Source organism: Dyella sp. AtDHG13 (genome assembly GCF_003201105.1).
In the GTDB taxonomy this organism is placed as follows: domain Bacteria; phylum Pseudomonadota; class Gammaproteobacteria; order Xanthomonadales; family Rhodanobacteraceae; genus Dyella; species Dyella jiangningensis_B.
Genome location: NZ_QICJ01000002.1, coordinates 57,672 through 115,342, shown reverse-complemented (window position 1 = coordinate 115,342; position 57,671 = coordinate 57,672). Strand labels below are relative to the sequence as shown.

The window sequence follows — 57,671 nt, the reverse complement described above, 5'->3', positions numbered from 1 at the left end:
GGATCGGTGGTGTTGAATCCGTTGATGTAGTACGCGTTCTCGCTGGCCGCCGAACCGCCAAAGCTCACCAGCGGCTGGCCGGTGGGGCCGGTGTAGCCGCCGCTGTTGCCGGCGACGCCGGGCGCGAGCAGGGCGATGGCTTCGGCCGAACGGCCCAGCGGCAGGCGGGCGAGTTCGTCGGCGGTGATCACGGTGCGCGAGTCCACCGTGGTGACGTCGATCGGCGGCGTCGCGTTGGCCGACACGCTCACCGCGCCCAGGGTGGTCGCGGCCGCGGTGTCGAACGACACCTCGGTGCCGGAGCCCACGCGCAGGGAAATGTCGTTGCGCGTGTCGACCGCGTTGCCCTCGTGCAGCAGCGTCACCGTGTACGTGCCCAGCGGAAGTTCGCTCGCGCTGTAGCGGCCGTGGCTGTCGACCGCCACGGTGCGCGCGATGCCGGTGCTGCTCTTGATCTGTACGGTCTCGCCGCGGCCTGCCGGCACCTGGCCGAAGATGCTGCCGGTGGTGGACTGGGCGAAGACGGGCGCGGCGCCCAGCGCCAGCAGGGTGGTCAGTGCGGCCGCCAATGGACGCGGCGAAACGAAGTGCTTGTTCAAAGTCGGTTCTCGAAGTTTCGGGAAGCGGGTGCCGTCGCCGAGCGCATCCATGCGCAATGCGATAGCCACAGGCTTTCGCAACCCCAGGCTTCCGCATGGGCGACGGCGTTCGGAGAGTGGCCCCTTGGCCGGGACGGGGAATCCCGGTGCCTCGATGCCACGACGCGGTGTTGCGCCGGTGGCGATGGGTGAGGCTATGAAAGCCTGACTTTGGAACGATTGAAAGACTTAGGCAGATGAGGGTTTCTCATGTCGAGAGAACCCAGGGTTATAAGCCGCGCCACGCCTGGTCTGCGGGCCGTTTTGCGCGCAAAAAAAAGCCCGGCCCCGCGAGCCGTGAGGGGAGCGGCTGCGCGGGACCGGGCGGTGCAACGAGGTGGTCAGGCGGCGACGCTTTCCTTCTCGGTCTGCTCCACCGGCAGGCGGATCAGGTAGTCGAAGGCGCTCAGCGAGGCCTTGGCGCCTTCGCCCATCGCGATGACGATCTGCTTGTATGGCGCGGTGGTGACGTCGCCGGCCGCAAACACGCCCGGCACCGACGTCTCGCCACGCGCGTCCACTTCGATCTCGTGGCGCGGCGACAGCTTGATCGTGCCCTTCAGCCAGTCGGTGTTGGGCAGCAGGCCGATCTGCACGAACACGCCTTCCAGCGCCACGTGGTGATTCTGTCCGCTGGTGCGGTCGGTGTAGTTGAGGCCCGTCACCTTCTGGCCATCGCCGACGACCTCGGTGGTCTGCGCGCTGACGATGACGCCCACGTTCGGCAGGCTGCGCAGCTTGCGCTGCAGGACCTCGTCCGCACGCAGCTTGCCGTCGAACTCCAGCAGGGTCACGTGGCCCACGATGCCGGCCAGATCGATGGCCGCCTCCACGCCGGAGTTGCCGCCGCCGATCACCGCCACGCGCTTGCCCTTGAACAGCGGGCCGTCGCAGTGCGGGCAGTAGGTCACGCCCTTGTTGCGGTACTCCTGCTCGCCCGGCACGTTCATGTTGCGCCAGCGCGCGCCGGTGGAAAGGATCACCGTCCTGGACTTCAGCACGGCGCCGTTGGCGAGGCGCACTTCATGCAGGCCGCCTTCAGTGGTGGCGGGAATCAGCTGCTCGGCGCGCTGCAGGTTCATCACGTCCACGTCGTATTCGTGCACGTGCTGTTCCAGCGAGGCCGCGAGCTTCGGGCCTTCGGTGTAGGGCACGGAGATGAAGTTCTCGATGGCCATGGTGTCCAGCACCTGGCCGCCGAAACGCTCCGCCGCCACGCCGGTGCGGATGCCCTTGCGCGCGGCGTAGATCGCCGCTGCCGCACCGGCCGGGCCGCCGCCCACCACCAGCACGTCGAACGGCGCCTTGGCGCTCAGCCGCTCGGCGGCGCGCGCATGGGCGTTGGTGTCCAGGCGCGCGGCGATCTGCTCGATCTCCATGCGGCCGGTGTCGAAGAACTCGCCGTTGAGGAACACGGTGGGCACGGCCATCACCTGGCGCTCGTTCACCTCGTCCTGGAACAGCGCGCCGTCGATGGCGACGTGCGAGATGTTCGGGTTGAGCACGCTCATCAGGTTCAGCGCCTGCACGGTGTCCGGGCAGCTGTGGCAGGACAGCGACATGAACGTCTCGAAGCGGTATTCGCCGTCGAGGTTGCGCACCTGCTCGATCACGTCCTGCGTGGCCTTGGACGGATGCCCGCCCACCTGCAGCAGGGCCAGCACCAGCGAGGTGAACTCGTGGCCCATCGGGATGCCGGCGAAGCTCACGCCGACATCGGTGCCGACGCGATTGATGGCGAACGACGGCTTGCGCGCCGCCGTGCCGTCCAGGCGCAGCGAAATCTTGTCCGACAGCGGGGCGATGTCTTCCAGCAGGGCCTTGAGCTCCTGCGACTTCTCGCTGCCGTCGAGGGAGGCCAGAAGCTCGATCGGGTGTACGACCTTCTCGAGGTAGGCCTGCAGTTGGGACTTCAGATCGGCATCCAGCATGGGTGACTCCGTCGTTTATTCGGGGTGAGCGTGGCCATCGCCCTGGCCGTGGCCGGGCGTGGTGCGCGCCTTGATGTTCGGAAGAAGGACCCGGCAGGACGCCGGGTCCGGTGCGGCCCGATGCAGCGGGCCGCAAGACAGTGCTACGGGGTAGAACTTAGATCTTGCCGACAAGGCTGAGCGACGGCTTCAGGGTCTTGTCGCCTTCCTGCCACTTGGCCGGGCACACTTCGCCCGGGTGGGAAGCGACGTACTGGGCGGCCTTGACCTTGCGCAGCAGCTCGGCAGCCGAGCGGCCGATGCCGTTGTCGTGGATTTCGCACAGCTTGATCTGGCCTTCCGGATTGATCAGGAAGGTGCCGCGCAGCGCCAGGCCTTCTTCTTCGATCATCACGTCGAAGTTGCGGGTGATGGTGCCGGTCGGATCGCCGATCAGGGTGTACTTGACCTTCTTGATCGCGTCGGAGGTGTCGTGCCATGCCTTGTGGGCGAAGTGCGTGTCGGTCGACACGCCGTAGATTTCGACGCCCAGCTTCTGGAACTGCTCGTAATGGTCGGCAAGGTCTTCCAGCTCGGTCGGGCACACGAAGGTGAAGTCAGCGGGGTAGAACACCACCACGGACCACTTGCCCTTCAGCGAGGCATCGGTCACTTCGATGAACTGGCCATCCTTGAAAGCATTGGCCTTGAACGGTTTGATTTCGGTATTGATCAACGACATCGTTGTTTTTCCGTTGGTTGTGGTTGGTGGAAGCCTAAGAATACGGGCTTGGCGGCCATAGGTCTAATTGATTGTCGGGATGATGATCATAGATGGTGGCTATGACTCGCCATCCCTCGCCCCAAGGGTGCCCGTCATCTTTCTACATGGTGGCTGGGTCGCGCTGGTCCAACCCGCTGAGGCGATTCGACCAGCCATTACGTTGGAGCGCCAGGGACACTGGCACGCATGTGACTGCTCGTGCGTTGCACTTGTGCGACAGCCACGCAAGAGATGCGGCGAGTAGCAGGCGCCATGTGAGCGATGCGTGACGATTTGCGCATGCGTGCAAGCACATTGCGCGGAATGCGCCCTCGACGAAAGAGATCACGACGCAGGATTGACTTCCACCGGTCCGTACTTGTACCTAGAGAACTACGGTCAAGCCATGCGACGCCAGCCGACCTGTGACGCGCGCCGAATGGTCTGGTTGCTTGCAAGCATCTCTTCACTTGGCGACGGTGGTTGTGATGGTGGCATTGGCGACGGAGTACGTGATCGACGTTCATCACTGGAACGACAGCCTTTTCAGCTTCCGGACCACGCGTGATCCGGGCTTCCGGTTCGATAGCGGCCACTTCGTGATGCTCGGCCTGGAAGTGGAGGGCAAGCCGCTGCTGCGCGCGTATTCCATCGCCAGCGCCAACTACGAGGAACACCTGGAATTCGTCAGCATCAAGGTGCCGGACGGGCCGCTCACCTCGCGATTGCAGCACCTCAAGCCGGGCGACCCGATCATCGTCAGCCGCAAGCCCACCGGCACGCTGGTGCTCAACGACCTCAAGCCCGGCAAGCATCTGTACCTGCTCGGCACGGGAACGGGCCTGGCGCCGTTCCTGAGCATCGTGCGCGATCCGGAAACGTACGAGCGCTTCGACAAGGTGGTGCTGGCGCATGGCGTGCGCCGCGTCAGCGACCTGGTGTTCGCGGAGTACCTGGAGCGTGAACTGCCGAGCCATTCGTACCTTGGCGAACTGGTGCGCGAGAAGCTGGTCTATTACCCCAGCGTCACGCGCGAACCCTTTCACCATCGCGGTCGCCTCACGGATGCGATCGTCGACGGACGCATGAGCGATGCCGCCGGCCTGCCGCCGCTCAATCCGGTCACGGACCGGGTGATGCTGTGCGGCAGCCAGGCCATGCTGGACGACACCAGCGCCTTGCTGGACGGCCGCGGCTTCAAGGTGTCGCCGCGCACGCGCGAGCCGGGCGATTACGTGATCGAGCGTGCCTTCGTCGAAAGGTGAATGCAGGCGAGCAGGATGCAGTATGGCGGTGCGATGTCGTTGTCGGCCTCGCGCCGTAGTGGTGTTCAAGCGGTGTTGTTGCCCGGTGGTGGCAGGCACGATGGCTTGGCCGAAAACGTGAAGAGACTCCTAGCCCCAAGGAGAGTCCGTCGTGTACGAACTGCTACGAACCGTCGATACACCGGCGCAATTGCGCCAGCTGGACATGCCGGCGCTGCACCAGCTGGCCGGCGAGCTGCGTGCCTTCATCCTGGAAAGCGTTTCGCGCACCGGCGGGCATCTCTCCTCCAACCTCGGCAGCGTCGAGCTGACGATTGCGCTGCACTACATGTTCGATACTCCGGGCGACCGGTTGGTGTGGGACGTCGGCCATCAGTCGTATCCGCACAAGATCCTCACTGGTCGCCGCGAGGCGATGGCCGGCATCCGCCAGCTCGATGGCATTTCCGGCTTTCCCCGGCGCAGCGAGTCGGAGTACGACACCTTCGGCACGGCGCATTCCAGCACCTCCATTTCCGCCGCGCTGGGCATGGCGCAGGCCGCGCGCATCCTGGGCGACACGCGCCACAGCATCGCGGTGATCGGCGACGGCGCGCTCAGCGCGGGCATGGCCTTCGAGGCGATGAACAATGCCGGCGTGGCGGAAGACTTGCCCTTGCTGGTGGTGCTCAACGACAACGACATGTCCATCTCGCCGCCGGTGGGCGCCTTGCGCTACTGCTTCGGCCGGCTGATCTCCGGCCGTTTCTACCAGCACGCGCGCCAGGGCGTGCATTACGCGCTGCGCCCGATCCCGCCGATCAGCCATCTGGCTTCGCGGCTGGAGTCGCAGATGAAGGGCATGGTGGTGCCGTCGCCGCTGTTCGAGGAATTCGGCTTCAACTACACCGGCCCCATCGACGGGCACGACCTGGACGTTTTGATTCCGGCCCTGCAGAACATCAAGGGCCTGCGCGGGCCGCAGTTCCTGCACGTGATCACGCAGAAGGGACACGGCTACAAGCTGGCCGAGGCCGACCCGATCCAGTACCACGGACCGGGCAAGTTCGATCCCACGATCGGCCTGGTCTCGTCCGCCAAGGCGGCGCGCAAGAGCTACACGCAGGTGTTCTCCGAATGGCTGTGCGACGAGGCGGCGCAGGATCCGCGCATCGTCGGCATCACGCCCGCCATGCGCGAGGGCTCGGGGCTGGTGGAATTCGAGAAGCGCTTCCCGGATCGCTATTTCGACGTCGCCATCGCCGAGCAGCACGCGGTGACGTTCGCGGCGGGCCTGGCGACGGAAGGCTTGCGCCCGGTGGTGGCGATCTATTCCACCTTCCTGCAGCGCGGCTACGACCAGCTCATCCATGACGTGGCGCTGCAGAACCTGCCGGTGGCCTTCGCTATCGACCGCGCCGGCATCGTCGGCGCCGATGGCGCGACGCACATGGGCGCGTTCGACCTGGCCTATCTGCGCTGCATTCCGAACATGGTGGTGATGGCCGCCTCGGACGAGAACGAGTGCCGCCAGATGCTGCATACGGCGGTGAATCACGATGGTCCTTGCGCGGTGCGTTACCCGCGCGGCAGCGGACCGGGCGTGCCCACGGAAGCGGCGATGAGCGTGCTGCCCATCGGCAAGGGCGAGTTGCGGCGGCATGGCGGCCAGCCGCCGGGGCAGCGCGTGGCCATTCTCGCGTTCGGCTCGATGGTGGCGCCCAGCCTGACCGCCGCCGAGACGCTGGACGCCACCGTCGCCAACATGCGTTTCGTGAAGCCGCTGGACGAGGCGCTGGTGAAGCAGCTGGCGCAGACGCATGACGTGCTGGTCACGGTGGAGGAGGGCTGCCTGCAGGGCGGCGCCGGATCGGCCTGCCTCGAATGCCTGTCCAACGCCGGCATCGCGGTGCCGGTGCTTCGCCTGGGCCTGCCGGACGAATTCGTGGAGCACGGCGATCCGGCGATCCTGCTCAATCACTATGGCCTGGATGCCGACGGCATCCGCGCGTCCATCCAGCGCTTCACCGACAAGGCGCTGGCCGCCAAACCCAGTTGCGCCGTGGCGCGCGAGGCCCGCTCTCCATGAAGGTGATACTTGCCCAGCCGCGTGGGTTCTGTGCCGGCGTGGTCCGCGCCATCGAAATCGTGGAGCGCGCGCTGCAGCGTTTCGGCGCACCGGTTTACGTGCATCACGAGATCGTGCACAACCGGCACGTGGTCGACGACCTGCGTTCCAAGGGCGCGATCTTCGTCGACGATCTGAACGAAGTGCCCGAAGGCGCGCACGCCATTTTCAGCGCGCATGGCGTGGGCCGCTCCGTCGAGACATTGGCCGAGCGTCGCGGTCTTCAAGTGCTGGATGCGACGTGTCCGCTGGTATCCAAGGTGCATCACCAGGGCCAGCGCTATGCGCAGGAAGGACGCACGGTGGTGCTGATCGGCCATGCCGGCCACCCTGAAGTCGTCGGCACGCTGGACCAGATTCCCGGGCCGGTGGTGCTGGTGCAGGACGTGGCGGAAGCCGAGGCGCTCGACTTTCCCGCGGATGCGCCGCTCGCCTATGTCTCGCAGACCACGCTGAGTGTCGACGACACGCGGCGCATCATCGACGTAATGCGCCGACGCTTCGCCAATCTTTCCGGGCCCAGCGTGGGCGACATCTGCTACGCCACGCAGAACCGCCAGAGCGCCGTGCGCGAACTGGCGGGGCAGGTGGACGTGATGCTGGTGGTCGGTTCGCCGAACAGCTCCAATTCGCGCCGGTTGCAGGAGATCGCCGAAGAGCTTGGCGTTCCCAGCTATCTGCTGGCCGATGGCGGCGAGCTGAGGCCGGAATGGGTAGTCGATGCGCGCACCGTGGGCCTGACGGCGGGGGCGTCGGCGCCGGAGGCCTCGGTCGACGATGTGTTGCGCGCCTTGCGGCTGCTGGCTCCGGTGGAGCTGGTCACCATGGAAGGACGCCGCGAGCGCGCGGTGTTTCCTCTCCCCGTGGTGTTGGAGGCCGTGTCATGAACGTGCAGCGCCTGAGCATTCTTGGCTCCACCGGTTCCATTGGCACCAGCACGCTGGATGTGGTGGCGCGTCATCCGGATCGCTTTCGCGTGTTCGCGTTGACGGCGCATCGCCAGATCGACCGCCTGTTCGACCAGTGCCGTGCGTTCCTGCCTGAAGTGGCGGTGGTGGGCGATGCGGAAGGCGCGGCGGAACTGGAACAGAAGCTGCGCGCGGCCCGGCTGCCTACCGAGGTGGCATACGGGCCGCAGGCGCTGAGCGCGGTGGCGAGTGCGGCGGGTTGCGATACCGTGGTGGCCGCCATCGTCGGGGCGGCGGGCCTGGCCTCGTCGCTGGCGGCGGCGCGCGCGGGCAAGAAGATCCTGCTCGCCAACAAGGAGGCGCTGGTCATGTCCGGCGCGCTGTTCATGCGCACGGTGGCCGAGCACGGTGCCACCCTGTTGCCGCTGGACAGCGAGCACAACGCCATCTTCCAGTGCCTTGGCACGGGGTCGTGTTCGGGTGCGGGCGTGGAGCGCCTGATCCTCACCGCTTCGGGCGGCCCGTTCCTGCATCGCGAGCTGGACACGCTCGACGAGGTGACGCCCGACCAGGCCTGCAAGCATCCGAACTGGGTGATGGGGCGCAAGATTTCCGTCGACTCCGCCACCATGATGAACAAGGGGCTTGAGGTGATCGAAGCCCGATGGCTGTTCGACATGCCGCCCGAACGCATCGAAGTGCTGATCCATCCGCAGAGCGTGATCCACTCGATGGTGGCCTACGCCGATCAGTCGGTGTTGGCGCAGCTGGGCAATCCCGACATGCGCACGCCGATCGCGCACGCCATGGCGCATCCCGAGCGTGTGGATTCGGGCGTGACGCCGCTGGACCTCACCCGCATGTCCAACCTGAGTTTCCATGCGCCGGACTTGGCCAGGTTCCCATGCCTGCGTCTGGGCCTGCGCGTACTGCGCGACGGCTGCAGTGCCAGCGTGACCTTGAATGCGGCCAACGAGATCGCAGTCGATGCCTTCCTGCGCGAGCAGATCCGCTTCACCGATATCGCGCGGGTGGTGGAGCGCGCGCTGGACCAGCTGCCGGCGCTGCCCGCTTCCGCGACACTGGACGATATCCTTGGCGCCGACGAAAGGGCGCGCGCGACGGCTCGCCAGTCCATTGCCCAGCTACCGGCGCTGCATGCGGCAGCCATACATTGATGTGATGCGGAGACCCGTTCGTGAGTGAAGCGATTCAACTGTGGCCCGCGTCGTCCGGCGCGCCGGCATACGCCGAGGCTATGGAAACCTGGATGCCACGGATCCTGCAGCGCACCGAGCGTGCGCTGGAGCACTACCTGCCGTCGGTCGACACGGTGCCGGCGACGCTGCACGACGGCATGCGCTACGCCACGCTGGGCGGCGGCAAGCGCCTGCGCGCCTTGCTGTGTCATGCCGCGGGCGAACTGGTGGACGCCGATCCGGTGATCCTCGATGGCGCCGCCAGCGCGATCGAAATGATCCATGCCTACTCCCTGGTGCATGACGACCTTCCCCCCATGGACAACGATCTGCTCCGGCGCGGGCAGCCGACGGTGCACGTGCGTTACGGCGAGGCGATGGCGATCCTGGTGGGCGATGGACTGCAGGCGCAGGCGTTTGCCGTGATCGGCGATCTGCCGGCGAGCGCCGGCCAGCGCGTCGCCTTGCTGAAGGAACTGGCCTCGGCCAGCAGTTCGCAAGGCATGGTGGGCGGCCAGGCGATCGACCTGGAAAGCGTGGGCCATGTGCTGGCGCGCGATGAGCTCGAGCAGATGCATCGCCTGAAGACCGGCGCCTTGCTGCGCGCGGCGGTATTCATGGGCGCGCATTGCGGTGCGGAAACCATGTCGCCGGAACTGCATGCCGCGCTCGACGGCTATCAGCGCGCCGTGGGGCTGGCCTTCCAGGTGGTGGACGACATCCTGGATGTCACTACCGATGCCGCCACCCTGGGCAAGACGCCAGGCAAGGATGCGCAGGACAACAAGCCGACCTATGTGTCCCTGCTTGGCCTCGACGCGTCGCGCGAACTGGCCGAGGAACTGGGCGAACGGGCGCGCCTTGCGTTGGCGCCGCTGGGCGAGCGGGCCGCGCATCTGCACGGCCTTGCCGACATGGTGGTGCACCGCATCCGCTGAGCGGGCATCACGCCTCGCGATACCACAGCAGGATCACGCCGATCAACATGAAGCACGCCGGCCACACATAGCCGGCGATGCGGCCGCCGCGTCCGGGCAGCCGCAATTCCAGCCATCGCGCCCAACCCGCGGCCACGCCGGCCAGTGCCAGCGGCGTGTGGGTCAGCTCGATCAGCATCTGGTCCTTCACGTTGGAAATCTGATGGCTGTGCGTGAGCAGCATGGCGCCACCCACGGCGACCAGCAGCGGAAACACCAGCGCCGCGCGCTCGCTCTTCAGGCGCCCCGTGCGCACCGACCATTCGAATGCGCCGAACAGGATGATCAACGCCACGAAGAACCGGTGCTGCGCCACTTCCACGTCGCGCCACGCGATCCACCATCCTTCCTGGCCCAGGGGCCAGACCTCCGGATCGGAACGGACCAGCAGAAAGCCCGCCATCAGCAGGAACAACAGTGGCCAATGCCGCGCCCAACGCATGCCCGCGCGGTTCAACAGCGCAAGGAAGCCGATCAGCAGGACGAAGATGCCCGCCCAATGGTGGTTGTACTCGGACCAGGCGATGTCTTCCGCGTTGCGCGGCGGCAGGATGCCGGAGCCCGGAATGGTCGCCGACTGCGCCACCTGATGCTCGCGCGCGGCATCCTGGTCCAGCTGCGTCTGCAACTGCGAAATGGCCAGCGTGTCGTGGTCGGGCGAACTCAGGCGCGGCCATGCGGGCGCATTGCGCACGGCGATTTCATGCAGCGTCACGCGGTCGGTGGTCAGGTCCACCGCAGGCGGCACCGAGGTCAGCGACGCCGCGGCGAAGAAGATGGTGAAGCCGATGCCGATCTCCACCTCGGCAAACCGGCGCATGCGCGTCACCGACGCATCGCGCCCCTTGCGTAGCCGTTCGGTGACGAGGAAGTTGCCCAGCCCCAGGCCCAGCAAGCCGATGAACATGGCCACCTTGGCGCCGACCATGACGCCGTAGGCCGTGCCATAGAAACCCTGCGCATCACCCACGTAGAAGATCCACATGGTGATGCCGGACACCAGGATGCAGGCCACGCCGATGATCGACATGCGGGAGAAGCGCGAACCGACCAGCCTCAGGCTGTCGGCATCCTGCAGGTGGCGCAGCACGAGCACGAAGCAGGGGATGGCGCCAATCCAGATCGCGGCACCGAACTGGTGCAGGCCTTCGACCAGCATCAGCACGGTGTTGTCGTCCAGTCGCGCATACGCGTGCGTGGTGGCGGTGGCGGCAGCGAGTTCGGCCAGCCCCACCAGCAACAGGAGCACTCGTGGCAACGGCCGCGCCATGGTGCGCTGGCCGAGGCTCAGGGCAATGACCAAGGCACATGCGATCTTCACGCTGCCCGCCACGGCGAAGGACGCTTGCATCACGTTACCGAACGGCAGGTCGACGGTCGACATCAGCACCGACACCTGCAGCGCCGTCGTCGCCAGTTCGGCCAACAGCAGCCCCCAGGCGCTCCAGCGCGTCAGGCGCACGACGCGCCGCTCCAGCTCGTCGCCCTGCGTCAGCCGCGAGGACAGCGGATGCAGCAGGAACACCAGGAAAAGCAGGCCGCCCAGCGTCATGGATTGGGCGACGATCACCAGGCCATGCAGGATGACGCTCAGGTAACCAAAGATATCGACGAGCAGTGCCACGGAACCCCCGTTGGTCAGCGGTGGCGGTCGGTTGCGGGGAAAGCGTGCGATGCGCTCAGGGCGCGGTCGTCACGGTGAAAGGCAGGTCGCCGCGCGTGATGTGGCCGTCCAGCGCCAGCGCCTGCCAGCGGATGACGTAGCTGCCGGGCTTCAGGTCGGCCGAGCTGTCCAGTTCGTTGGGCTTCTTCGCATCGGCGGTGATGGCGAGCGGCGTTTCGCTCTTGTCGGAGGCGATAAGCAGCAGGCGCGAGCGCGCCTGGTCGATCTTGCTGTTGTACTTCAGCACGAGCGCGACGTGGCCCGCGGGCACGCTGCCATTGGCCTTGGGCGTGCTGTCGGTGAGGATGGCGTGCGCACTGGCGTCGAGGCTGGCGAGCAGGGCGAGGGCGGCGAACGCGGCGCGGCGATGAAGTGGCATGCGATGACTCCGGGGCGATGGGGATCAGGCGTGGCTGATGGGTTGCTTGCACCGCCCGATCGAATAAAGCATCGCGGGCAGGAAAGCGAAGGTGGACAGAAGCACGGCCACCAGGCTGAGCAGCAGCACGCTGCCCATGCTGGCCGTGCCCGGATGGCGGGCGATGGCCAGGCTGCCGAAGGCCGTACCCGTGGTGAGCGCGGAGAACAGGATCGCGCGCGCCGTCGGCGAGCCAAGGAACAGCTGCATGCCGTGGCGCCAGTTCATCACGAAGTACACGTTGAACGACACGCCCACGCCCAGCAGCAACGGCAGCGCGATGATGTTGGCGAAGTTGATGGCGATGCCGAACAGGCGCGCCAGCAGCGCGGTGAGCAGGGCGGACATCAGCAGCGTGGCCAGCACCAGGCCGGCATCGCGCGCGCGGCGCAGCACCAGGATCAGCACGATGGCGATGGCCGCGGTGGCATAGATCGCCGCCTCGCGGAAGGCGATGAGGATGGTGTCGGCCGCCTTGATGGTGTCGACGGCGGAACCGGCCGCATCCGGCGCCATCTTCTGCACCGCCCCTACGAAGTCGCGCAGGCCGGCGGTGCTCTGCGCCTTGGTCGTGGGCGTCACCTGGATGCGGACGCGTCCATCGGGCGCGAACCAGTCGCGCCGCAGGTCGTCGGGCAGGTTCTGCATGGTGATGGGCGTGGCGGACAGCGAATCGGCGAGCTGGTTAAGCGTGTAGGGCAGGAACTTCGTCAGCGCGTCATTGGCCGTGGCCACCTGCGCGTCGGTGCCGTGCGACAGCGCGGCCAGCGCCTTGCCGATGCGGCGCAGCGGGGATTGCGCCGGCAGCTTGTCGGCCACGCTGGCGATGCCTTCGCTGGTGTCCCTGGCGGCGCTGCGTATGTCATCCGCGGTGGGCGCGGCGACTTTCTCGCCGGGGTTCAGCACGGCATACATCAGGTCGGACGCCTGCTGCAGCTGCTCAAGCTTGTCGTCCTGCCCGGCGGGCACGAAGTCCACGCCCGACACCACCTGCGCCACTTCCGGCAATTTGCCCAGCTTCTCGCTCATCACCTTGGCGGCGGGCAGGTCCTTCGCCAGCAGGTCCATGGTGAAGGGATTGGTATTCGGGTCGTCCATCAGCGAGGTGAGGGTGCGCATCGCCTCGCTGTCCGCGCGCTTGGTGTGCAGCGGGTTGGCATCGAAGGGAATGGTCGCCGCGCACCAGATGCCCGCGATGCCGAGCACGCCGAAGGCGACCAGCACCGCCTTGCGGTGGCGGTTCAACCAGCCGTCGGCCTTGGCGCCGCCGGGCAGCGCCACCTCGGCGTGCGGCGACCCCTTGGAAAGCAGGCGCAGCAGCGCGGGCAGTACCGTCAGCGTGCAGATGAGCGCCAGCAGCATGCCGACGCCGGCGATGATGCCGAGCTCGGCGACGCCGGTGAAATCGGTCGGCGCGAAGGCGAGAAAGCCGCAGGCCGTAGCCAGCGCGGCAAGGCCGACCTGGCTGACCACGCGATGGGCGGTTTCGTGCAGCGAATCGTCGAAGGTGCGGTCGCTGTACTGGCGCGCGTGCAGCCGCACGCCGAACTGGATCCCGAAATCCACCGCCAGGCCCACGAACAGCACGGCGAATGCCACGGACACCAGGTTCAGGCGGCCCACCGCGAGCGCGGCGAAACCCAGGGTGTAGATCAGGCCCACCACCAGGGTGATGATCACCGGCACGATCAGCCGCCACGTGCCCAGCGCCAACACCAGCCAGAACACCAGCAGCAGGCTGCTGCCGATGGCGATGGGGCCCGCGCGATCCGTCAGCGAAGCGAATTCCTCGTCCGCCAGCGGCACCGAGCCGGTGTAGTTCACGCGCACGCGGCCCGACTTCACCTCCGGCAGCTCGTTGGCCAGCCGCAGCATGGCCTGCGTGGCGGCTTGCCCGGGTTCCAGCGCCGTGTGATCGAGCACCGGATGGATCAGGATGAATTCCTGCCCGCCATTGCTGTTGACCAGGTCGGGCGTGAGCAGCGCCTGCCACGACAGCGGCGCGTTCTTGCCGGCAACGGCGTCCTCCATGGTGTGCGCGACATTGCCCAGCGCCGCGTCGTAGGAGGACAGGTCGTTCGCCATGCCGCGCCGCACGCCTTCCACCATCAGGTCGATGCCGTTGAACAGGCCGCGCGCGGACGGATCCTTGGCCAGCGGACCGAGCAGGGGTTGCGCCTGCAGCATGCTGTCGAGCGTGCTTTCCAGTTCATCCTGCGGCAGCAGCAACAAGCCTTCGCGATTGAAGAACGGGCTGATGCCGGGCGTGGACGACGAACGGAAGTGTTCCTTGTCGGCCGCCAGTTTCGCGTTGAGCGCCTGCGCCGCGATGCGTGCTTCCTCCGCCGTGGGCGCGCGCACCACGGCGGTCAGGGTGTCGCTGAACTGCGGGAACTGCCGCGCGAAGGCGAGGCTCTGCTGCCGCCACGGCAGCTTGTCGGAGAACAGGTGATCGGAGTCGGTATCGATGCTCAGGTGCTTCGATGCACCCCACAGGCTCAGCACGACGAACACAGCGGCGATCAGGAGCACCGCATAGTGGTGGCGGCCACTGCGATCGACCGCCGATACCAGGCCTTTGTGAATCGCTTTGAACACGCCGTCAGGTCTCCGGGTTTCGATGCCGCGGGCCGTGCGTCGAGGCCGGGCCTGACATCGGGATCAAGGGTCAGATTAGCAGGGCTGCTTAGCCTCGCGGCCCAGGCCGCAGCCCGCCGCCTGCACCGCCAGGTGCAGGGCGCGCGTGGCCTTACCCATGCGCGCGGCCAGCGGCGGCAAGGCTGTCAGCAAGCGCGGATGGCGCAACAGCGTGCCGAGCATGGACAGCGCGCGCGGGCGTCCCCAGGCGTCGATGCCGTCCTGCAGTTCGGCGGGCACGTTGTCTTCGCGCTCGTCCACGATGGCGCGCAGCACGAGGAAGGGCAGCCGGTGTTCGCCGGCCACCATGGCGATGGCCGCGCTTTCCATGTCCACGGCCAGCGACTGATGGCGCTCGCGCATGCGGCCTTTCTCCTCCACCGAATGCAGCGGCGCGGGCAGGCTGAGCAGGCTGCCTTGCTCCACCAGCGGAAGGCCGGCGGCTTTCAGGCGGCGGATGAGCGATGCGCGCCACAGCGGGTCGGGCTGGTAGTCGCGGCTGCGCTCGTCGAGCACGCAGGAGGGACAGAACAGCGTGCCGCTGCGCAAGCCGGGCGCCAGGCCGCCGGCCACGCCAAAGGAGACCAGGGCATCCGCGCCCGCGGCGATCAGGGCGAGCGCGCCCTCGCGCGCCGCCTGCTGCCCCATGCCGGCGAGGACAACGGATTCGCCCGCACCGATCGCCGCCGCTGTGCGCACCCGCAGCGACCGGCGCGTCAGCACGCGCGCTTCCGCGGCCAGCGCCGTCACGATGCCCACCGTGCCGGGCATCACGGCGTCGGCTGCGAGCGCGCAAGCAGCTGGCGATAGCGAGTGAGTGCCCATAGCGGGAAATAAGCCGTGTAGCCGTGGTATTTCAGGAAGAACACGCGGGGGAATCCCGGTGCGTTGAAACTCGGGTGATACCAGAGATCCGCCTCCGGCTCGCCCTGTGCCTGCTGATGGTCGAGCAGCCAGTGGATGCCGCGTCGCGTCGCTTCCGCCGCCTGCTCGCCGGCGGCGAGCAGGCCGAGTACGGCCCATGCTGTACTGTGGGCCGTGCTTATGCCGGCGTTCGTGCCGCGCAACGCGGCATCGAAGTAGCTGTCGTTGGTTTCGCCCCAGCCGCCGTCGGCGTGCTGCCTGGCGATGAGCCAGTCCACCGATTTGCGGATCCAGGGCTGCCGCATGTCCTGGCCAACCAGTGCGAGACCGGCCAGCACGGACCACGTGCCGTAGATGTAGTTGGTGCCCCAGCGCCCCCAGTACGAACCGTCCGGCTGCTGCGCGTCGCGCAGATAGTCGATGCAGCGTGCGATGGCGCTTTGGTCCTGCGGGCGGCCGAGCACACCCAGAAACGCCAGCACGCGTCCGGATACGTCTTCCGTGGGCGGATCGAGCATGGCGCCATGGTCGGCGAAGGGAATTTCGTTGATGTGGTAGTGCGTGTTGTTGCGGTCGAACGCGGCGAAACCGCCATTGTCCGACTGCATGCCGACCAGCCAGTCCGCGGCGCGTTCGATGCGCTCGCGATACATGCCGTCGCGCGGCGTGCCGCGCACGGCCACGTGCAGCAGGCCGGCGACGACGGCGGTGTCGTCCAGATCCGGGTAATACGCATTGGCGTACTGGAACGCCCAGCCGCCCGGTGCAAGATCGGGCGCCTGCACGGCCCAGTCGCCCTTGAGTTCCAGCTCCTGCAATGGCGCGAGCCATTCCATGGCGCGCGTGACGGCATCCTGCGTGGCATCGTCGGGCGATGCGCGCAGCAGGGCCATTGCCGCCCAGCCGGTGTCCCACACGGGCGACACGCAGGGCTGGCAGAACGCCGTGCCATCGTCGCGATGCACGATCAGCTTCTGCAGCGACTTCAGGCAGGTGGTGCGCGCGGGATGATCCTTGGCGTAGCCGAGCAGGTCCATCGCCTCCAGGGCATTCACCATGGGCGGGAAGATCGCACCAAGCCCGTCTTCGCCATTCAGTCGCGGCAGGAACCATGCTTCCGCGCGCTTGATGGCCTTGCGGCGCAGCGAAGCGGGAATCAGCGGATCGCAGGCGCGCCCGATCTTGTCCAGCACCAGGAACAAGCGGCTGACGAAGGTGGTGGTGGCGAAGTAGTGGCGCTCCTGCTCCGGCGGCGTCACGAACAGTTCGGGGATGCCGACGTTGCGCGGATTCTTCGCCTTCGCCTTCATCGAGCACAGGATGAACAGCGGCACCATCGTGCTGCGCGCCCAGTACGACACCTTGTCGAGATGAAACGGCGCCCAGCGCGGGAACAGCATGATCTCCACCGGCACGTACGGCGCGGCGCGCCAGGGCACCTGGCCGAACATGGCGAGCAGGATGCGCGTGAAGACGTTGCTTCTGGCGGCACCGCCCGCGGCGAGGATGGCTTCGCGCGCGCGCCGCATGTGCGGTGCATCCGGCGAGTCGCCGGCGGCCTTCAGCGCGTAATACGACTTGACCGTGCACGACACGTCGAGCGCACCGTCGTGGTACAGCGGCCAGCCGCCGTGGGTGTCGAGCCGTTGCTTGAGGCGGATGTAGCGTGCCAGCTTTTCCTGCAGCACGTCGTCGATCTCGTCGAGGAAGTGCATCATCAGGATGTATTCGGACGAGATGGTACAGTCGGTTTCGAACTCGAAGCACCAGTGTCCGTTGGCGTGCTGCCGGGCCATCAGCGCGCGGCGGGCGCGGTCGATGGCCTGGTCGATGCGGTCGTTTTCGGGCTGCGGCTGACGCGAGTGGGCTGGGGCAGGCGGGGCGACAGTGGCAGGCGTATCCGTCATAGCGATCGTGCGTTCTTGAAGTCCGATGCGCGCCGCCACGGCCAGGCCACGTTGCGCGCTTGCGGAACGTCCCACTCCGGGCCCAGCGGCGTGAGCGGCAGCTTGCGCGCCGCGGCGCCGAACAGGAAACGGACGGCCGGGTCGTATTTGTCGGTGAGGCGCGTCAGGCCAATGGTCTGGGCCACGGCGGCGCGCGATACCTTGACCTGCGTGCCGGAGGAGAAATCCAGGCGATCCTGCAGATTGCGCAGCGTCAGCACGGCCAGGCCGATGCTCCACAGGCAGAAGCGGCGGAAGCCGGCATGGCGTGCCGGCACGAGCAAGGTGTATTCCACCGCGCGGCACAGATGCGAGTGCGCCACGCCGATCAGCTCGATCATGGCGTCGGCATAGTGCGCATCCTGCTGGCCGGCGGTGAGGTCGCGCAGTTCCACGCCGTAACGCGCGAAGACGTCGTGCGGCAGCCAGCACACGCCGTGACTGCGATCCTCCCACTGGTCCTTGAGGATGTTGGTCATCTGCAGGCCCTGGCCGAAGGAGATGGCCAGGCGCATCAGCGTGCGCGTCTGCGGCACCAGCTCGGGCTCGAAGTCGATGAGCAGCTTGGTGAGCATTTCGCCCACCACGCCGGCGACGTGGTAGCAGTAGCGATCCATGTCGCGCAGCGTCTCCAGCCCCTGCAGGCCGACGACGCGCTGGAAATCGTGCATGCCCTGCGACATCACGCGCAGGCATTCCACGATGGCTTCGTGCTGGGTGGGGTTGAACGTATCCGTCACTTCCAGCACCAGCGGAAGGCGGAACATCAGGTCGCGTTCGCTTTCGGACGTGGCGCTGGACAGGCGTGGCGCAATGTCGGCGGCGAACTCGCGTGCGTCGATGTGTCCGGTGACGGCATCGACGAAGGCGCTTTCGTAGCGTCCTTTTTCTTCCGGGGTGAAGGCGGGTTCGTCTTCGATGGTGTCGGCGATGCGACACAGCAGATACGCATTGGCGACAACGTCGCGCAGTGCCGGCGGCAGCTGCGGAATCGTCAGCGCAAACGTTCGTGACACCTTGGGAAGTATGGCTTCCTGGTAAGCGCTGGCGTTGCTCGGGGCAACCTCGGCGGCTTGTTTCGCGTCGAACATTGGCATGCCTGGGCCTTCTTAGTATTCACATACAGAGAAACCAGCAACGTCGGCATGGTAGCACCCTGTCCGTGTGAGACGCAGCCATATGACCAGAGCAAATGTCGTCGGTTCGTCTAGATGTTCATTTGCGCTGAAAGGCTGCGGAAAGCAGCAGGCCAGACGAGTGGCACTGGTGCGCGTCGCCACGAAACGGCTACGGTCGCGAATGCGGTGCCACCGCGTGCGTCGTTCGTACATAATGAACCGCAACTCCTCCCCGAGTTCAGGGAAAGCAGACGTATGTGTCCAGAGCGGGTGCTGGCGATGGTCGGGCGCATCTCGGAATCGAGCCTGTGAGGTCGCTGGTGACCGGCGCCACCGGGTTCGTCGGCTCCGCCGTGGTGCGGAGGCTGCTGCGCGAGGATCACCACGTGCGCGTCCTGGCGCGGCCCGGCTCCGACCGGCGCAACCTGCAGGGACTCGATGTGGAGGTGGTGGAAGCCGATCTTGCCGATGCCTCGTCGCTGGCAGGCATCTGCGACGGCTGCGATGCCCTGTTCCATGTGGCGGCGGATTACCGCCTGTGGGCGCCACGGCCGCAGGAGTTGTATCAGACCAATGTCGAGGGTACGCGCGCGCTGCTGGACGTGGCGCGGCGTGCCGGCGTGCCGCGCGTGGTCTACACCAGCAGCGTGGCGACGCTGGGCATTCCCAGGGACGGCACGCCCGGCGACGAGGCGACGCCCGTGTCGCTGGCCGACATGGTGGGCCACTACAAGCGCTCCAAGTTCCTGGCGGAACAGCTGGTGAGCGAGTACGCCGCGCAGGGTTTGCCGGTGGTGATCGTCAACCCATCGACGCCGATCGGCCCGCGCGACATCAAGCCCACGCCCACCGGACGCATCGTGCGCGATGCCATGACGGGACGCATGCCCGCCTATGTCGATACCGGGCTCAACGTGGTGCACGTGGACGACGTGGCCGATGGGCATTGGCTGGCCTTCCGCCACGGCGTGGCGGGCGAACGCTACGTGCTTGGCGGCAGCAACATCAGCCTGCGCGACCTGCTGTTCGAGATCGCGGACATCGTCGGCCGCCCGCCGCCGCGCTGGCGCCTGCCGCATGGCGCGGTGATGCCGGTGGCCTATGCGGCGGAGGCGTGGTCAAGGCTGACCGGCAAGCCGCCGATCGCCACCGTGGAAGAAGTGCGCATGTCGCGCAAGCGCATGTTCTTCACCAGCGCCAAGGCGGAGCGCGAGCTGGGCTACGCCGCCGGGCCGGTGCGACTGGCGCTGGAGGACGCAGTGGCGTGGTTCAGTCTGCATCGCTGACAACCGTCACGGTTCAACGCATGAACCGCCGCGCCAGCCGCGCCATGCGCGGCACGAAGGTCGGGCGCAGCAGGCGTTCGTCGTAGCCGCCCATGCGCAAGCTGTCCTGCGCCAGGCACAGGTCGATCAATTCGCCGATCTTCAGGTCCAGGCCGATCTGTTCGTGGCCGGTGATGGTGAAATTCGCGTCCTGCATTTCGCCGTTGTCATCCAGGCCCTTGGCGATGCCGATGCGTTCCCAGATCAGGAACAGCCACACGCGCAGCACCTTGAACTCGAAGGCCGGGCGCCGCCACCACGGCAACTGCTTGCGATGCCATGCCACCCAGTTGGCGAAGAACAGGATGTGGCGCGCCTCTTCCTGCATCACCGGCTCGAAGGTTTCCACCAGTTCGGCGGGAAAGTAGCCGGTGCGCTTGGCCGACTCGAACAGGCCGAAGGCGAAGAAGCTGTCGATGCATTCGCTGTAGCCGGTGACCAGCCAGCCCCATTCGGGGTCCTTCGGCACTTCGTACTCGGGCTCCGGCGCCAGTGCGATGCCGTAGGCCGCGACCATCTTGCTGAGCACCACCTTGTGGCGCGCTTCCTCGTCGCCATCCATGGTGAGGGCTTCGTGCAGCAGCGGATCGCCCACGGTGTTGGTGTAGGTGGCCACGCGCAGCTTGGCCTTGCCTTCGGTCTGCACGGCGATGTCCCAGATCGGCAGCGAGGTGATGCGGTGCAGCGCGTCGGGACTCAACGCCGGCCATTCGATCACGGCCGGCTTGTACGGGTTGTGCGTGTCCAGCAGCATCCGGCAGAACAGGCGCTTGTGCGCGTCGGAGCCGATCTTGATGCGCCCCGGCTCGTTGCCGGCCCAGTGGCGCATGGTGTGATCGGCGGCGGCTACGGCGTCATGGGACATGCTCACCTCGCTCAGGGTGTGTCGGAAAGCCCGGGCTTGCGGCGCGAGAGCCAGCGGCGATGCAGCCGGTGTGCCTCGGCCCACTGCCACGACAGCAGTGCAGGCACGCCGAAGCCTACCTCGCGCGCGCGCTTGACCAGCGACAGCGCGATGGCGGCATCGGCGGGCAGGCCGATGATGTTGCCGAACAGCACCAGTCCGCCTTCCTGCACGCCCAGGCCGGCCGGGACGAAGAAGATGATGTGGCGCACGGCCTGCGTGGTGGCCTCGATGGCGATGGCGTCCCACACGGAGATGGGAAAGCCCAGCAGCTGCAGCGCAAGCCAGCTTTCGAAACTGCCCACCACGAAACCGGCCACCTGCCAGGCACAGGCCACGGCCAGGCGCGCGGGGCGGTCGTAGAGCTTGCGGACTTCCTCGTCCAGGCGCGCGCCGTCGAGCAGTTCGGTGAAGCGCGACGGGCCGCCGAGCAGCTTTTCCGCGAAGGTTTCCAGCCGCGAGAACAGCTGGCCGTGGCGAAGGATCCAGATCAGGCCGATAGGCAGCGGCAGCGAGGCCGCCACCGCGCCGATCACCGAATTGAGCGTACCGATGTGGCCGGCCATGCCGATCAGCAGGAGCAAACCCAGCGCGACGAAGATGTACTGGCTGACCAGGGTCAGCAGCACTTCCATGACCACGCTGGCTGCTACCGGCGCGCCTTCCAGCCCGCGCCATTTGACCAGGCGGATGCCGACGATCTCGCCGCCGACATTGGCGACCGGCAGCAGCCGGTTGCAGGCTTCGCGCACGGTGGCGGCCCAGAACAGGAAAGGCGTGCCGGCGCGCCGTTGCGGATCGCTCGGCGCCAGCAGCGTGCGCCAGCCGAGCACGTCCAGCAGCAGGGGCAGGGCATGGAAGGGCAGCAGCCAGAGCAAGGCCCAGCCCGCGTGGTCGAAGGCGTTTTCGATGGCGGACCAGTTCTGCTGCGTCACCAGGATGATCGCGGCGATCAGCCCGAGCAGGCCGGCAAGATAAACGAGATATTTCATGCGGCGGCCGGATCGCTGAAGCCCCGGCAGAGCAGGCAGTGTTCGGCCACGGCCTGCCGCACGCGCGGCGACAGCAGGGCGGCCAGTTCGTCGGCATGGCGGTAATCGCTCATCGCGGGCGTGAGTTCGCCATGGATGGCCGGGTGCAGGTACAGCTCGCTCAGCCCGGCGGGCAGGCCTTGCACGACGTCGAGCAAGGCCTGCTCGTCCATGCCGCCGGTGTGGCGGATGCCGAAGACGTGGTCGTTGGTGCGCACGCCGGCGCGGCGCAGGCGATGGCGCATCAGCGCGAGCCAGGGTTTGAGCCAGGGGCCGGAACCGGGTTCGGCCGGCCAGCGCACGGCGCGCAGGCCGTAATCGCGGCCAATGGAAAGCATCAGGGATAGCACGGTGGGATGAAGATGAAAGTGTTTGTGTGCGTTGACGTGGTCGAGCGGCAGGCCGGTGGCGGCGAAGGCCTCGAACTGCGCGCGGATTTCCGTGGCCAGCTGCCGGCGCACGTGCGGCAGGAAGAAGAAGCGGAATCCGTCGCGCACCATGTTGTCGCCAAAGTTTCCGCGTGCATCGACCAGGTCGGGTATGCGCGAGGGCGGCAGGGCGGATTGTCCATCCGCCAGCACCAGGTGCAGGCCAACCGCCAGTCCCGGCAGCTGCCGCGCGCGCGCCACGGCGTCGGCCACCGCGGGCGCCGTCACCATCAGGCTGGCCGCGCGCAGCACGCCTTCGCGATAGCCGCGCTCCACCGCCTGGTTGACGGCGGTGTGCAGGCCGAAATCATCGGCCGTCACGATCAGTCGTGGGCGCGTGGATACGGGTGAATCGGTCATCGGTCCAGCGCGCGCCTTGCGGTCACGCCTCGTGCGCGCGCAGGAAACGGAAGAACTCCACGCCTTCGCGCAGGCGCCGCTTGGTCATCTCCCAGCTGCCCGCCATTTCCTTCACGATCTCCCAGATCTTGGAAGGGCGGAAATAGAAGCTGCGGTAGAAGGTTTCCACGCCGTGGAAGATCTCTTCCTTGGACAGGTGCGGATAGCTGATCATCGCCAGCTGCACGCCCTTGTCGTTGACCAGGTGCGCCGAGGTGTTCTCCTCCAGCCAGCCGTTGTCGATGGCCTGCTTGTACAGCGTGGTGCCCGGATAGGGCGCGGCCAGCGACACCTGGATGGTGTGCGGGTTGATCTCCTTGGCGTACTGGATGGTGCGCGCGATGGTTTCCTTGGTTTCGCCCGGCAGGCCGAGGATGAAGGTGCCGTGCACGGTGATGCCGAGCTTGCGGCAGTTCTCGGTGAAGGTGCGCGCGATGTCGGTGCGCAGGCCCTTCTTGATGTTGTGCAGGATCTGGTCGTCGCCGGACTCGTAGCCCACCAGCAGCAGGCGCAGGCCGTTCTCCTTCATGATCTTGAGCGACTCGTAGGGCACGTTGGCCTTGGCGTTGCAGCTCCAGGTCCAGCCCATCGCATGCAGGCCGCGCGCGATCTCGTGCACGCGCTCCATGTTGGAGCTGTCGGTGAAGGTGTCGTCGTCGAACATGAGTTCGCGGACCTCGGGCATGTTCTCCTTGATCCACTTGGCCTCGGCGAGCACGTTGGCGGCCGAGCGCACGCGGTAGCGATGGCCGCCCACCGTCTGCGGCCACAGGCAGAAAGTGCACTTGGAGCGGCAGCCGCGGCCGGTGTAGATCGACACGTACGGATGCATCAGGTAGCCGATGAAGTAGCGCTCGATCTTCAGGTCGCGCTTGTAGATCGGCGCCACGAAGGGCAGGTCGTCCATGTGCTCGATGGTGGCGCGCGGCGGGTTGTGCTGCACGCGGCCGTCGGCGAGCTTGTAGCTGATGCCGGCGATGTCCTTCAGGGCGCGGCCCTCGGCCACTTCCTTGCAGGTGTAGTCGAACTCTTCGCGCGCCACGAAATCGATGGCGGGTGACGCCAGCAAGGAGGGTTCCGGTTCCACCGCGACCTTGGCGCCCACCATGCCGATGAGGATATTGGGCTGGCGCTCCTTGAGCAGCTCCGCGAATTTCGCGTCGGTGGGGAAGGAGGGCGTGCTGGTATGGATGATCACGAGGTCGTAAGCGCTGGCGATACCGAGGGTGTCTTCCACCGAGAGCTCTTCCACCGGGGCGTCGAGCACGCGCGATCCGGGAACGAGCGCGGCCGGCTGCGCCAGCCAGGTGGGATACCAGAAACTCTTGATCTCGCGTTTGGCCTGGTAACGGGAGCCGGCCCCGCCATCGAAACCGTCAAACGAAGGGGCCTGCAGAAAAAGCGTCTTCATGGGATTGCCAAGCTCCTGCTTCCGCAACGAGTTGTTCATCGCACTTTCGACTAAGGATACCGCGATGGCGCATGGTCGCGCGCATGCAATACCTGACCGCGCCAATCCACTCGCCAGTGGACCAGCGCACCCGCCCATTCCACCAGCAATAGCGCGTCGCGGAAAGGGGTGAGCCAGAGATCCCGCCAGCGGGACGATCTTGCGGTGCTTCGCCACGACGCGGCATAGCGCGCCGTGCGGGCGATCGCGGCGAGCACGCAGATGACGAGGCAAGGCGCGGAAGGCGACAGCGCCAGGGCTACGGCCAGCAGCGGCCAGGTCAGGCAAATGAAGCTGAAGAAGAAACCGGCCGGGGAGATGGCGCGGATGGTGCGCAGCCAGCGCAGCTCATGCGACCAGAGGCTGGCGAGCGTCGTCTCGCTGACGTCGGTGCCCACGACCACGTCACTGAGTACGGTGCGCAGGCCCAACTGCCGCGTGCGTTCGCCCAGCCAGAAATCATCCGCCAACGTGTCCTTCAAGGGGTCGAAGCCGCCGATGGCTTCCAGTGCGTCGCGGCGCAGGCCGATAGTCGAGCCGAACGCGAAGCGGGTCGAGCCGAAGGCATGCGCCAGCCTTACGGACGGCGCAAACCAGTCGTCGATGAACAGCCGCCCCAGCCGCGAGCTGAGGGTGTTGTTGGCCACGCCATGATAAAGACAGGTCACGATGCCGGTGCGCGGGTCGTTGAGCGGGGCGGTGACACGCAGCAGATAGTCCGGTGTCACGCTGATGTCACTGTCGGCCAGCACCAGCCAGTCATGCCGCGCCTGCGCGACCAGGTTGATCAGGTTGCTGACCTTGAGGTTGGCGCCGTGCACCGCGGGGTCGATGACCAGCGCCATCGGCAACTGCGGGAATTCGCGCTGCAGCCGTTGCACTACGGCGATAGCCGGATCCTCCGGATCGCGCACGCCAAAGAGCAATTCATAATGCGCGTAATGCTGCTCGCAGAAACTCCGCAGGTTCTCGTAAAGCCTGGGTTCGGCGCCGTGCAGCGGCTTGAGTACGCTCACGGGCCGGCTTGCCTGATCGTTCACATCCGCTCGCCGATGCTGCTGCCGCCGCTCGCTGCGAAACCATGCCCAGAAGCTCAGATACGCATACATTGCCGCGCACAGGGCCAGGATCATGCCCATCCATGACAGCGGTGTTGTAGCGGCAGGAGAGAACGGCATGAATTCGGCTCGGACGCGATCCACCATTCCTTCCAAAGTTAACGCATGCACTTTGTGAAAACCTATCTCTTTCGATGGCGACGTGCTGGGCTGCTCATGCTGCTGGCGCTGTCATGCGGCGCGGCGTTCGCGCAGTCGCCCGCGAGCGATGCGGCGGCGATCACCGGCGACTGGCTGGTCGAGAGCCGCGACGCCATCATCCGCATCGAGCCGCAGGGCGATACCTTCGTCGGCACCATCGTCTGGCAACTGCATGACACCTACGGACCGGAGGACGGGCCGGAGCTCAACGGCAAGACCGTGACGGATCGGCACAATCCCGATCCCGCGCTGCGCTCCCGGCCGCTGACCGGGCTGCGCCTGTTGTGGGGCTTGCGTTATGACAGCGATGCCAAGGCCTGGGTGGACGGCCGCGTCTACAACGCCGACAACGGCAAGGAATACCACTGCGAAGTGCATCTGCGATCGCCCGACCGGCTCGTGCTGCGTGGCTACATCGGCATTCCGCTGCTGGGCGGAAGTACCACCTGGACACGCACGCACGAGCCCTTTCCTGTACCGGCAAGCAGCGTCCATTCGACAAATTGACTGTGGCCCGATGTAGCGCAAATGCTTGCGAGGGACTACTCGCCTCCGCTCAACCTTGCTAGCCTGAGCACGTATTCGTTCGACGGTCGGACGTGCGTTACGCCATTTGTGACGAAGATGTGATGACCGGGGCGTATCGCTGTCCGCCGGAAGAGAGAGGTTCGAGCCTTGGCTAGCCGCGAGTTGGACTACAACGAAGAAACCTGGTCGAGGAATGTGGTTTCCTTCCAGGACGAACCTCTGGTGCTGGTGGACGAGCACGATCGCGAAACAGGCTTTCTCGACAAGGCTTCCGCGCATCACGGGCAGGGCATCCTGCATCGCGCCTTCTCGCTGTTCGTGTTCAACACGCACGGTGAATTGCTGCTTCAGCAGCGCGCGCAAGGCAAGCGCCTGTGGCCGGGCTACTGGTCCAACACCTGCTGCAGCCATCCGCGCCGCGGCGAGACCATGGAAACGGCCATCCATCGGCGGCTAGGCGAAGAACTTGGCATGCAGTGCCAGTTCGAGTTCCAGTTCAAGTTCCAGTATCAGGCGCAGTTCGATGCGGAAGGCGCCGAGCATGAACTGTGCTGGGTCTACGCGGGTCGAACGGATACGGCGCCCGTCGCCAACATCCATGAGATCGCCGCCTTGCGCTACGTGGCGCCGGACGCGCTGGATCGCGAGATCGATGCGCACCCGGAGCGCTTCACGCCCTGGTTCAAGATCGAATGGGACCGATTGCGGCGGGAGCATGCGCATGTGTTCGCTCCGCCGGCGAGCCTGGCGTCCTGAGCGCTATACTCGGTGCAACGATGTAGACGTATGGCATTCCGTGCTTCGCGCGTTTAGCGCGGCACATAACGATCCATCGATCAGCGATGAGGAGATTCCGTTGGGCATTCCTCTTATTCAGCAAACCAAGATCGCGCGTTACATCATCGGCAAGAAGCTGAGCGGCCAGAAGCGTTATCCGCTGGCGATGATGTTGGAGCCGTTGTTCCAGTGCAACCTGGCCTGCGCCGGTTGCGGCAAGATCGATCACCCGAAAGAGATCCTGCAAAAGCGCATGAGCGTGGAAGACGCCCTGCGCGCGGTGGACGAGTGCGGTGCGCCGGTGGTGTCCATCCCCGGCGGCGAGCCGCTGATCCACAAGGAGATGCCGCAGATCGTGCAGGGGCTGATCGCGCGTGAGAAGTTCATCTACCTGTGCACCAATGCGCTGCTGCTGACCAAGCACATCGACGAGTACACGCCGTCGCCGTACTTCACCTGGTCCGTGCATCTGGACGGCCTGAAGGAGCGGCACGACCAGTCCGTGTGCATGGAGGGCGTGTTCGACAAGGCGGTGGCGGCGATCAAGCTGGCGCTGTCACGCGGGTTCCGCGTCACCATCAACTGCACGCTGTTCAACAACGAGAAGCCGGAGGAGATTGCCGAGTTCTTCGATTTCGCCATGTCGCTGGGCATCGAGGGCATTACGGTGTCGCCGGGCTACAGCTACCAGCATGCGCCGCGGCAGGACGTGTTCCTCGGTCGCACGGAAAGCAAGAACCTGTTCCGCGACGTGTTCCGCATCGGCAAGGAACGCAAGAGCAAATGGGTGTTCAACCAGTCGTCGATGTTCCTGGACTTCATCGCGGGCAACCAGAGCTACCAGTGCACGCCGTGGTCCAACCCCACCTACAACATCTTCGGCTGGCAGAAGCCCTGCTACCTGCTGGTCGATGAAGGCTATGCCAGTTCGTACAAGGAACTGATGGAAGACACCGAGTGGGACAAGTACGGCGTCGGCATCAACCCCAAGTGCGACAACTGCATGGCGCATTGCGGCTTCGAGGGCACGGCGGTGGACGACACCTTCGCGCATCCGCTGAAGGCGGCGCGCGTGGCCACGTTCGGCCCGCGCACGGACGGCGCCATGGCGCCCGACCTGCCGGTGATGTACGGCGACCGCAACGATGCCACGGCAATCCGCATCCCGATCAGCGCCATCCAGCGTCGGAACCCGTCGCAGGGGGCGGATGCTGGTCACTGAGGGCTTGATCCTCTAGTGATTCTGGATGTCCCTCACCGTCATTCCCGCGAAGGCGGGAATCCAGTGCCTTTGGTCTTTTGTATCAGGTAAAGACGCTGGATTCCCGCCTTCGCGGGAATGACGGTGAGGAATTATAGATGGCGAGGCGTTGTGGGTGGCCAGGACGTTTTGCGGGTCTTGAGCAGGCTCTAATCCATGTGGCTATACATCTGCGCCATCATCCCTCTCCTGATGTGGCTGGGGCTCCTGCTCGTGCCGTGGCGACCATGGAGCACGCGCGAGCATCTTGAGGCCGATCCGTCGTCGCGCGCACCGCTCGGCGACATCACCGTGCTGATTCCCGCGCGCAACGAAGCCGATGTGATCGGCACGACCTTGCGTGGCCTGCAGGCGCAGGGCAAGGGCTTGCAGGTCATCGTGATCGACGACCAGTCGACCGACGGCACGGCCGCCGTGGCGAATGCCTTCCCGAATGTGCGCGTGATTTCCGGTGCGCCGTTGCCGGATGGCTGGGCCGGCAAGCTGTGGGCGCTGGAGCAGGGCAGGCAGCACGTGCGCACGCCGCTGACCTTGCTGCTGGATGCGGACATCGAACTGCGCCCCGGCATGCTGGCGACCCTGCAGGCGCACAAGCAGCGCGAGCAGCGCCAGTTCGTCTCGATCATGGCGGACCTGCGCCGCACCGGTTTCTGGGATCGCCTGCTGTTGCCCGCGTTCGTCTACTACTTCAAGCTGCTTTATCCGTTCGCCATTTCCAATTCGCGCTCCACGCTGGTGGCGGCAGGGGCGGGCGGATGCATCCTGGTGGATACGGCCATGCTGGAGCGCATCGGCGCCTTCGCCAGCCTGCGCGATGCGCTGATCGACGATTGCACGCTCGCGCGCCAGGTAAAGCTGGCGGGTGGGCGTACCTGGATCGGGTTGAGCCGCGACGTGGTGAGCCTGCGGCCGTATGGCAGCTTCGAGTCGATCCACCGCATGGTGGCGCGTTCGGCGTTCACCCAGCTGGGGTACTCGACCACGTTGCTGCTGGTGGTGACGGTGCTGTTCCTGCTCGCCTACGGCGCGCCGCTGGCCTTGCTCGGGGCGCCGCAGGTCTGGCCGCTGGCCTGGGCGGCGCTGCTCGCCATGATGCTGGGCTACCTGCCCATGCTCAGGTACTACCGGATGCCCCTGTGGTGGGCGCTGCTGCTGCCGCTGGGGGCGGCCCTGTACCTGGGCATGACCTGGAGCTCGGCCATCCGCTACTGGCGCGGCGTGCGCTCCCAGTGGAAGGGGCGGGTGTATGGCGTGGATGCCTGATTTTCCTTTGGGGTCAGCCATTTGAGTTTTGCCGGGGTGGGAAGCTGAATCTCGCTCCGTGAGAACGCCGCCGTGGTATCTTGATTGTCGTCCCGATAATCAAGTCGCCTTATGCCTCCTTCCGACCACGGTGGACGCCGCCCTGGTGCCGGCCGTCCCGCCGGTGAACCGAGCCAGCGTGTCCGCGTGCCTGAAAGCCAGGTGCCGGCGGTGCTGGCGTACCTGGAGGCCTATCGAAGCCCGGCTTCGCTGGAGGCGCCGCGCCCCGTTTCGCTGGATCCGTCGACCGTCGCGTTGACGGCCTTCCTCAGCCGCGTGCCAGCCGGCGTGCCCACGCTGGCGGAAGACGATGTCGACGAGGTGGTCGATCTCAACCAGCATCTGGTGCTGCCCGGCCATGAGCCGAGCACCTTCATCATCCGCGTGTCGGGTTGGTCGATGATCGGCGCCGGCATCTTCGACGGCGACGAAGTATTGGTGGATCGCGCGCTCGCGCCGCGCCAGGGCGACATCGTGGTGGCGGTGGTCAACAACGAGCTGACCATCAAGCGCCTGGGCAAGGTGGACGGGCACGTGGCGCTGCTGCCGGAGAACGCGCACTTCAAGCCCATCGTGTTCCGCGAAGGCGAGACGCTCAGCATCTGGGGCGTCGTCACGCGTTGCCTGCGCAGCTTGCGGTGATCGCGTCATGGGCCAAGTGCTTGCGCTCGATTCGCTCTTGCATAGCCGCCAGGTCTGGCACGGGCGCGCCGTTCCCGCGCCCTCGGGCACCCAGCCCACCGGCTGGCCGATGCTCGATGCGGTGCTGCCGAGCGGCGGCTGGCCCGAGCATGCGTTGACCGAGATTCTGCTGCCCGCCGATGGCGTGGGCGAGCTGCAGCTGGTGCTGCCCACGCTGGCGCGGCTGACGCGCGAGGGTCGCCCCGTGATGGTGATTTCGCCGCCCTACGTGCCTTACGTGGCGGGCTGGGAAGCGCGCGGCGTGGTGATGTCGCGCGTGGACATCGTGCAGGCGGACGAGCGCGACGCACTGTGGGCGGCCGAGCAATGCCTGCGTTCCGCCAGTTGCGCCGCCGTGCTGGCGTGGCCCATGAAGGCGGACGACCGCTCGCTGCGCCGCCTGCAGGTGGCGGCCGATACCGGCAAGGCGCTGGCCTTCGTGTTCCGCGATCGCCGCCATGCGGCGCAGGCCTCGCCGGCGGCCTTGCGCCTGGAGCTGGAAAGCGCACCGACATGGCAGGTGCGCGTGCGCAAATGCCGTGGCGGCAACCCGCCGGTGCAGGCGGTGCCGCTGGCCTCCGGCTGGGCCTAGGAGAAAGCGCCGTGCTATGGGCTTGCATACTGCTGCCGCAACTGGCGCTGGATGGCGTCCTTCGCCGTCGTCCTGCGGAGGACGAACCGCTGGTACTGGTTAGCGGCCCCGCGCAGGCGCGCATCGTGCACGCCGCCAACGCACCCGCGCGTGCGGCGGGCATCTATCGCGGGCAGCGGCTCATGGCGGCGCAGGCCTTGCTGCAGCAGTTCGCCATGGTCGAGCACGATGCCGAAGACGAGGCCCGCTGGCATCGCCTGGTCGCCGCCTGGGCCTACGGCTACAGCGCCGAGGTTGGCCTGTATGCACATGCCGTCGTGCTGGAAATCAGCCGCAGCCTCAACCTGTTCGGGCCGTGGCCACGCTTTGAATCCTTGTTGCGCGATGGCCTGACATCACTGGGCTTTCGCCATCGCATCGCGCTCGCGCCGACGCCGCATGCCGCCTATGTGCTGGCGGGCGTGCACGATGGCATGGCCGTCACCTCGCCGCAGATCCTGCGCGAGGCGCTGTCGCCCGTGCCCATCGCACGCGCGCGCCTGCCGGCGGAGGCCACGCAAGGCCTGCCGTCGATGGGCATCCGCACGCTGGGGCAGGTGTTCAAGCTGCCACGCGCCGGCTTGCAGCGCCGCTTTGGCGGTGAACTGGTGGCCCAGCTCGATCGCCTCACCGGCGACGAGCCAACGCCCATGGACAGCTATCGCCCGCCCGACGCGTTCGAGCAGCGCATGGAGTGGACGCACGAGATCGAACACGTCGAGGCGCTGGTGTTTCCGCTGCGACGCCTCACCGGCGATCTGGCGGCGTATCTGGCCGGCCGCGACGGCGGCGTGCAGCGTTTTGAGCTGGAACTGGAACACCGCAGCGGCGCGCCGACGCGCGTCACGGTGGGCATGCTCACGGCGGCACGCGATGCCGCCTTGCTGTTCGATTGCGCGCGCGGCCGCCTCGACCGGCTCGAGCTGTCGCAACCGGTCACGGCCATGCGGCTGGTGGCGCGCGAACTGCCGCCGTTCGTGCCGGCAGGACGCGACCTGTTCGATACACGGCCGGTCAATGCCGTGCCGCTGGAGCAATTGCGCGAGCGCCTGCGCGCGCGGCTGGGCGAGCAGGCCATCCAGCATTTGCGCCGCACGGTGGATCCGCGGCCCGAGAAAGCGCAGAGCGCATCCGTGACAGCGTCATGGGCCACGTCACCGGAAACCCTGCCGCGCCCGACCTGGCTGCTGGACACGCCTTGCCCTCTGCGCGGCCCGCCACCGGAAGTGCTGGCCGGTCCCGAACGCCTGGAAACCGGCTGGTGGGATGGCGGCGACATACGCCGTGATTACTACGTGGTGCGCACCGCGCAAGGGCAATGCGCCTGGGTGTTCTGCGCGCCGGGCGAGCCCGGGAACTGGATGCTGCATGGGTGGTTTGCATGACCTGCACGTGTCTTCAAAGGCGCCGCCATTCCCGCTTTCGCGGGGTGATGGAAGAAGCGTGCGGGGCAGCCGAGAAACCCCGCCCATGAACGCCTACGCCGAACTGCATTGCCTGTCGAACTTCTCGTTCCAGCGTGGCGCATCGAGCGCACGTGAGCTGTTCGAGCGGGCGAAGGAATGCGGCTATCGCGCCCTGGCGATCACCGACGAATGCTCGCTGGCCGGCATCGTGCGCGCTTACGAGGCCTCGCGCGATACCGGCCTGCCGCTGATCGTCGGCGCGGAATTCCAGGTCGAGCACGGCCCCAGGCTGGTGCTGCTGTGCGAGAACCTGCAAGGCTATACCGCCCTGTGTGCGCTCATCACGCGTGGCCGGCGCGTGGCGGAAAAAGGCTCGTACCGCGTGACGCGCGAGGATTTTGCGGATGGCCTGCCCGGCACGCTGGCCTTGTGGTTGCCCGGTGCCGAGTTGCAGCCGTCGCATGGCGAGTGGTTGCGGGCATTGTTCGAGGGGCGCCTGTGGCTGGCCGTCGAACTGCATCGCGGCCCCGATGACGCTCGCCGTCTCGCCGACTTGTCCGCATTGGGGCAATCGCTCGCCTTGCCCATGGTGGCGACCGGCGACGTGCACATGCACGTGCGCCGCCGCCGCGCGCTGCAGGACGTGATGACGGCGATTCGCCACCACCGCACCGTGGCCGAGGCGGGTGATCTGCTGTTTCCCAATGGCGAGCGCCACCTGCGCACGCGCGAGGCTTTATCGGCGGTCTATCCGGCGGAGCTGATGGCCGAAAGCGTGCGCATCGCCGAGCGCTGCCATTTCGTGATGACGGACATCCGCTATCGCTATCCCGCCGAGCTGGTGCCGGAGGGCGAGACGCCGACCACCTGGCTGCGCAAGCTGACGGAAGACGGCCTGCGCTGGCGCTACCCGCAAGGCGTGCCCGGCAAGGTGAAGAATCAGGTCGAGCATGAGTTGAAACTGGTCGAACAGCTGAAGTACGAGTCGTACTTCCTAACCGTGCAGGAGATCGTGGCGTTCGCGCGAAGCCAGGACATCCTCTGCCAGGGACGCGGTTCGGCGGCGAACTCGGCCGTGTGCTACGCGCTGGGCGTAACGGCGGTGAACCCGGACACCACCACGCTGCTGGTGGAGCGCTTCATCTCGGCCGAGCGCGACGAGCCGCCGGACATCGACATCGACTTCGAGCACGAGCGGCGCGAAGAAGTCATCCAGCACATCTACAGCAAATATGGACGCGAGCGTGCCGCGCTGGCCGCCACGGTGATCAGCTACCGTGGCCGCAGCGCCGTGCGCGACGTGGCGCGCGCCCTCGGCCTGCCGTCGGACCAGATCGACCTGCTGTCGCGCACTTTCGCCTGGGAGGATGGCAGCGATCCATTGGACGGCCGCCTGCGCGAGCGCGGCTTCGATCCCGAGAGTCCCTTGCTGCGCCGCGTGCTCGTGCTCACGGCGGAACTGATCGGTTTTCCGCGCCACCTGTCCCAGCATGTGGGCGGCTTCGTCATCTCCGACCAGCCGCTGTCGCATCTGGTGCCGGTCGAGAATGCCTCCATGCCCGACCGCACCATCATCCAGTGGGACAAGGACGACCTGGACACCATGCGCCTGCTGAAGGTCGATTGCCTGGCGCTGGGCATGCTCACCTGCATCCGCAAATGCCTGGACCTGCTGCAGCGCCATCATGGCCGCGTGGAAACGCTGGCGTCGATTCCGCCGGACGATCCGGCGACCTATGCGCTGATCCAGCGCGCCGACACCATCGGCGTGTTCCAGATCGAATCGCGCGCGCAGATGGCGATGCTGCCGCGGCATCAGCCGAAGAATTTCTACGACCTGGTGATCCAGGTGGCCATCGTGCGTCCGGGCCCCATCCAGGGCGACATGGTGCATCCGTACCTGCGCCGCAAGCGCGGCGAGGAGGAGGTCACCTATCCCTCGGAAAAACTGCGCAGCGTGTTCGAGCGCACCCTGGGCGTGCCGCTGTTCCAGGAGCAGGTGATGAAGCTGGCCATCGAGGCGGCCGAATATACGCCCGGTCAGGCGGATGAGTTGCGCCGCTCGATGGCAGCATGGCGGCGCAATGGCGACATGGAAATCCACCGGCAAAGGCTGATGGCCGGCATGCTGAAGAACGGTTTCACGGAGGAATTCGCCGCGCGCCTGTTCGAGCAGATCAAGGGCTTTGGCTCCTATGGTTTTCCCGAAAGCCACGCGGCGAGCTTCGCCTTGCTGGTCTACGCCAGTTGCTGGCTCAAGTGCCACTACCGCGCCGCCTTCATGTGCGCCTTGCTCAATGCGCAGCCGATGGGCTTCTACGCACCCAGCCAGATCGTGCAGGACACGCAGCGCCATGGCATCAAGGTGCGGCCGGTGGACGTGCGCCATAGCGACTGGGACAACACGCTGGAGGACGATCCCTCGTCGTGGGGCGGCTTCGCATTGCGGCTGGGCTTTCGGCAGGTGCGTGGATGCCGCCAGGACGTGATGGAGCACCTGATGATCGCGCGCGCGCGCCGGCCTTTCGAGGATGTCGCCGATCTGTGCGCCCGCGCCGGACTCAACCGCCACCAGCAGGAAGCGCTGGCCGAGGCGGATGCCTTGCGCGGGCTGGCAGGGCATCGCCACCGCGCGCGCTGGGCCATGGCCGGCATCGAGGCGCAACTGCCGCTGTTTGGCTACGCAAGCCCAAAGGAAGACGACGTGGCCCTGCCGCCGCCATCGCAAAGCGAAAGCACGCTGGCCGATTACGCACGCCTGGGTCTCAGCCTTGGGCCGCATCCCGTGCAGCAGATACGCACGCGCCTGCGTGCGGCGCGCTGCGTGGATTCGCGCAGCCTGCAGCATCGGCCGCATGCCAGTCATGTGCGCGCGGCCGGACTGGTGACGCAGCGTCAACGCCCGCAGACGGCGAGCGGCGTCACCTTCGTCACCCTGGAAGACGAGTTCGGCCCCATCAACGTGGTGGTGTGGAGCCACGTGGCCGAGCGTCAGCGCCGGATCTTCCTTGAATCACGGCTGCTGGCCGTGGATGGCCGCTGGGAGCAGGTGGATGGCGTAAGCCATCTCATCGCGCATCGCCTGCACGACCTGAGCGAGCTGCTGGGCTCGCTCGACACCCGCTCGCGCGATTTTCACTGAGGGATCAAGGCGCGATGTGCAGCGGCCCCAGGACGCGGGACGGATGTTCCAGCGTCAAGCGCCCCAGGCCGATGCCCATGCTCAGGCTTTGTGCGATGCGCTCGGCGGTGCTGATGAAAAGCTCCGACGCCGGTGGCTCGAAGACCTCGCGGGCGGTTTCCCGCCACAGTTCCAGCCAGCGATGAAACAGAGCCTGCGGAAAGGCGGGCAGGGCGCGATGCGCACCCATCGGGTTGCCCTGGTAGCGGCCCGTTCGCAGGATCACGGAAGACCAGAAGTCGCGCAGCGTCTGCTTGTGCGTGGTCCAGTCGCCAATGGCGGCGTTGAACACGGGGCCAAGCTCCGCGTCCGCGCGGACCTTGTCGTAAAAGCGGTCGACCAGCGTGGCGACGCCGATCTCGTTTGCAGTGGGGAATAGCGCCATGATCCTGTCTTTCGATGTGAGCGTGCGAGCCGGTGCGTTATTGCGAGGCGCCGGCGCACGTTGGTGAACTGTATACGGTTGCCGTGGGAATCAAGCCCGCACCTTCTGCGGCCGGATGACGCGGGGCAGGCTCGCCGGCGTCTCATGGCCGAATGGCAGTGTCCTGTGCAGCCAAGCCTGGCCGCTCTGACCCAGGTCAGTTTTGGAACGGGGTGCTGTTCCGCCGCAATGACTTCAAGCACGGGCGCCCGCCGCGGCCGCCGCGCATGCTTGGCCTCGCGCACGGGGAGACTGCAATGCGGGCACGATGGCTGACGAACGGGCTGTTCGCTTTCGGCGCAAGCGTGGCGCTGTCGTGCGCATACGCGAAAGAGGCGCCGGTGCCCGTGCGTGACGAGCTGGTCAGGATCACGCAGGTACTGATGGACGCGCTTCCCTCGGGCGACAAGGCGGCCTGGGAAAAATGGGCGGCGGACGATGCCGTCACCATCGACGAGTTCGGATGGGTGGCTGGCAAGGCGGAAACCATCGCGTCGCTGCGTCCTTTTCCCGCCGGCATCTCGGGGAGCATCGAGATGCGTGATCCGCATGCCTGGCTATACGGCGATACGGCCTTGCTCAGTGTCGAGGAGTACGAGCGCGAGAGCTATTTCGGCCAGTCCTTCGTGGTGCGCTACCGGTCGCTGCTCACGTTCGTGAAGCAGTCGGGCCAATGGAGGCTGGTGGGCGCGCAGGACGTCACCATTCCCACCGAGCCGCCACCGCTCGACGTGCCGGGCCTCGTGCCTGGTGACTATGCCGGGACGTATCGCTACGCGCCCGACCGCGCGTGGACCGTATCCGTCGATCACGGCGTGCTGAGCTACACGACGCGCGCGGGCGGCCCGGTGAAGACCTTGCAGCCGGTGGCGAAGGATGTGTTCATGGGCACGGATGACGAGCGGAATCTTTTCGTGTTCCAGCGTGACAGCCACGGCAAGATCGAGACGCTGATCGAGCGGCGCAAGTTCAACGACCTGAGGCTGGACAGGGAGCATTGAAGCCGCCCATCGACGCCGGCTTTCACGGGTTGATGCGATGATCGCGCCATGGACGAGTTCGTCATGCCCAGGACGCTCGGCAAGGGGCGTACCTATGTCTACCTGTTCCCCTGGCGGGAGCAGGATCTGCTGAAGGTCGGATTCTCGCGGCAGCCGCTGGTGCGGCTGCGCACGCTGCACCGGCGCTTCTTCGAGGTGTTCGACCTGGATCGCGGCTATCTGCTGGAAACGCGGCTGGCGCAGGCGCGGCAGATCGAGCGCGACATCATCCTGCGCCACGCCGAACAACGCTCGCCCGCGCCGCTGGTGGTTCCGGATGCCGCCGCCGGCTATAGCGAATGGTTTCGTGGCGTGTATCCGGCCGTCACTGCCGCGCTGCGCGACGTGGCGGAGCGCGAAGGCCTGGCCCTGCATTCGCTGCGCGACTGGTTGCGGCAATGGTTCGAAAGCCAGGGCGATGGCTTGTACGAATGGTCGCTTCGCATGCTGGATGCCATCGAATACGAAGCCTTCAACGTGCCAGCGGAGTTTCAGAGAGGCGAAGCGGCCCGCGCATTGCGTTACGTGATGGATGCCTGCGAGGCCATCGGTCTTCCGCTCGCGCGTTTTTTCCCCGATGGTGCCATGGCCTGGCGCGCATCGTCCTGATCGTCGCTACCAGTGCAGGCGCGAGCGTGCGCGCGTCGCACGTTCGCCGAGATGGATGCCGGCCCACGCCACGCCAAAGGCTATCGGCAGCATGGCGAACCGCAGCAGCGGAGGGCAGGACTCGCTCGCAGCAAGCATCACGCAGGCCAGCACCAGCAACAGATCCGCGCGAAGCCGGCGGCGCCTGCAGTCGGCCACCTTGCGCGTGTAGATGGCGACGGCCTCATCGAAGGCGGCTCGCTCGGCGAGCGACGGGATGCTCCGTTCGCGGGTGGCCCACGTGCGCATTCGTTTTCCCCTGCCGACGCCGATGCGTCGCTGGCAGGCATGGTAGCGAGGGCGAAGGTGACGGCCGGATCAAGGAATCGTATGAGCGGAGTTCAGCGCGGCCGGTGCTGCGTCGTCTCAGCCGGCTTGCGCATGCGGAACGCCACGCTGATGCGCGGCTCGACCGGGTGCGCCTGCTTGGGGATGCCATGATCGTAGTGCAGCTGCGTGTCCCGGCTCATCACCAGCAGGCTGCCGGCGGTCAGGTCGAGATCAAGGCGCCGTGGCGCGGCATGCTTCTTGTTGCGGATGTGCATCCGCCGCGTGGCGCCCAGCGAAAGCAGGGCGATCGGGTGCCCTTCCTGCAGGTCGCCCAGGCGATCGTTGTGCATCGCCACGCTGTCATGCTCATTGCGATAGAGATTCAGGCCAATGCTGTTGAACGTCACACCAGTGGCGGCGCGCACGCGCTCCAGCGCCAAGCCCAGCGGCCACGGCAGCCCGGGGTCGTCGGCGGAAAAGTGCGAAGTCAGGCGCGGCACGTCCAGCTCCCGCTCGTACATCACGCGGCGCTGCTGCCGCCAGATGGGGCTGGTGAGCAAGGCCTCGTGCCAGCGCGCGGCTTCCTGCGGCTCGATCACGTTTTCCTCGTACACGATCCGGCCGCTGGCGTCGTCCAGCAGCACGAGCGGACCTTGGGCGAAGAGCGGGAACTGGGTCACGGGATGAACGGCGAAACGCGAGGGCAATGGCAGTCAATATGGGGTCGCGCCGTATCAAATCGAGAGACGTCGATGCCGAGTGCCTGGCGTCGAGCATCGGGCGGTCATGCAGGTTCGCGGGCCGTAGCGGCGTCGAGCAGGGCGGGCAATTGGGAAAATCGCGTGACCACGACGGGCGCTTCGACATCGGCAGGCAATTGCCCGTATCCCCAGCCGGCAAAAATCGCGGGGATGCCATAAGCCGCGGCGGCCGCGAGATCGGCCTTGTTGTCGCCGATCATTACGGCCGGCAGCCCCGTGAGCCCGGCGCGCTGCAGCGTGCGGCGGATATGTTCGGCATCGGGCTTTTGCCGCGACACCGTATCGCCGCCACAGACCGCGTCGAAATAGTGGAGCACACCCAGTGCATCGAGCATGGGGATCGCCGCAGCCTCGATCTTGTTGGTGCACACCACCATGCGCCAGCCGTCCTGCACCAGAAGGTCCAGGGTGGCGGCGACGTGCGGATACAGCCGCGCGTTTCCGGGCGGGTGGCTCAGGTAATCGTGCAGGAAGTCCTCAATGCCGTGCGCCGGCAGCGTTGTTCCGCGCAGGCAGTAGGCGCGTCGCGCGAACGCCGCAAGACCGTCGCCCAGCAGCGGGATGGCCTCGTTGCGGCTCAAGGGGGCGAGCCCATTGGCCTGAAGTTGCCGATTGAGCGCGTGCGCGATGCCGTCGACGGAATCCACCAGCGTTCCGTCGAGGTCGAAGATGGCAACGCGTCGGGTATCGGTGCGAGGAGGCATGGTTTCCATGTGCGAGCTCATCCATTCGCCAGCGCGGCGATGCCGGCCTTGGCAATCTCTTCATCGTGTTGCGGCGTATCCGCCGAGACGCCAATGGCGCCGACGACATGGCCATCCACCTCGATGGGCAGGCCGCCGCGCATCAGTACGTAACCTCGCGCGGAGAGCACCGCCGGCCGCTGGCCGTTGGCGGCGTCTTCCAGCGCGCCGCTCGGTCGCCGGAACAGGGCGGCGGTGCGTGCCTTGCCCGGGGCGAGATCGACACCCGCGAGCACGGCGGCGGCGTCCATCCGCAGCAGCATGATCGGCGATCCGCTGGCGTCGACCACGGAAATCACGCAAGGCCAGCCTTGCGCCTTGGCCTTCGCTTCCGCGCTCGCGGCGATGCGCCTGGCGGCATCCAGCGTGAGCACGGGCTGCGTGGGCAGGCTGGCCGCGGCGCTCATGGCCGGCAGCGCGATGGCGGCGAACATCAGGGTGGCAGTAGTAACGGAACGGAGGCGGGCGGTCATGGGTCGGTCCCGAGCGACGGAATGGTGCCATTCAAGCACCGCCTGTGTTTCGCATCATTGCGTCATCATGGGCATAGAATTAGGTGTGACCTAATGACGAGGCAGCGGGCATGGAGCTTCGGCACCTGCGGTACTTCGTGGCCGCCGCGGAAGAACTGCATTTCGCGCGGGCGGCGGAACGGCTGGGCATTTCGGCGCCCACGCTCACCGTGCAGATCCAGGACCTGGAACGCATACTACGGGCGCGCCTGTTCGCGCGGTCCAAGCGCTCGGTGGCATTGACGCCAGCAGGCGAGGCTTTTCTCGGCGAGGCGAGGCTGGCGCTCGCCCAGGTCGAGCGCGCGCACAGCGTGGCTCAGCGCGCGGGACGCGGCGAGATCGGGCGCATCGAGATCGGCTACGTCGGTTCAGCTGCATACTCCGGCGCCTTGCAGGCGCAGATCCAGCGCTTCCGTGCAGCCCGACCGGAGGTAGAGATCGTCGCGACCGAGCGGCCGATGGACGACCTGCCCGTGATGCTGGAAGAGGGGCGCGTCGACGTGGGCTTCATTCGTCTACCGATGCAGCTGCCTGATTCGCTGATGGCGCATGCGCTGGTGCGCGATGTGTTTTGCGTAGCGCTGCCTTCCAGGCATGCCTTGGTGAAGACGACCGGTCCGCTTCACGCCAGGGCGCTGGCGGAGGAGACCTTCATCGTTCCGGAGCAGGCCCTGGGGACCTACGAAACGGGACGCCGCGGCCGCTTCACGCCACGCATCGGCTCGCAGCCCGGCAGCCTGGTCGCCGTGCTCACCCAGGTGTCCGTGGGCGCGGGCATCGCCATCATTCCCAGCGTCATCAAGGAGGTGGTCGACATGCCGGGCGTGCGCTTCAAGCCACTGGCGGGGAAGCCGGTGACGTCCGTCGTGGCGGGCTTTTTTCGCCGCCACGAGCGTTCGGCGGCAGTCGATGCCTTTATCCAGCAGATGCGGGCCACGGCCGCGCTGTCGGTGGTCTATCCGCAGCGCCAATGATGTTGCGTCGCGAGCTTCGAGAGGCGCTGATGCCTTCGGACGCTGCGCCGGTTATAAGCTTGGCGGCGCAAGCGTTCCGTCGTACCTATCGCCTGGAGTGACGCCATGCTGATCATCAAGGGAAGCCTGGGCCTGGAATCGGACGGGCGTCATTTCGGCGGGCATGACCGCATCGCCCTGCTCGCGAAGATAGGCGAGCTGGGATCGATCGCGGCGGCGGCGCGCGAGGTCGGGCTCAGTTACAAGGGCGCCTGGGACGCGGTGGACGCCATGAACAATCTGGCGGGCGAGCCGCTCGTGCTGCGAGCCGTGGGTGGACGCAGCGGCGGCGGTGCGGAACTGACGGAGCGCGGGCGCCGCCTGGTCGACGTATTCGGCCACATGGAGGCATTGCACCGGCGCTTCATGGAGCAATTGACTGCGTTCGCGGATGATCCGCTTTCCGACATCGATCTGGTGAGGCGATTCCTGATGAAGACGAGTGCACGAAACCAACTGGCCGGCGTGGTGGCTTCCGTCGAGGCCGGCGCCGTGAACGACGTGATCCAGCTCGACATCCAGGGCGGACAGCGGCTGGTGGCGACCGTCACCCGCGAGAGCACGAAAAGCCTGGGTCTGGCGCCGGGAAAGAAGGCCTTTGCCCTGATCAAGGCGTCCTCGGTCATCGTCGCCGTGCCCGACGGCGGCCTGCGCCTTTCGGCGCGCAACCAGCTGGCGGGCGTCGTTTCCTATGTGCGGCGCGGCGAGGTGAATGGGGAAGTGGGCATCGAGCTGAAGGGCGGCAACGTGCTGGTGGCGGTGATCACGCTGGGCAGCGTGGATGCACTCGACCTGCGCGAAGGCTTCGACGTCGTCGCCATCGTCAAGGCATCCAGCATCATCCTGGGCACGCTCGAATAACTGGTGCGGCGTGCTCAGAACTTGTAGGAGATCATCAGGCGGTTGTAAGTGAACGATTCGTTGCCCGGGTTGAGGTTGGCGATGCCACCCACCGAGCGCTCCCAGCGGTCGCGTAGCTGCAGCCCTTTGAGCGCGCCGTCGAAGTTGTAGATGATGTCGAAGTACAGGTCGTGGCTGTTGCCGCGTTCGAGCGCGGTGTACTTCGCATAGGCCGCCACCAGCTGCAGCTTCTTGTCGAAGAAGTTGTACAGTGCGCGGCCCTTCCAAGCATGGCCGGGGCCGATTTCCACCAGGCCGCGGATCATCGAGGTGGTGAACAGCGGGTCGGTGCCGTAGTTCACCGTGTAGGGCGAGATCAGCGCGCCGTCGCCGACGGCGCCCGTTTCGCCATCCAGCTTGTTGTAGGCGAAGTCGATGCGTCCGTCGTAGATCGACGTGCCGACGTCCGCGCCCCAGCCGCGCGACTTCACGCGGTCGCAGGCCACGCCCACCAGCTTGGTCTTGGTTTCCACCAGGATGTTGTCGCTGCCGCTGCCGTTCTGGCTCAGTGCCTGCACGGCGACGAAGGGATTGAACGGCGTACCGGTGGTGAATGTGTAGCTGCCGCTGATGTAGCCCATGTGGGCGAAGCGAAGGAAATCGTAGTACCAGGCTTCCGCCTTCAGCCCGCCGTTGACGTAATTCGTGCCCGCCGCCCAGGTGCCGGGCGTTCTCGGCGAGGTGATGGGTAGCGAGCCGTTGTTGCCGTACATGGAGTCGCCGTCGAATTTCGACGGGTAATACAGGTTGTCCGGATACATGCCGTTGGAGGTGCGGCTCTTCCAGCCGTACTCGCGGATGGCGTAGATGTTCCAGTCCTTCACGGGCGTGAAGCCCATCAGCAGCGCGTTGTAGGACGAAGGAATGACGCGCGAGTCGTTGTTGCCCATCCATGGCGTATCCAGGTACTGGTAGCCGCCGCGGAAGAGAAACCACTCGCGCTTGTATTGCACGTAGGCCTGGCTCCAGGCGCCGAGCGAGCTGTTGGGCCCCATCAGCGAGGTGTCCACCTTGGCCGGGGTGTCGTCCTTGGTGCCCAGCATGTTGGCCGTGACGAACGATCCGCCGAAACTCAGGCCGCCGAGCACCGTGCCCGTCTGCGCGTTGATCAGCGCGGCCAGCGAAAGCGCGTGCGCGTCCGGCGTGGTGGGCGCGTCGTACAGGCGGTTGAACTGGTACAGGCGCAACTGGCCGTCGACGTGGCCGTTGGTGAAGAGGTCGTTGAAGCTGTCGTCGGCATGGGCGGACGAGCATGCCGCAGCCACGCAGGCGCAGAGCATCCACAGACGGCAATGGCGCATAAACACTCCTTTCCCTTTTCTCGAGCCGCGGCGATGGAAGCGCCTGCCGAAACCGCAGGGCAGGCCTGTGCGAGCGCAGGATCCGGTCGCTATAAGGCTCACTATATAGCGTGCGAGGGCCTTGGTGGGGCGGCCTCCCGGGCTTGCCGCAGGTTTTGCGATGTCGCGGCAAGCGGGGCGCCTTGACCGGCGCTCTTCTATGGAGCGTGCGTCCTGGTCAAGCGCGTCATTTCCGCCATCGTGCGCTTCAGCGATCAGCGCGCACGCATTGCACATGCGCGATGCGTCGTTCATTCCGTATGCGTCGCGTGAAGGGCGATGCCTCACGGACAGGCGTGGCGACGGCGCGCGAACTGGATCGTGACAAATTGTGATCCGCTTCAAATTATTCGCGCCAACAGCCACTCACAAGTTCTTTCGCATGCTGCCATGCTCGCAGGCGCGACAGCCGAACTTCAGCTTGAAGTCATTCCGCGTGTTGCCATCGCGGCGTCGGGCTGGACAGGGAGTCGCAACAGCAGAACGAGACGAATCAGGCTGATTCCCCAGTCATGCCGTTTCGTTTGTCCTCGGCACAAAACAGGGGTTGTGCATACAGGGATTCCCAGTAGCGGGGCGTACCGACTTTTTTCCTGATTTTTTCCAATCAACGTTCATGCCGGCGGCGTGAGCGCAGGACGTTTTTGCGCCTGCGCCTTGCCTTGAGGCATGCGCGATCGGTTTCGTGCGCCCTGTGCTTTGCCCTGACGACCTCCCCCATGTCGAATCAGTCACAAGGGAGTTAGGCATGAACAAGATTCACAGGAAGGTGTGGAGCCGCGCGCTGAATCAGCTCGTGGTCGTTTCCGAGCTGGCCACGAGCCATCGTCGCGCAGGCCAGGGCCAGCAGGCGGCGGTGAACGGGCCGTCGCGTCGCCTGCGCAGTGCGATCCTCGCGGTGCTGGCGATTGGCGGCGGCGCCGGCTGGAGCATGTCGGCGCAGGCGCAGTCGGTGGACTGCACGGCGTCGCCCTATAACGTCTACAACAGCACCGCTTCATGCATGGGCTATGGCGCCACCGCCAGCGGTGTTGGCGCCACGGCCCTGGGCTCGGTCTCCCACGCCGACGTACTGGGCGCGTTCGCCGCGGGCTACGCAGCCCACAGTTCGGGACAGAACGGCATCGCCGTTGGCTTTCAGGCATACACCACCGCCATCAACGCCATCTACATCGGCGCGCGCACCGTGCCGTCGAGCGGCGCGCTGTCGGGTGGCGCCATCGCCATCGGCACCGACGTCACGGCCTCCGCCGGCAATGCGATCGCGATGGGAGCCACGTCCTCCGCGCTTGCCGTGAATACGCTCGCGCTTGGCTACAGCAGCTCCGCCGATGCGAACTCGACCAGTACCGTGGTCATCGGCAGTTCGGCCAAGGCGGTGGGCGCGCAGAACGCCGTCGTGCTGGGCAACTCCGCCCAGGCGAACAACGGGCAGGCGACCGCGCTGGGCGCTTTCACCAATGCCACCAGTGAAGGCGCCACGGCCGTGGGCTTGTCTACCCAGAGCCTTGGCACCCATTCCACCGCCGTGGGCTGGCAAGCCTATGCAACGGCGCTCAACGCGGTCTACCTGGGCGCGCGCACGGTGGGCACGGGGGCATCGGCGGAATCCGCCGTGGCCATCGGCACCGACGTGAGTTCGTCGGGCGCTTATGCCATCGGCATGGGTCTGCAGGCGAATGCGAGCCAGACCGACGCCATCGCCATCGGCAGGCAGGCGCTGGCTTCCGGCATCAACTCCATGTACCTGGGCGCGCGGCCCACCGCCGCGGCCGGCAGCGGCGCTACCGCGAACAATGCGATTGCGGTCGGCATCGATGTCACCGCCAGCGCGGTGGGCGCGACCGCGCTGGGCAACTTCACGGTGGCGTCCGGGGTCAATAGCGTTGCCCTGGGCGCCAGTACCGCATCGGCCCAGAGCGCGGTGGCGCTTGGCCAGGCGTCGGCGGCGCGGGCGGCGTACAGCGTCGCCATCGGCGACACCAATACCGTGGCCGCGGGGGCGGGCGCGGGTTCCATCGCGGGCGGCCACAACTCGCAGGTCACCGGTGGCACCGGCGCCGTCGCCCTGGGCTCAGGGCAGATCGCCAACGGCAATGGCGCAGTCGCCATCGGCGATCCCAACACGTCGACCGGCAACGGTGCGGTGACCATGGGTGCCAACAACACCGCCAATGGCGATGGCGCGGTGGCGATCGGCAATACCAACAATGCGCAGGGCCAGGGTTCGGTGGCGCTGGGCAACACCAGCAGCGCGCTGGCGGCGGGCGCGGTGGCATTCGGCAATGCGGCAACGGCCAACAACGCCGGCGACGTGGCGCTGGGCTCGGGCTCGACCACCGCGACGGCGGTGGGTACGCCCAGCGTCAACATCAACGGCACCACCTACACCTTCGTCGGCACCAACCCGAGCAGCACCGTGAGCGTGGGCGCGTCCGGCGCGGAGCGCACGATCACCAACGTGGCCGCCGGACGGATCAGCGGCAACAGCACGGACGCGATCAACGGCTCGCAGCTGTTCGCCACCAACCAGGCGCTGGAAGCGCTCAACAGCACGGTCACCGCCAGCACCACGCACTACTACAGCGTCAACGATGGCGGCACGGCGGGCGGCAACTACACCAACAACGGCGCCAGCGGCCTCAACGCCCTGGCGGCGGGCGTGGGCGCCACGGCCACCGCCGACAATGGCACATCGCTGGGCCAGAACACGCAGTCCACCGTGCTGGGCGGCGTGGCGCTGGGTTCGGGTGCGGTGTCGGACCGCGCCATCGCGCCGACGTCGGGCTCGATCACCGTCGGCACCCACCTCATTCCGTACAACACCACGGATCGCAACCTGCTTGGCGCGGTCTCCGTGGGCAATGCCACGGACTTCCGCCAGATCACCAATGTCGCGGACGGCACGGAGGACCAGGACGCGGTGACGCTGCGCCAGCTCAAGGGCGCGATGAGCTCGTTCTCGGTCACGCCGATCAAGTACTTCCACGCCAACTCCTCGGCGACCGACTCGGCGGCGGTCGGTGCAGAATCGGTCGCCATCGGTCCGCAGACCACGGTGAACGGCGACAACGGCATCGGCATGGGCAATGGCGCCATCGTGCAGCAGACCGCGCCGGGCGGCACGGCGATCGGCGGGAACGCCCTGGTGAACCTGGCCGATGGCGTCGCCCTGGGTACCAACGCCGTCTCCAACGGCATCCAGGCGATGGCGCTCGGTGCCGGAGCACAGGCGGCATTCGCCGGCAGCGTGGCGCTGGGCGCGGGTTCGACGACGGAAGCGGCAGTGGGCACACCCGGCACCTCGATCAACGGCACGGCCTACACCTTCGCCGGCACCACGCCGGGCTCGACCGTGAGCGTGGGCACATTGAACGCGGAGCGCACCATCACCCATGTCGCCGCGGGACGCATCGACGGCAGCAGCACGGATGCGATCAACGGCTCGCAGCTCTACGCCACCAACCTGGCGGTGGGCAGCGTGGGCGCCAGCGTCACCAACCTCGGCAACACCGTGACCAACCTGGGCAATGCCGTCGCCAACAGCTATGGCGGCAACACCACCTACGACCCGGCCACCGGCGCCATCAACACCAGCATCAGCTACGGCGGCAACACGTACAGCTCGCTGCAGCAGGTGTTCAACCAGATCGACACCGGCGGCATCAAGTATTTCCACGCGAACTCCAACCTGGCCGACTCGCTGGCCAATGGCGTGAACAGCGTGGCGATCGGTCCGGTCTCCACGGCCAACACGGTGGATGCGGTGTCCATCGGCAATGGCGCCACCGCCGGCACCAACGTGGGCGACGTGGCGCTGGGCGCGGGCTCGGTGACTGGCGCGGTGGTGCGCACGCCGGGGGCGACCATCGCCGGCAACAGCTACACCTACGCGGGCGCCACGCCGAACAGCACGGTGAGCGTGGGCAGTACCGGCAACGAACGCACGATCACCAACGTGGCGGCGGGCCAGGTCAACGGCAACAGCACGGATGCCATCAACGGCTCGCAGCTGTTCGCCACCAACCAGGCCGTGGATGCCTTGAACAACACGGTGATCGCCAACGCCACGCACTACTACAGCGTCAACGATGGCGGCACGGCCGGCGGCAACTACGCCAACAACGGCGCGAGCGGCGTCAACGCCATCGCGGCGGGCGTGGGCGCCACGGCAAGCGCCGACAGCGCGACGTCGCTGGGCCAGAACACGCAGTCCACCGTGCTGGGCGGTGTGGCGCTGGGTTCCGGCGCCGTTTCCGATCGCGCCATCGCACCGGCGTCGGGCTCGATCCTGGTCGGCACCAACGTGGTTCCGTACAACACGACGGATCGCAACCTGCTCGGTGCCGTGTCGGTGGGCAACGCCACCGACTTCCGCCAGATCACCAACGTGGCGGACGGCACGCAGGACCAGGACGCGGTGACGCTGCGTCAGCTCAAGGGTGCGATGAGCTCGTTCTCGGTGACGCCGATCAAGTACTTCCACGCCAACTCCACCGCTTCCGATTCGCTGGCGGCGGGCGCGGAATCGGTCGCCATCGGTCCGCAGACCACGGTGAACGGCGACAACGGCATCGGCATGGGCAACGGCGCCATCGTGCAGCAGACCGCACCGGGCGGCACCGCCATCGGCCAGGACGCCACGGTGAATCTGGCCGATGGTGTCGCGCTCGGCACCAGGGCCACATCCAACGGCATCCAGGCGATGGCGCTGGGTGCGGGCACGCAGGCGGACTACGCCGGCAGCGTGGCCCTGGGCGCGGGCTCGGCTACGGCGGCCGCGGTGGGCACGGCAAGCACCACGCTCAACGGCACCACCTACAACTTCGCCGGCACCACGCCGGGCTCCACCGTCAGCATCGGCGCGGCAGGCGCGGAGCGCACGCTGACCAACCTGGCCGCGGGACGCATCAGCAGCACCAGCACGGATGCCATCAACGGCTCGCAGCTGTACGCCACCAACCAGACGCTGGAGCAGCTGGGGTCGCAGATCATCAACCTGTCCAACACCATCCGCAATCTGCCGCCCGGTGGCAGCCCCGTCACCACCACCATCAACACCTACCAGACCAGCGGCGACAACAGCACGGCATCCACCGCCACCGGCAACAACGCCACGGCGGCCGGCGCGGGCTCCACTGCGTCGGGCAACAACAGCACGGCCGTGGGTGCGGGCTCGACCGCGAGCGGCGACAACAGCGTCGCCGTGGGTGCCGGCTCGGTGGCCAGCGCCAGCAATACGGTGTCGGTGGGTTCGGCCGGCCACGAACGCACCGTCACCAACGTGGCCAATGGCGTGAACGCCACAGACGCGGTGAACGTAGGCCAGCTCAGCGACGCACTCACGGAGGCCAAGAACTGGTCGAAGGACTATGTCGACCAGCGTTTCCAGACCGTGGACCAGCAGCTCAACCGCATCGGCAACCGCGCCAATGCGGGCATCGCTTCGGCCATGGCGCTGGCCAGCCTGCCGCAGGCGTACCAGCCCAACCAAAGCTCGGCGGCGGTGGCGCTGGGTGCGTTCCATGGTGAGACCGGCGTTGCCGTGGGCGTTTCCGCCATCACCGAAAGCGGCCGCTACGTGTTCAAGCTCAACGCCACCACCAACTCGCGCGGCGACGCGGGCGCGGGTGTCGGCGCGGGCATGGTCTGGTGAGCGACGAAACCGGCGCCTTGCGCCGCATTCGTCTTCCAATGCATGAAGGAATCAACGATATGAACAATCTCTGGAAACAGATCGCAGTGGCGGCAAGCGCCGCGCTGGTGCTCGCGGCATGCGGCAACGTCAGCCGCAACGTGGCGAAGGATGGCGGCTCCGCCGCCGAACTGGTGTGGCCGGCGCCGGACAGCGTCACGCCCATGCACAAGGGCGGCACGTTCCCGAGCCTGGCGAATCTGCGCCAGGTGCGCGCGGGGCTGGGCAAGCCGCAGATCTCCGACCTCATCGGCTATCCGCACTTCAGCGAAGGGCTATGGGGCGTGCGCGAGTGGAACTACGTGTTCAACTTCCGCAAGCCGGGCAGCGATGAAGTGACGGTGTGCCAGTACAAGGTGCTGTTCGACGAGAACAGCGTGGCGCGCAGCTTCTACTGGAAGCCCGCGTCCTGCGCCGCGTGGCTGGACGAGCCCAAGCCCGCTCCGCCAGCCGCGCCGGCGCAGCGTCGGTTCACGCTGTCGGGCGACGCGCTCTTCGCGTTCGGCAAGGCGGACATCACGCCGGACGGAAGGCAGGCATTGGCCGCTTTGGCGGCACGCCTGAACGAGCATGCGGAGCAGGTGGGCAGCATCCGCATCAGCGGCTACACGGATCGCCTCGGTACGACGGCCGGCAACCGGTCGTTGTCCGAGCGTCGCGCACAGGCGGTGGCTGACATGCTGGTCGCCGATGGCGTGCCGCGCTCGAAGATACGCACCGAAGGCAGGGGTGAAAGCGATCCGGTGAAGGACTGTCCCAACGGCCCGCATGCGCAGCTGGTGGCGTGTCTCGCGCCCAATCGCCGTGTCGAAGTGAGAGTGGAACCGTAAGGCTTCGTGCCTGAGCAGCGTTCAGCGTTGCCACCCGGTCATGGTCACAGCCATGACCGGGTGCGCGCGCGTCGGGATGTTGTGCGGAAGCAGTGGCGCGCGAACGTCAGTTGCCCAGCGATGGCGTGGAGCGATGGCTCAATGCCTCGGACACTTCGTGCGCCGCCTCGATCAGCAATCGCGTGGTGGTCGCCATGTTCACGGTGGAGCCGCGCCGCTCGATGAAGGGGATGGTGATCGCACAGATCGCGCGGTCGTGCTGCATCACCGGGGCGGAGATATCGGTGACGCCATCCACCACCTGGCTCGCGATGGTGGCGACGCCGGCGGCGCGGATTTCGCGTATCGCCGTTTCCAGCGGCGGGCGGCGCAGCTTGGGCTCGTGCGCGATCATCATGCTGAACCAGCGCTCGCGCGTTTCCTCGTCCTGCCATGCCAGCAGCACGTGGCCGGAGGCGGAGTGCGAAATGGGGCGGCGATGGCCCACGCGAACCACCAGGCCGATTTCGCCCGGCGGGTCCACGCGCGCGATCACCACGATCTGTTCCTGCGAGGGCACCACCAGATGGCAGGACTGGTCGATGTCGTCCGCCAGGCGATGCATGACGGGCAGGGCGGTTTCCACCAGACTCTTCACCGGCGGCTGTTCCATGCCCAGGCGGAACAGCCGTGGCGTGAGCGCGTAGCGGCCCTCGCCATCCGGGCGGCTGATGTAGTCGCGTTCTTCCAGCACCTGCAGCATGCGGAAGATTTCCCCGCGCGAGCGGCCCACACCTTCGGAGATCTCCGCGATGGTCAGCGGCGTGACGGCGCGCGCCAGCAACTCAAGAATGTCCAATCCCTTGTCGAGGGCGGGAGCGCGGTATTTCGGGGACTCAGCAGCCATAAGCATCCGTGATATCGAGTGGCGCGTCTTGCGGCTGACCGTTGGATAGCCCTTGTTTGCGTGCCGGGACTGCCATGTTGCGCCGCAACTTGTTATACAGGTGAATTATAAGTTCATATTTGCACAGTTCGTGTGCCGTGTCGTTGGGCATATTCGCAAGGGGCCGGAGATGACATCCATGCATCCACACGCCGCATCGACGACGGCAGGTGATCCTTACCGAGGCGGCACGCCGCTGCTGCCTCTCGCATTGATCGTAAGTCTTTTTTTTCTCTGGGGCCTAGCCAACAACCTCAACGACGTGCTGGTGGCGCAGTTCAAGAAGGCGTTCACCCTGTCGGACTTCCAGGCCGCGCTGGTGCAAAGCGCGTTCTATCTCGGCTATTTCGTGGTGGCGCTGCCCGCGGGGGCCTACATGCGGCGCTACGGCTACAAGTCGGCGGTGGTGCTTGGCCTGTGCCTGTATGGCGTGGGCGCGCTGCTGTTCTGGCCGGCGGCGGCCCACGCGGTGTACGCAATGTTCCTGGCGGCCTTGTTCGTGATCGCCTGCGGGCTGGCCTTTCTGGAAACTTCGGCCAATCCCTATGTGACCCTGCTGGGCCCGGCAAAGTCGGCCGCCGCGCGACTCAACCTGGCGCAGGGCTTCAATCCGCTGGGGTCGATCGCCGGCGTGCTCATCGGGCAGCACTTCATCTTCACCGGGGTGGAACACACGCCGGCGGAGCTCGCGGCCATGGACGCGGCGGCGCGCGTAGCCTTCATGCGCAGCGAGGCGGCCGCGGTGCAGATTCCCTACCTGGTCATCGGGCTGGGCGTGCTCGCCTGGGGCCTGCTGATCCTGCTCACGCGCTTTCCGGCCAGAGGGCACGCGGAGGAAGGCGCGCCGGCCATGCGCGGCGTGCTCTCGCGCCTGCTGCGCGATGGCCGCCTGCTCGGCGCCGTGGCCGCGCAGTTCTTCTACGTGGGTGCGCAGGTGGCCGTGTTCAGCCACATGATCCGCTATGCGGAAGCCACCATGCCGGGCACGCCGGACAAGGTGGCCGCCAGTTTCGTCACGATCGGCCTGGTCTGCTTCATGGCGGGCCGCTTTGCCGGCGCGGCGCTCATGAAGCACGTCAGGGCAGCGCGCGTGCTGGCGCTGTTTGCGCTGATCAACGTGCTGCTGATGGTGGTGGCGGCATTCGTTCCGGGGCGCTGGGGCATCTATGCGCTGGTGGCGTCGAGTTTCTTCATGTCGGTGATGTATCCGACCATCTTCGCGCTGGGCGTGGAGGGCAGGGATGACGACGAACGCAAGCTCGGCGCCGCCCTGCTGGTGATGGCGATCATCGGCGGCGCGGTGCTCACCGCGGCCATGGGCGTCGCCTCCGACCGCGTCGGCATCGCGCACGCCATGCTGGTGCCGGCGGTGAGCTTTGTCGCCATCTTCCTGTTCGCACAGCAGCGGCGGCAACGAGTACCGGCGGGAGCGAACGCATGAACTGGCAATGCCTGGCGCTGGACCTGCGCGACGATCCCGCACTCATCGCCGAATACGAACGCTGGCACCGCCGCGAATACATCTGGCCCGAGATCGTCGCGTCGATACGCGAGGCGGGCATCCTGGACATGCAGATCTTCCGCACCGGCACGCGATTGGTGATGCTGATGCGCGTGTCGCCGGATTTCGACGCCGCCGCCAAGGCTGCCGCCGATGCCGCCAGTGAACGCGTGCAGGCGTGGGAGGCGCTGATGTCCACCTATCAGCAGCCGCTGCCCTGGGCCGCGGCGGGGCAGAAGTGGGTGCCGATGGAGCGGATTTTCGATTTGAGCGAGTGCGCGGGTTAGCGATCGCCAACTCGTAGCCCGGATGAAGCCGGAGGCGTAATCCGGGGTTGCGTGGCGTGAATCTCTCGCCATGGCGGGTCGTGTCGTGTGGTGGTTCCCGGATTCCGCTTCGCTTCATCCGGGCTACGGGTTACGGGCTACGGGCGCGAATCGCGCCAGATCGCATCGCGCGAAATGCGCGTGGCATCGCATTGTCCGGTCAGCGCCATGGTGACGCTGAGTTCGCGCCGTATCAGTTCGATGGCCTGCGCCACGCCCCGTTGGCCGTTTGCGCCCAGCCCGTAGAGAAAGGCCTTGCCGATAAGCCCCGCGCGAGCACCCAGCGCGAGTGCCTTGAACAGGTCCTGGCCGCTGGTGATGCCGCTGTCGAACAGCACTTCGGTGCGACCATCGACGGCGTCGACGATCGATGGCAGCACGTCGATGGCGCCCGGCGCGCCGTCGAGCTGGCGGCCGCCGTGGTTGGACACCACGATGGCATCGACGCCGTGCTGCACGGCCAGGCGCGCATCCTCGGCATCCAGGATGCCCTTGACGATCAGCTTGCCCGGCCACTCCTCGCGAATCCATGCCAGGTCGTTCCAGTTCAAGGTGGGATCGAACTGGCTGGCGATCCATTGCGCCAGCGTGGTCAGGCTGTCGGCGCCGCCGATACGGCCTTCCAGGTTGCCGAACGAGCGGCTGGGCGCCTTGAGCACGTTCCACGCCCAGCGCGGCTTGCTGGCGACGTCCAGCAGGTTGCGCAGGGTGACCTTGGGCGGCACGGACAGCCCGTTCTTGATCTCGCGATGCCGCTGCCCCTGCACGGTGAGGTCCGCCGTGAGCATCAGGGCGGAGCATTGCGCGGCGCGTGCGCGGCGGATGAGTTCGCGCGTGAAGCCGCGGTCGCGCATCACGTACACCTGGAACCAGAACGGCGTTTCGCAGGCCGCGCGCACCTGCTCGATGGAGCAGATGGACATGGTGCTGAGGCAGAACGGTATGCCTGCTTCGGCGGCGGCGCGCGCGCCGTGGATCTCGCCGCTGCCGTGCTGCAGGCCGGTCAGCCCGGTCGGCGCGATGGCCAGCGGCATGCTGGCCGGCGCGCCCAGGATGGTGGTGGCCAGTGATCTTTTGTCCACGTCCTGCATGACGCGCTGGCGCAGCCGCAGGCGATCCAAGGCGTGGCGGTTCTCGTGCAGGGTGGCCTCATCGTAGGAGCCGCGGTCGGCGTATTCGAAGAACGCACGGGGCACCCGGCGGCGCGCGATTGCGCGCAGGTCCGCGATGTTCGTCACTGGCGTTTTCATGGCTCACCCCATGGCTGTCTTGGGAGCGTCCTTCCACACGATGCCGCCGGGGAACAGATGGTCGCGCACCGAAGCGTCGTGCATGCGGGAAGAGAAGCCCGGCGCCTTGGGCGCCAGGTAGCGTCCCCGCACGATGGTCACCGGGTCCTCGAAATGCTCGTGCAGGTGATCGACGAACTCGATTGCGCGATCCTCCTTCTTGCCGGTGATGGCCACGAAATCCGCCATCGCCAGGTGCTGCACCAGTTCGCACAGGCCCACGCCGCCCGCGTGCGGAAACACGCGCACGCCAAAGCGCGCGGCAAGCAGCAGGATGGCCAGGTTCTCGTTCACACCGCCCACGCGCGCCGCGTCGATCTGGATGAGGTCCACCGCCTGCGCCTGCAGCAGCTGCTTGAACAGCACGCGGTTCTGGCCATGCTCGCCGGTGGAGATGGGGATGGGCGACACGCCCTGGCGAATGGCCGCATGGCCGAGCACGTCGTCCGGGTTGGTGGGTTCTTCCACCCAGGCCAGGCCGATGTCCTTCAGGGGTTTGAGCCATTCGATGGCCGTCTGGACGTCCCAACGCTGGTTGGCGTCCACCGCGATGGCGATGTCCGGGCCCACCGCCTCGCGGGCCAGCCGGCAGCGCCGCAGGTCGTCTTCCATGCGCAGGCCGACCTTGAGCTTGATGGTGCGGAAGCCGTCTTCCACGGCTTTCCTGGCAAGGCGCTGCATCTTCTCGTCGGTATAACCCAGCCAGCCCGGCGAGGTGGTGTAGGCGGGGTAGCCTTCGGTTTCGAGCTGCGCAATGCGCGCCTGCTTGTGCGGTTCGGCCTCGCGCAGGATGGCCAGCGCCTGCTCGGGCGTGAGCGCGTCGGTGAGGTAGCGAAAGTCGATCTGGCTGAGCAGCTGCTCGGGCGTCATGTCGGCGATGAAGCGCCACACCGGCTTGCCGGCCAGGCGCGCGGCCAGATCCCACGCGGCATTGATCACCGCGCCGATCGCCATGTGCATCACGCCCTTCTCGGGGCCCAGCCAGCGCAGCTGCGAATCGCCGGTGAGCAGGCGCGCGAACGCGCCCAGGTCGTCCACGATGTCCTTGACGGGACGGCCGACCACCATCGGGCGCAGCGCCGCCAGCGCGGTGGTCTGGATGTCGTTGCCGCGCCCAATGGTGAACACCAGCCCGTAACCCGCCAGGCCTTCGGGCGCATCGGTCTTCAGTACCACGTAGGCCGCCGAATAGTCCGGATCGGGGTTCATGGCGTCCGAGCCATCGTGCGCCAGCGACGTGGGAAAACGCACGTCGAAGGTTTCCAGGGCGGTAATCTTCACCATCGTGACCGGCCTCCCGTGCCGGGAACTGAGTAAGGCGCGTTACGCGTGCGACGCGGAATGAGCGACCACGTCCTGACGCTGGCGCCCCAGCCCGTCGATGCCCAGTTCGATGACGTCGCCCGGCTTCAGGTAGGTGGGCGGCTTCAGGCCCAGGCCCACGCCGGCGGGCGTTCCCGTGCTGATCACGTCGCCCGGCATCAGCGTCATGTAGCGGCTGATGTAGCTCACCAGCGCGGCCACGCCGAACACCATCGTGCGCGTGTTGCCGTTCTGGTAGCGGTGTCCGTTCACTTCGAGCCAGAGCGAGAGGTTCTGCGGATCGGGGACCTCGTCCCTGGTGACCAGCCACGGGCCGATGGGGCCGAAGGTGTCGCAGCTCTTGCCCTTCACCCACTGGCCGCCGTGCTCCAGCTGGAATTCGCGCTCGGACAGGTCATTGACCACCGCGTAGCCGGCCACGTGATCCAGCGCGCGCTCGACGGACACGTCGCGCGTCACCTCGCCGATGATCACGCCCAGTTCCACTTCCCAGTCGGTCTTCACCGAGCCGCGCGGAATCACTACGGTGTCGTTGGCGCCGCCGATGGCGGTGGTGGCCTTCATGAAAAGCACGGGCTGCTCGGGCACAGGCGCGTTCGTTTCCGCCGCATGGTCGGCGTAGTTCATGCCCACGCAGAGCATCTTGCCCACGTGCGCCACCGGCACGCCGTAGCGCGGCGAGCCTTCGACCCTGGGTAGGCTCGCGGGGTCGAGCGCGGCGAGGCGGCGCAAGCCGCCGTGGCCGAGCACGTTGGCGGTGATGTCGGCGATCACGCCGGACAGGTCGCGGATGGCGCCGTCGCCATCGATCAGGCCGGGTTTTTCCGCGCCGGGTTTTCCATAGCGGCAGAGCTTCATGCGGTGGTTTCCATCAGTTCGACCAGCCGCCGTCCACGATGTGGATGGTGCCGGTGGTAAAGGACGATTCGTCGGAGGCGAGATAGACGGCCAGCGCGGCGATCTCTTCGGGTTCGCCAAGGCGGCCCATCGGCTGGCGCGAGGTGAAGCCGCGCCATGCGGCTTCCTCGTCGCCGCCGAGCGCGCGGACGCGTTCGCCCAGCGAGGGCGTTTTCACCGTGCCGGGGCAGATCGCATTGCAGCGGATGCCGGCGGCCACGTAGTCGGCGGCGATGGCGCGGGTCAGGCCGATCACGGCGGCTTTGGTCGTGCCGTAGGCAAAGCGGTTGGGCACGCCCTTGATGCTCGATGCCACCGAGGACATGTTGACGATGCTGCCCGCGCCGCGCTCGATCATGCCGGGAAGCAGGGCACGGCAAAGGTGGAACATGCTGTCCACGTTGATGGCGAACGAACGCCGCCAACTGGCATCGTCCGTGTCGAGGATGGTGCCGGCATGCACGTAGCCCGCGCAGTTGAACAGCACGTCGACGCGCCCGACGCCGGCGGCCAGCGACTGGATGGCGGCAGCGTCGGTGACGTCGAGGATCTGCGTGCGGATGGACGGATGGCTCTGCGCCAGCGAGTCCAGGCTCTCCTGCTGGATATCCGTCGCCAATACCGTGGCGCCGGCTTGCGCGAAGGCGAGGGCGGTGGCGCGGCCGATGCCTGCGCCGGCCGCGGTCACCAGCGCGTGCTTGCCGCTGAGCCGGCCGCTCATGCGCTGCGTACCTTGAGGAAAGTGTTCATGCGGTTCTCCCGGAGAAAGCCGGCGCCATGCGCGCGGCAAGTGAATAGACGTCCGCCGCGGTTTCGCCGAACACATCGGCCTCGTGGCCCGGCGCGAAGCGTCGCGTCAGCGCCTGCGCGCAGGCCTTCCATTCTTCGTAGGAGGCATGCGTGTCGAGCACGGGCCAGTCGCTGCCCCACATCACGCGGCGCCCGCCGAAGCTTTCAAAGAGGTGCATGGCGTAGGGTTCTATCGCGGCCACGTCGGCCTGCTCGCCGGTCAAGGTGAGCAGGCCGGACAATTTGCAGATGACGTCCGGCACCTGGGCGACCCGCGCAATCGCGCTTGCCCATGCGGCGAATTCGCGCGCGGCGATGTTCGGCTTGGCGCCGTGATCGACCACGGTGATCAGGCCCGGGTGTTGCGTGAGCCGTTGGGACAGCGCGCGCAGGTGGCGGTTGTCCACCAGGGCATCGAACACCAGGGCGTGATCGCGCAGGCAATCGAAGGCACGGTCCAGCGACGGACGCGCCAGCCACTCGGTATCGGGGATGTCCTGCACCATCGGGCGAATGCCGCGCAGCAGCCCCTGGCCTTGCTCCACCAGCGCGGCGATGCGTTGCGTCGCGTCGTCGGCTTCCATGTCCACCCAGCCGACCACGCCCAGCACGTTCGGGTTCTGTCGGGCGAGATCGAACAGGAACAGCGTCTCGCGCTCATCCGGCGCCGCCTGCACCAGCACGCAGGCATCCGTCGATTCGAGATCCGCGGGAAGGAAGGGACGCCGCAGTGCCGCCGGCGCCTGCGCGAGCCAGCCGTACTCCAGCTGGCCGGGATCCCAGTAGTGGCGGTGCGAGTCGATGATCATGGCGTGGGCACCCGCGCATCGAGCAGGCCTTGCTCGATCAACGCTGACCAGGTCGCGGCGGGAATCGTTGCGCGGATGCGTTCGATGGCACTGTCGACCTCCGCCACCGAACGCAGGCCGCACACCACTTTCGACACCGCCGGATGCGCCAGCGGAAACTGCAGCGCCGCTGCGCCCACCTGCGTGCCCGTGCGTGCGCAGGTGTCGTAGAAGCGTTGCGCGCGCTCCCTGATGGCGGGCGAGGCGGGCGCGTAGTCGTAGGTGTCGCCGGGGCCGTTGTCCGAGCCCAGCAGGCCGGAGTTGTAGGGGCCGGCGATCAGCACCGACACGCCATCGGCGGCGGCCTTGGCCATGACGGCCTGGCTGTGCGCCTGCTCGAACAAGGTGTAGCGGCCGGCCAGCATCAGCGCGTCCAGCGGAAAGCGCTTCATCACGTCCAGGCACACGGCTTCCTCGTTCACGCCGAGGCCGATGGCGCCGACCACGCCCTGGCGGCGCAGCTCGGCCATCGCCGGCAATGCTTCGTCCAGCGCCTGTGCCAGCACCTGCGCGTGGCGCTCGCCGTGGGTCAGCTGGCCGATGTCGTGCAGCAGCAACAGGTCGATGCGATCGGTGCGCAGCCGCTTGAGGCTGCTTTCCAGGCTGCGGAGCACGCCATCG

Annotated in this window: 49 protein-coding genes (2 of these 49 cut by a window edge); 22 read left to right on the top strand and 27 right to left on the bottom strand. The window is 66.8% G+C overall.

The genetic code is table 11. The annotated features are described in order from the left end of the window. The 3 genes from BDW41_RS03290 to ahpC form a co-directional block, all read right to left on the bottom strand. Window positions 1-548, bottom strand: the 5' end (the start) of a protein-coding gene (locus tag BDW41_RS03290; RefSeq protein ID WP_074546956.1) for a TonB-dependent receptor. The gene continues 2,404 nt to the left of window position 1, outside the view; only the first 548 of its 2,952 coding nucleotides appear in the window; its start codon is at window positions 546-548; its stop codon lies off the left edge, out of view. Window positions 549-979: 431 nt separating this feature from the next. Next, window positions 980-2,569, bottom strand: a complete 1,590-nt coding sequence (gene ahpF, locus BDW41_RS03285; protein WP_074546581.1) for an alkyl hydroperoxide reductase subunit F — start codon at window positions 2,567-2,569, stop codon at window positions 980-982. A gap of 157 nt (window positions 2,570-2,726) precedes the next feature. Beyond that, window positions 2,727-3,290 (bottom strand): alkyl hydroperoxide reductase subunit C, encoded by a 564-nt coding sequence (gene ahpC, locus BDW41_RS03280; RefSeq protein ID WP_074546579.1) that lies wholly within the window; start codon window positions 3,288-3,290, stop codon window positions 2,727-2,729. A 509-nt stretch (window positions 3,291-3,799) separates the two neighbouring features. Here ahpC and BDW41_RS03275 point away from each other — a divergent pair. The 5 genes from BDW41_RS03275 to BDW41_RS03255 all read left to right on the top strand — a co-directional run bounded on the left by BDW41_RS03275 (window position 3,800) and on the right by BDW41_RS03255 (window position 9,728). Further along, window positions 3,800-4,576 (top strand): ferredoxin--NADP reductase, encoded by a 777-nt coding sequence (locus BDW41_RS03275; protein ID WP_074546577.1) that lies wholly within the window; start codon window positions 3,800-3,802, stop codon window positions 4,574-4,576. Between the two features lie 151 nt (window positions 4,577-4,727). Then, window positions 4,728-6,644: a 1-deoxy-D-xylulose-5-phosphate synthase gene (dxs, locus tag BDW41_RS03270; protein ID WP_074546575.1), complete on the top strand. Its 1,917-nt coding sequence runs from the start codon at window positions 4,728-4,730 to the stop codon at window positions 6,642-6,644. Beyond that, window positions 6,641-7,570, top strand: a complete 930-nt coding sequence (gene ispH, locus BDW41_RS03265) for a 4-hydroxy-3-methylbut-2-enyl diphosphate reductase (RefSeq protein ID WP_074546572.1) — start codon at window positions 6,641-6,643, stop codon at window positions 7,568-7,570. Before dxs ends, ispH begins: the two co-directional genes overlap by 4 nt. After that, entirely contained in the window at window positions 7,567-8,769 is a 1,203-nt protein-coding gene (gene ispC / locus BDW41_RS03260) for a 1-deoxy-D-xylulose-5-phosphate reductoisomerase (protein WP_074546570.1), read from the top strand. The genes ispH and ispC overlap by 4 nt, the downstream gene beginning before the upstream one ends. A 92-nt stretch (window positions 8,770-8,861) precedes the next feature. Continuing rightward, window positions 8,862-9,728, top strand: coding sequence for a farnesyl diphosphate synthase (locus BDW41_RS03255; RefSeq protein WP_233496759.1), 867 nt, complete (start codon window positions 8,862-8,864; stop codon window positions 9,726-9,728). A gap of 7 nt (window positions 9,729-9,735) precedes the next feature. On the opposite strand, the gene BDW41_RS03250 is transcribed toward BDW41_RS03255, so the two are convergent. The 6 genes from BDW41_RS03250 to BDW41_RS03225 all read right to left on the bottom strand — a co-directional run bounded on the left by BDW41_RS03250 (window position 9,736) and on the right by BDW41_RS03225 (window position 18,392). Beyond that, window positions 9,736-11,391 (bottom strand): CopD family protein, encoded by a 1,656-nt coding sequence (locus BDW41_RS03250; protein ID WP_074546566.1) that lies wholly within the window; start codon window positions 11,389-11,391, stop codon window positions 9,736-9,738. A gap of 55 nt (window positions 11,392-11,446) precedes the next feature. Continuing rightward, complete coding sequence (locus BDW41_RS03245) at window positions 11,447-11,809, bottom strand: copper resistance CopC family protein (protein WP_074546564.1); 363 nt, start codon at window positions 11,807-11,809, stop codon at window positions 11,447-11,449. Window positions 11,810-11,833: 24 nt separating this feature from the next. Beyond that, a complete protein-coding gene (locus BDW41_RS03240; RefSeq protein WP_199535264.1) occupies window positions 11,834-14,446 on the bottom strand; it encodes an MMPL family transporter in 2,613 nt (870 codons plus the stop codon). Between the two features lie 75 nt (window positions 14,447-14,521). Continuing rightward, complete coding sequence (locus tag BDW41_RS03235) at window positions 14,522-15,256, bottom strand: purine and other phosphorylase-like protein, family 1 (RefSeq protein ID WP_074546562.1); 735 nt, start codon at window positions 15,254-15,256, stop codon at window positions 14,522-14,524. Further along, window positions 15,256-17,256 carry a squalene--hopene cyclase gene (gene shc, locus BDW41_RS03230; RefSeq protein ID WP_074546560.1) on the bottom strand — a complete coding sequence of 667 codons (2,001 nt, stop codon included), beginning with the start codon at window positions 17,254-17,256 and terminating at the stop codon, window positions 15,256-15,258. The genes BDW41_RS03235 and shc overlap by 1 nt, the downstream gene beginning before the upstream one ends. Continuing rightward, window positions 17,253-18,392: a phytoene/squalene synthase family protein gene (locus BDW41_RS03225; protein ID WP_233496758.1), complete on the bottom strand. Its 1,140-nt coding sequence runs from the start codon at window positions 18,390-18,392 to the stop codon at window positions 17,253-17,255. Before BDW41_RS03225 ends, shc begins: the two co-directional genes overlap by 4 nt. Before the next feature lie 329 nt (window positions 18,393-18,721). On the opposite strand from BDW41_RS03225, the gene hpnA reads away from it, so the two are divergent. Continuing rightward, window positions 18,722-19,699 (top strand): hopanoid-associated sugar epimerase, encoded by a 978-nt coding sequence (hpnA, locus tag BDW41_RS03220; protein ID WP_074546556.1) that lies wholly within the window; start codon window positions 18,722-18,724, stop codon window positions 19,697-19,699. A gap of 13 nt (window positions 19,700-19,712) precedes the next feature. Here the strand turns inward: hpnA and BDW41_RS03215 are convergent, their stop codons facing one another. From BDW41_RS03215 to hpnI, 5 genes are read right to left on the bottom strand one after another with little or no spacing between them, the layout of a single operon-like run. Beyond that, complete coding sequence (locus tag BDW41_RS03215; RefSeq protein WP_074546554.1) at window positions 19,713-20,603, bottom strand: aminomethyltransferase; 891 nt, start codon at window positions 20,601-20,603, stop codon at window positions 19,713-19,715. Between the two features lie 11 nt (window positions 20,604-20,614). Further along, a complete protein-coding gene (locus BDW41_RS03210; protein ID WP_074546552.1) occupies window positions 20,615-21,634 on the bottom strand; it encodes a lysylphosphatidylglycerol synthase domain-containing protein in 1,020 nt (339 codons plus the stop codon). Further along, window positions 21,631-22,461: a hopanoid biosynthesis-associated protein HpnK gene (gene hpnK / locus BDW41_RS03205; protein WP_074546550.1), complete on the bottom strand. Its 831-nt coding sequence runs from the start codon at window positions 22,459-22,461 to the stop codon at window positions 21,631-21,633. The genes BDW41_RS03210 and hpnK overlap by 4 nt, the downstream gene beginning before the upstream one ends. 22 nt (window positions 22,462-22,483) lie before the next feature. Further along, window positions 22,484-23,911: a hopanoid biosynthesis associated radical SAM protein HpnJ gene (gene hpnJ / locus BDW41_RS03200; RefSeq protein ID WP_074546954.1), complete on the bottom strand. Its 1,428-nt coding sequence runs from the start codon at window positions 23,909-23,911 to the stop codon at window positions 22,484-22,486. Window positions 23,912-23,961: 50 nt separating this feature from the next. Next, window positions 23,962-25,083 carry a bacteriohopanetetrol glucosamine biosynthesis glycosyltransferase HpnI gene (gene hpnI / locus BDW41_RS03195; RefSeq protein WP_233496757.1) on the bottom strand — a complete coding sequence of 374 codons (1,122 nt, stop codon included), beginning with the start codon at window positions 25,081-25,083 and terminating at the stop codon, window positions 23,962-23,964. A gap of 141 nt (window positions 25,084-25,224) precedes the next feature. Between hpnI and BDW41_RS03190 the strand changes: the two genes are divergently transcribed. The 8 genes from BDW41_RS03190 (at window position 25,225) to BDW41_RS03150 (ending at window position 34,937) form a co-directional block, all read left to right on the top strand. Continuing rightward, on the top strand, window positions 25,225-25,716 hold the full coding sequence (locus BDW41_RS03190) for a DUF2147 domain-containing protein (protein WP_074546548.1): 492 nt from the start codon (window positions 25,225-25,227) through the stop codon (window positions 25,714-25,716). A 168-nt stretch (window positions 25,717-25,884) separates the two neighbouring features. Continuing rightward, a complete protein-coding gene (idi, locus tag BDW41_RS03185; protein WP_074546546.1) occupies window positions 25,885-26,493 on the top strand; it encodes an isopentenyl-diphosphate Delta-isomerase in 609 nt (202 codons plus the stop codon). A gap of 100 nt (window positions 26,494-26,593) precedes the next feature. Continuing rightward, entirely contained in the window at window positions 26,594-27,736 is a 1,143-nt protein-coding gene (gene hpnH, locus BDW41_RS03180; protein WP_074546543.1) for an adenosyl-hopene transferase HpnH, read from the top strand. Window positions 27,737-27,931: 195 nt separating this feature from the next. Beyond that, a complete protein-coding gene (locus BDW41_RS03170; RefSeq protein WP_074546541.1) occupies window positions 27,932-29,038 on the top strand; it encodes a glycosyltransferase in 1,107 nt (368 codons plus the stop codon). Between the two features lie 186 nt (window positions 29,039-29,224). Continuing rightward, on the top strand, window positions 29,225-29,719 hold the full coding sequence (locus BDW41_RS03165; RefSeq protein ID WP_233496756.1) for a S24 family peptidase: 495 nt from the start codon (window positions 29,225-29,227) through the stop codon (window positions 29,717-29,719). 7 nt (window positions 29,720-29,726) lie between these two features. Beyond that, window positions 29,727-30,350 carry a translesion DNA synthesis-associated protein ImuA gene (gene imuA / locus BDW41_RS03160; protein ID WP_074546537.1) on the top strand — a complete coding sequence of 208 codons (624 nt, stop codon included), beginning with the start codon at window positions 29,727-29,729 and terminating at the stop codon, window positions 30,348-30,350. Between the two features lie 11 nt (window positions 30,351-30,361). Then, on the top strand, window positions 30,362-31,774 hold the full coding sequence (locus BDW41_RS03155; RefSeq protein ID WP_074546952.1) for a DNA polymerase Y family protein: 1,413 nt from the start codon (window positions 30,362-30,364) through the stop codon (window positions 31,772-31,774). Window positions 31,775-31,859: 85 nt separating this feature from the next. Next, window positions 31,860-34,937, top strand: coding sequence for an error-prone DNA polymerase (locus tag BDW41_RS03150; protein ID WP_074546535.1), 3,078 nt, complete (start codon window positions 31,860-31,862; stop codon window positions 34,935-34,937). A 4-nt stretch (window positions 34,938-34,941) separates the two neighbouring features. Here the strand turns inward: BDW41_RS03150 and BDW41_RS03145 are convergent, their stop codons facing one another. Beyond that, complete coding sequence (locus BDW41_RS03145) at window positions 34,942-35,361, bottom strand: group III truncated hemoglobin (RefSeq protein WP_074546534.1); 420 nt, start codon at window positions 35,359-35,361, stop codon at window positions 34,942-34,944. A 212-nt stretch (window positions 35,362-35,573) separates the two neighbouring features. On the opposite strand from BDW41_RS03145, the gene BDW41_RS03140 reads away from it, so the two are divergent. Both BDW41_RS03140 and BDW41_RS03135 read left to right on the top strand, forming a co-directional pair. After that, the gene (locus BDW41_RS03140) at window positions 35,574-36,401 is read left to right on the top strand and encodes a nuclear transport factor 2 family protein (protein ID WP_158536970.1); all 828 of its coding nucleotides are present in this window, start codon (window positions 35,574-35,576) and stop codon (window positions 36,399-36,401) included. Window positions 36,402-36,449: 48 nt separating this feature from the next. After that, on the top strand, window positions 36,450-37,049 hold the full coding sequence (locus tag BDW41_RS03135) for a hypothetical protein (RefSeq protein ID WP_074546530.1): 600 nt from the start codon (window positions 36,450-36,452) through the stop codon (window positions 37,047-37,049). Between the two features lie 6 nt (window positions 37,050-37,055). Here the strand turns inward: BDW41_RS03135 and BDW41_RS03130 are convergent, their stop codons facing one another. The 4 genes from BDW41_RS03130 to BDW41_RS03115 all read right to left on the bottom strand — a co-directional run bounded on the left by BDW41_RS03130 (window position 37,056) and on the right by BDW41_RS03115 (window position 39,335). After that, window positions 37,056-37,337, bottom strand: coding sequence for a hypothetical protein (locus BDW41_RS03130; RefSeq protein WP_074546526.1), 282 nt, complete (start codon window positions 37,335-37,337; stop codon window positions 37,056-37,058). 92 nt (window positions 37,338-37,429) lie between these two features. Then, window positions 37,430-38,038 carry an alpha-ketoglutarate-dependent dioxygenase AlkB gene (locus BDW41_RS03125; protein WP_233496755.1) on the bottom strand — a complete coding sequence of 203 codons (609 nt, stop codon included), beginning with the start codon at window positions 38,036-38,038 and terminating at the stop codon, window positions 37,430-37,432. A 104-nt stretch (window positions 38,039-38,142) separates the two neighbouring features. Continuing rightward, a complete protein-coding gene (locus tag BDW41_RS03120) occupies window positions 38,143-38,832 on the bottom strand; it encodes an HAD hydrolase-like protein (protein WP_158536969.1) in 690 nt (229 codons plus the stop codon). An 8-nt stretch (window positions 38,833-38,840) separates the two neighbouring features. Then, window positions 38,841-39,335 carry a heme-binding protein gene (locus BDW41_RS03115; RefSeq protein WP_083337488.1) on the bottom strand — a complete coding sequence of 165 codons (495 nt, stop codon included), beginning with the start codon at window positions 39,333-39,335 and terminating at the stop codon, window positions 38,841-38,843. A gap of 110 nt (window positions 39,336-39,445) precedes the next feature. On the opposite strand from BDW41_RS03115, the gene BDW41_RS03110 reads away from it, so the two are divergent. After that, a complete protein-coding gene (locus BDW41_RS03110) occupies window positions 39,446-40,348 on the top strand; it encodes a LysR substrate-binding domain-containing protein (RefSeq protein ID WP_074546522.1) in 903 nt (300 codons plus the stop codon). A gap of 105 nt (window positions 40,349-40,453) precedes the next feature. Further along, window positions 40,454-41,248 carry a TOBE domain-containing protein gene (locus BDW41_RS03105; RefSeq protein WP_074546520.1) on the top strand — a complete coding sequence of 265 codons (795 nt, stop codon included), beginning with the start codon at window positions 40,454-40,456 and terminating at the stop codon, window positions 41,246-41,248. A 14-nt stretch (window positions 41,249-41,262) separates the two neighbouring features. On the opposite strand, the gene BDW41_RS03100 is transcribed toward BDW41_RS03105, so the two are convergent. After that, window positions 41,263-42,588, bottom strand: coding sequence for a hypothetical protein (locus tag BDW41_RS03100; RefSeq protein WP_074546518.1), 1,326 nt, complete (start codon window positions 42,586-42,588; stop codon window positions 41,263-41,265). A 787-nt stretch (window positions 42,589-43,375) separates the two neighbouring features. Here BDW41_RS03100 and BDW41_RS03095 point away from each other — a divergent pair. Both BDW41_RS03095 and BDW41_RS03090 read left to right on the top strand, forming a co-directional pair. Then, the gene (locus tag BDW41_RS03095; protein WP_074546517.1) at window positions 43,376-48,283 is read left to right on the top strand and encodes a YadA-like family protein; all 4,908 of its coding nucleotides are present in this window, start codon (window positions 43,376-43,378) and stop codon (window positions 48,281-48,283) included. A 59-nt stretch (window positions 48,284-48,342) separates the two neighbouring features. Further along, window positions 48,343-49,152: an OmpA family protein gene (locus tag BDW41_RS03090; RefSeq protein ID WP_074546515.1), complete on the top strand. Its 810-nt coding sequence runs from the start codon at window positions 48,343-48,345 to the stop codon at window positions 49,150-49,152. Between the two features lie 106 nt (window positions 49,153-49,258). Here the strand turns inward: BDW41_RS03090 and BDW41_RS03085 are convergent, their stop codons facing one another. After that, entirely contained in the window at window positions 49,259-50,038 is a 780-nt protein-coding gene (locus BDW41_RS03085) for an IclR family transcriptional regulator (protein ID WP_074546513.1), read from the bottom strand. 178 nt (window positions 50,039-50,216) lie between these two features. On the opposite strand from BDW41_RS03085, the gene fucP reads away from it, so the two are divergent. Both fucP and BDW41_RS03075 read left to right on the top strand, forming a co-directional pair. Further along, window positions 50,217-51,518: an L-fucose:H+ symporter permease gene (gene fucP / locus BDW41_RS03080; protein ID WP_074546511.1), complete on the top strand. Its 1,302-nt coding sequence runs from the start codon at window positions 50,217-50,219 to the stop codon at window positions 51,516-51,518. Further along, window positions 51,515-51,865, top strand: coding sequence for an L-rhamnose mutarotase (locus BDW41_RS03075; RefSeq protein ID WP_074546509.1), 351 nt, complete (start codon window positions 51,515-51,517; stop codon window positions 51,863-51,865). Before fucP ends, BDW41_RS03075 begins: the two co-directional genes overlap by 4 nt. A 137-nt stretch (window positions 51,866-52,002) precedes the next feature. Here the strand turns inward: BDW41_RS03075 and BDW41_RS03070 are convergent, their stop codons facing one another. The 6 genes in view from BDW41_RS03070 to BDW41_RS03045 are tightly spaced (at most 39 nt apart) and all read right to left on the bottom strand, a layout consistent with a single transcriptional unit that may run on beyond the window. Beyond that, window positions 52,003-53,154: an alpha-hydroxy acid oxidase gene (locus BDW41_RS03070; RefSeq protein WP_074546507.1), complete on the bottom strand. Its 1,152-nt coding sequence runs from the start codon at window positions 53,152-53,154 to the stop codon at window positions 52,003-52,005. Window positions 53,155-53,157: 3 nt separating this feature from the next. Then, window positions 53,158-54,477 (bottom strand): enolase C-terminal domain-like protein, encoded by a 1,320-nt coding sequence (locus tag BDW41_RS03065; protein ID WP_074546505.1) that lies wholly within the window; start codon window positions 54,475-54,477, stop codon window positions 53,158-53,160. A 39-nt stretch (window positions 54,478-54,516) separates the two neighbouring features. After that, on the bottom strand, window positions 54,517-55,374 hold the full coding sequence (locus BDW41_RS03060; protein ID WP_074546503.1) for a fumarylacetoacetate hydrolase family protein: 858 nt from the start codon (window positions 55,372-55,374) through the stop codon (window positions 54,517-54,519). Between the two features lie 13 nt (window positions 55,375-55,387). Next, entirely contained in the window at window positions 55,388-56,134 is a 747-nt protein-coding gene (locus BDW41_RS03055) for an SDR family oxidoreductase (protein ID WP_074546500.1), read from the bottom strand. A 25-nt stretch (window positions 56,135-56,159) separates the two neighbouring features. Beyond that, on the bottom strand, window positions 56,160-57,011 hold the full coding sequence (locus BDW41_RS03050; protein WP_074546499.1) for an amidohydrolase family protein: 852 nt from the start codon (window positions 57,009-57,011) through the stop codon (window positions 56,160-56,162). Then, on the bottom strand, window positions 57,008-57,671 hold the 3' portion of the coding sequence (locus BDW41_RS03045; RefSeq protein ID WP_074546497.1) for an aldo/keto reductase. Its footprint extends 362 nt past the window's final position; 664 of the gene's 1,026 nt are visible here — the last part of the coding sequence; the start codon falls outside the window, past its right edge — the gene reads right to left on this strand; the stop codon is at window positions 57,008-57,010. Before BDW41_RS03045 ends, BDW41_RS03050 begins: the two co-directional genes overlap by 4 nt.

Bases quoted from the DNA above. Each gene is read 5' to 3' on its own strand.
- BDW41_RS03105 (WP_074546520.1), top strand. From the start codon at position 40,454: ATGCTGATCATCAAGGGAAGCCTGGGCCTGGAATCGGACGGGCGTCAT.
- BDW41_RS03215 (WP_074546554.1), bottom strand. From the start codon at position 20,603: ATGTCCCATGACGCCGTAGCCGCCGCCGATCACACCATGCGCCACTGG.
- BDW41_RS03120 (WP_158536969.1), bottom strand. From the start codon at position 38,832: ATGGAAACCATGCCTCCTCGCACCGATACCCGACGCGTTGCCATCTTC.
- BDW41_RS03095 (WP_074546517.1), top strand. From the start codon at position 43,376: ATGAACAAGATTCACAGGAAGGTGTGGAGCCGCGCGCTGAATCAGCTC.
- BDW41_RS03170 (WP_074546541.1), top strand. From the start codon at position 27,932: ATGTGGCTATACATCTGCGCCATCATCCCTCTCCTGATGTGGCTGGGG.
- BDW41_RS03275 (WP_074546577.1), top strand. From the start codon at position 3,800: ATGGTGGCATTGGCGACGGAGTACGTGATCGACGTTCATCACTGGAAC.
- BDW41_RS03100 (WP_074546518.1), bottom strand. From the start codon at position 42,588: ATGCGCCATTGCCGTCTGTGGATGCTCTGCGCCTGCGTGGCTGCGGCA.
- BDW41_RS03130 (WP_074546526.1), bottom strand. From the start codon at position 37,337: ATGCGCACGTGGGCCACCCGCGAACGGAGCATCCCGTCGCTCGCCGAG.
- BDW41_RS03135 (WP_074546530.1), top strand. From the start codon at position 36,450: ATGGACGAGTTCGTCATGCCCAGGACGCTCGGCAAGGGGCGTACCTAT.
- BDW41_RS03090 (WP_074546515.1), top strand. From the start codon at position 48,343: ATGAACAATCTCTGGAAACAGATCGCAGTGGCGGCAAGCGCCGCGCTG.
- BDW41_RS03060 (WP_074546503.1), bottom strand. From the start codon at position 55,374: ATGAAGCTCTGCCGCTATGGAAAACCCGGCGCGGAAAAACCCGGCCTG.
- hpnI (WP_233496757.1), bottom strand. From the start codon at position 25,083: ATGATCCTGGCCCTGTGCGCGGCAATGTATGCGTATCTGAGCTTCTGG.
- imuA (WP_074546537.1), top strand. From the start codon at position 29,727: ATGGGCCAAGTGCTTGCGCTCGATTCGCTCTTGCATAGCCGCCAGGTC.
- BDW41_RS03150 (WP_074546535.1), top strand. From the start codon at position 31,860: ATGAACGCCTACGCCGAACTGCATTGCCTGTCGAACTTCTCGTTCCAG.
- ispH (WP_074546572.1), top strand. From the start codon at position 6,641: ATGAAGGTGATACTTGCCCAGCCGCGTGGGTTCTGTGCCGGCGTGGTC.
- hpnK (WP_074546550.1), bottom strand. From the start codon at position 22,461: ATGACCGATTCACCCGTATCCACGCGCCCACGACTGATCGTGACGGCC.
- BDW41_RS03055 (WP_074546500.1), bottom strand. From the start codon at position 56,134: ATGAGCGGCCGGCTCAGCGGCAAGCACGCGCTGGTGACCGCGGCCGGC.
- shc (WP_074546560.1), bottom strand. From the start codon at position 17,256: ATGACGGATACGCCTGCCACTGTCGCCCCGCCTGCCCCAGCCCACTCG.
- BDW41_RS03110 (WP_074546522.1), top strand. From the start codon at position 39,446: ATGGAGCTTCGGCACCTGCGGTACTTCGTGGCCGCCGCGGAAGAACTG.
- BDW41_RS03065 (WP_074546505.1), bottom strand. From the start codon at position 54,477: ATGGTGAAGATTACCGCCCTGGAAACCTTCGACGTGCGTTTTCCCACG.
- ahpC (WP_074546579.1), bottom strand. From the start codon at position 3,290: ATGTCGTTGATCAATACCGAAATCAAACCGTTCAAGGCCAATGCTTTC.
- BDW41_RS03245 (WP_074546564.1), bottom strand. From the start codon at position 11,809: ATGCCACTTCATCGCCGCGCCGCGTTCGCCGCCCTCGCCCTGCTCGCC.
- BDW41_RS03225 (WP_233496758.1), bottom strand. From the start codon at position 18,392: ATGCCAATGTTCGACGCGAAACAAGCCGCCGAGGTTGCCCCGAGCAAC.
- fucP (WP_074546511.1), top strand. From the start codon at position 50,217: ATGCATCCACACGCCGCATCGACGACGGCAGGTGATCCTTACCGAGGC.
- ahpF (WP_074546581.1), bottom strand. From the start codon at position 2,569: ATGCTGGATGCCGATCTGAAGTCCCAACTGCAGGCCTACCTCGAGAAG.
- hpnJ (WP_074546954.1), bottom strand. From the start codon at position 23,911: ATGAAGACGCTTTTTCTGCAGGCCCCTTCGTTTGACGGTTTCGATGGC.
- BDW41_RS03085 (WP_074546513.1), bottom strand. From the start codon at position 50,038: ATGGCTGCTGAGTCCCCGAAATACCGCGCTCCCGCCCTCGACAAGGGA.
- BDW41_RS03070 (WP_074546507.1), bottom strand. From the start codon at position 53,154: ATGAAAACGCCAGTGACGAACATCGCGGACCTGCGCGCAATCGCGCGC.
- BDW41_RS03115 (WP_083337488.1), bottom strand. From the start codon at position 39,335: ATGACCGCCCGCCTCCGTTCCGTTACTACTGCCACCCTGATGTTCGCC.
- BDW41_RS03255 (WP_233496759.1), top strand. From the start codon at position 8,862: ATGCCACGGATCCTGCAGCGCACCGAGCGTGCGCTGGAGCACTACCTG.
- ispC (WP_074546570.1), top strand. From the start codon at position 7,567: ATGAACGTGCAGCGCCTGAGCATTCTTGGCTCCACCGGTTCCATTGGC.
- BDW41_RS03210 (WP_074546552.1), bottom strand. From the start codon at position 21,634: ATGAAATATCTCGTTTATCTTGCCGGCCTGCTCGGGCTGATCGCCGCG.
- BDW41_RS03075 (WP_074546509.1), top strand. From the start codon at position 51,515: ATGAACTGGCAATGCCTGGCGCTGGACCTGCGCGACGATCCCGCACTC.
- BDW41_RS03050 (WP_074546499.1), bottom strand. From the start codon at position 57,011: ATGATCATCGACTCGCACCGCCACTACTGGGATCCCGGCCAGCTGGAG.
- BDW41_RS03190 (WP_074546548.1), top strand. From the start codon at position 25,225: ATGCTGCTGGCGCTGTCATGCGGCGCGGCGTTCGCGCAGTCGCCCGCG.
- BDW41_RS03145 (WP_074546534.1), bottom strand. From the start codon at position 35,361: ATGGCGCTATTCCCCACTGCAAACGAGATCGGCGTCGCCACGCTGGTC.
- BDW41_RS03235 (WP_074546562.1), bottom strand. From the start codon at position 15,256: ATGCCCGGCACGGTGGGCATCGTGACGGCGCTGGCCGCGGAAGCGCGC.